The following is a 57,671-nucleotide window of genomic DNA, read 5'->3' on the forward strand; positions in this document are numbered from 1 at the left end:
AACGCCGACAGGATCGAGGTGTTCCACCACAGGTCGAGCTTGTCGAGAGTGTTGATGTCGCCCGGCGTCTTCAGCGCGCCGATGGTGAGGGTCTTGGTGTCGACCCACCAGACCTCGGCGTTGCCGCCGGCGAGGAAGCACGTGGTGAACTCGCCGGGCAGCGGGCCGGAGGTGTCGCGGTAGTAGAGCGCGTAGTGGATGGGGTCGGACTTGGGCCGGCACCCGCCGCGCTCGTCGATCCGCGGGATGCCCCGGCTCGTCACCAACGCCTGGAAGAACGCGTCCTGGGCGACCCGATCACCGAACAGCCGGAACTCGGCCTCGGCCGGCGGCGGGAAGCGGGCGTCGTAGGAGGAGTTCGCGTCGGTGCAGCGGACGGCGGCGACCGCGCCGTTGTCGGGAGTGGTGGGCACGCACGAGTTGGCGGTCCGGTAGACGGTCGGCAACGCGGCCAGCAACGCGTCGACCTGCGGCGACCGCGTCGTGGTGGTGGCGGCGCTCGTGGTGCTGGTGCTCGTGGTGCCGGTTGTGCTCGTTGTGGCGCTGGTCGGGGTGCTGCTGGACGTGCCCGAGCCGAGGGTCTTGTCGCCGTTCCCGATGATCAGCGCCGTGGCGATGATCCCTGCCACGAGTGCGAGGGTGCCGCCGACGAGGGCGGCGCGCTTGGCTGGTGACGTGGCGGCAGGACGGGCGCGAGTGGGTGGGTACTGCTGCGGGTTCAGGGGCTGCGGGTGCCCGGATTGCGGAGGGACAGACTGCGGGTGCCCGGGCTGCGCGGGGAAGGGCTGCGGATGCCCAGGCTGCGGATGCCCGGACTGCGGATGCCCGGACTGCGCGGCCACGGGCTGGGGGCCGGTGTCGGTGCGCTGGAAAGTGGGCGGGGTGGGTGTCCCGTGCTGGGGTTCGGGTGCTGGCGGCCCGAGGAACTGCGCCGGACCCTGCGGACTTGGGCCGGCGGGCCGCGGTCCGCCGGCCGAAGGGCTCACCAGTGAGGACTGGCTGCCTGCGGGTGCGACCTGCCCTCCCGGCGAGGTCGCCGGGCTGGCGAACCCGGGCTGCCCTCCCGGCGGGGTCGTGGGTGCGGAGGTGGCCAGGGCCTGGGCTGCTGCCTGGGCGAACGCGCCCGCCGTCGCGTAGCGGTCGGACGGGTTCTTCGCCATGCCCCGCGCGATGACGTCGTCCAGCGCCGCCGGGACCGCCGGGTTCAGCGGGGCCGCTTTGGGTGGCGGTTCGTTCATGTGCGCCCAGATCTGGGCGGCGGTGCTGTCCGCGGTGAAGGGGCGCCGGGCCGCCAGGCAGGCGAAGAGGACGCAGGCCAGGGCGTAGATGTCGGCGCGGCCGTCCACCAGGCCGCTCTCGAAGCGTTCCGGGGCCATGTAGTCGAGGGTGCCGACCACGGAGCCGGAGGCGGTCAGGCCCGTTGCGGACGGGGCGACGCTGCGGGCGATGCCGAAGTCCACGAGGTACACGAAGTCGCCTGAGGTCACGAGGATGTTGGACGGCTTCACGTCGCGGTGCACCAGGCCGTCGGCGTGTGCGGCGTCCAGGGCGCTTGCCACCTGTTCGACGATGCGCACGGCACGCGCCGGCTCGAGGGGGCTCTCGCGGATCATGTCGGACAGGTCGGCGCCTTCGACCAGGCGCATGTCCAGGTAGAGGCGGTTGTCGATCTCGCCGTAGGCGTGGATCGGGATCACGTGCGGTTCGCGCAGCCGGGCGACGATTCGCGCCTCGCGGCGGAAGCGGGCGCGGTAGTCCTCGTCGTCGTGGTAGCCGGGTGACAGCCTTTTCAGTGCCACGAAGCGGTCGTGCGCCGTGTCGTAGGCCCGGTGCACCTCGCCCATCCCGCCGCGACCGAGCAGTTGCTCGATCCGGTACGGCCCGAACGTCTCTTCCGTCATCGTCCTCGTGTCCCGAGCGCCTTGTTCGTCCGAGTCGACGCGCGCCGACCGCCGCGGGTTCCGTCAGTCGCCGCAGTCTGCAGATCGTTCCGGCACCGGCATCTGTTGCACGTCCGGCAGGCCCGTAGGGTCGGCTCATGCGCAAAGGACTGTTGATCGGGCTCGGTGTCCTGCTGGTCCTCGTCGGCGCGGTGTGGACCACGCAGGGGCTCGGCTACCTGAAGGGCAGCTTCATGACCGGTGACCGGACGTGGACCACGATCGGACTGCTCTGCGTCGCCGGTGGGCTGGTGCTGGCGATCCACACCATGCGCAGGAAGTGACTGTGCGGGAAGTGACTCGGATGGATGGTTTGCGCGGCGTCGGGAATGCGCGCGGCGTGCGAGATGCTGATCGTGTACATGACTGACGTTGAACTGAGCCCTACCGACTGGGTGCAGAACCAGACGAAGAAGATTCTCGAGACCGGCACCACCGAGGGCATCCTGGTCCTCGGCAAGCCGATCGTGCTGCTGACGCTGCGCGGCGCGAAGTCCGGCAAGTTGCGCTACACCCCGGTGATGCGGGTGGAGCACGACGGCAGCTACGCGGTCGTGGCGTCCAAGGGCGGCGCCCCCGAGCACCCCACCTGGTACTTCAACATCAAGGCGCACCCGGAGATCGCGCTCCAGGACGGCACCGTGAAGAGGGACTACGTCGCCCGCGAGGTCGAGGGCGACGAGCGCGCGGCGTGGTGGGAGCGGGCCGTCGCGGCTTACCCGTCCTACGCCGAGTACCAGGAGAAGACCGACCGGCAGATCCCGGTGTTCGTGCTCGACCCGAAGTAGCGGGACGGACGGCCCGCCCTGCGACACCTCAAGACCGGCGGCGCAGGGCGGGTTGTTCGAGTTGTGGTGGCACGTACGCCACGTCGATCGGCTCCCGGCGGGACGATCTCGTCGACGCGGTCCAGCAGGTCGTCGCCGAGGACGACGCCGGCTCCCGCCAGCAGGTCGTCCAGCTGTTCCGGTGTGCGCGGACCGATGATCGCCGAGGTGACGGCCGGGTGGGCGGTGACGAACCCCAGCGCGAGGTGTGGCAGCGACAGCCCGGCGTCACCGGCCAGACCGGCGAGGGATTCGACGGCGTCGAGTTTGCGTTCGTCGGTCAGGTGCCGCGGTGCCCAGTGCAGGCGCCCGGCTGACGGCACTTCCGCGCTGTCACGGCGAAGCCGCCCGGAGAGCAGCCCCATCGACAGCGGGCTCCACACCTGGACGCCGAGGCCGTAACGCCGGCAGACCGGCAGGATCTCGCGTTCGACTCCCCTGTTGAGGATCGAGTAGTGGGGTTGCTCGCTGCGAAACCGGGCGAGGCCGCCCCGTTCGGACACCCACTGCGCTTCGACGATGTCCGACGGCGGCAGGTTGGAGTGGCCGATGGCACGCACCTTGCCCGCGCGCAGCAGATCGGTCAGCGCGCTCAGCGTCTCCTCGACGTCGGTGCCGGGGTCCGGGTGGTGGACCTGGTAGAGGTCGACGTGGTCCACCCCGAGACGGCGCAGGGAGCCTTCGAGCGCCGAGACGACCCACCGGCGGGAACTGCCGCGCTGGTTCGGATCGGGGCCCATCGGGCCGTTGCACTTGGTGGCGAGGACGACGTCGTCGCGACGCCCTCGCAGGGCCCGTCCGAGGATCCGTTCGGTGTCGCCGTCGCCGCCGTAGACGTCGGCGGTGTCGATGGTGTTGATGCCGCCGTCGAGTGCACTGTGGACGATGCGCGCGCACGCGTCGGGATCCGGGTTGCCGAACCGCCCGAACATCATCGTGCCCAGCGTGAAAACGCTGACCTGGATGCCGGTGCGGCCAAGGGGTCTGGTCTGCATGGTGGTCCTCCCTGAAGCGGGGCGGGACGCGGCCGCGCCCCGCCCCGGACGGGCTCAGGCCCGCGCGGCCGCGACGTCGACGATCCAGGTGACGCCGAACCGGTCGGCCAGCATCCCGAAGGCGGGTGCCCACTGCGCGGGGCCGAACTTCTCGATCACCGTGGCGCCGTCGGCGAGCCCGTCCCAGATCGGGGCCACCTCGTCGACGCTCTCGCCGCGCACGGACAGGAAGAAGCGCTCCTCGGTGATCGTCGTGCCGTGCTCCCGGCGGGTGGTGGGCTCGCCCGTCGCGATCGGCTCGTCCGGTCCCGGCACGTCGTAGGCCATGACGCGGAAGCCGTTGTCGGCGACGACCTCGCCGAACACCACGTTCTTCGCGCCGGGCACCTCGGCGGGCATCCCGAAGTCGCCGTAGGTGACGACGTTGAGCTGCCCGCCGAAGACCGAGCGGTAGAACTCGAGCGCCTCCCTGGCCTGGCCGCGGAAGTTCAGATGGGGAACTGCGTTGAGTGACATGAGAGCGACTTTGTCAGCAGTAGCGGACAGGGAACGTCCGCTACTTGTGCCAAGCTGAAAACATGCCCATCGCGACGTCGACCACCACCTCGGCCCGCCTGCTGTCGTTGCTGTCCCTGCTGCAAGTCCGCCGCGACTGGCCGGGCATGCAGCTCGCGCAACGGCTTGGCGTCAGCGAACGCACCGTGCGCCGTGACGTCGACCGGCTGCGCGAACTCGGCTACCTCGTGCACGCCGTCAAGGGCCCCGACGGCGGGTACCGGCTCGAAGCGGGCAGCCAGGTGCCGCCCCTGTTGTTCGACGAGGAACAGGCGGTCGCGCTCGCCGTGGCGCTGAGGATCGCCGTCGGCACCGGAGCGGGCATCGAGGAAGCCGCGGCACGGGCACTGGCGACCGTGCGTCAGGTCATGCCGTCCCGGCTGCGCCAGCGCATCGACGCGCTGGAGATCGAGCCGGCCGGCCGCGGGACGCAGGTCGGCACCGATCTCTTGCTCGCGCTGAGCAACGCCGTCCGCGCCTGCGAGGAACTGCGGTTCGACTACCGCTCACCAGGCCGCCCGGACGACACCGCGCAGCCGGCCCGCCGCGTGCAGCCGCATCACCTCGTGGTCCGGTCAGGCCGCTGGTACCTCGTCGGGTGGAGTCCGGAACGCGAGGACTGGCGCACCTACCGCGCCGACCGGATGAGCCTGCGCACCCCCAACGGACCGCGCTTCACGCCCCGGCAGGTGCCCGGCGGCGACGTCGCCACGTTCCTGGCCGCCCGCTTCAAGGGGTCGGACAGCGCCAACGCCTGGCCCTGCCGCGGTGAGGTGGTCCTCGACTTGCCCCTCGCCGATGTGGCACCGTTCGCCGGCGACGACACCGCCGAGGAGGTCAGCCCTGGGCGGACCCGGCTGTCGACCGGCTCGTGGTCGTGGGCCGCGCTCGCCGCGAAACTGGCCCGCTTCGACGCCGAGATCGAGGTGATCGGGCCTCAGGAGCTGCGGGACGCGTTCGCCGAACTGTCGCGGCGCGCCGCGCGATGGTCGAAACCGTTCAGCTAGATAGCAGATCAGGCACGAAAGCTCTGGGGGGAGCCACATGAAGCTCACGCACGGCGGACGGCTGGCGATGCTGGCGGTCGGCACGCTTCTGCTGGCCTCGATCACCGCGCCGGGAGCCACCGCGCTGCCTACCGAGTCGGACAGCACGGCGAAGTGCGAGCTGGGAACGTTCGGCACCGACCCCGTCTTCGGGGTCGTGAAGTCCTGCTACTTGGTCAGCTGACCGTTCACTCCCCCACCGCCTGCTGCGGCGGGACCACCGCGAGCCACTCCAGTTCGGCGGCGAGCACGCCGAGCTGGAACCGCGACTGCACGCCGAGCAACGACTGCAGGCGCGCGATGCGCCGGTTCAGGGTGCGCAGGCTGACGTCCAGCTCACGGGCGATCGCACGGTCCGTCGCGCCGGTGCGCATGAGCCGCAGCAGGCGTTGGGTCGCGACCGTCGGTTCCTTGCCCACGGTCCCCACGAGCGCGCGCGTCCGCCCTACGGGGTGTGCGACCACCCCCGGTGTTACGCGGGTCACAGTCATGAGGCGACGGTAAGCCTGACTATTGGCGGCTGTCAATCAAAAGTCCGCGCTTTGCTGTCAAAGTACACGCATCTTAAGGATGAACGCCGCCATTACTCGCCAGCTGCACCTCACCCGTGGAGCTACCGGCGGCGACCTCACCCAGCCGCGCGTCCAGCACCTCCGGCGACAACACGTGCCGGACCACCATCGCCGCCGCGCCGAGGGCCCCGGCGGTCACACCGGCGCCGGACGCGACGATCCGCAGGTTCTCCGTGGCCAGCGGGAGTGAACGCCGGTAGATCGACTCGCGCACGCCCGCCAGCAGCATCTCGCCCGCCTCCGCCAGCAGGCCGCCGATGACCACCAGCGACGGGTTGAACATGCTCACGCACCCGGCGAGCACCTCGCCGATGTCCCTGCCCGCCTGCCGCACGACCCGGCCTGCTTCGAGGTTGCCGGAGCGGACCAGGTTCACCACCTCGGCCGTCGAGTGCGCGGGATGTCCCAGGTCCCGCAGCTTCGCCGCCAGCGCCGGGCCGGCGGCCACCGCTTCGAGGCAGTCGGTGTTGCCGCAACGGCACAACGCCTCCCCGCCCTCGGGAACCCTGATGTGCCCGAGGTCCCCGGCCGCGCCCGCCGCGCCGCGGTGCAGCACGCCGTTGCTGATGAGCCCGGCGCCGATACCGGTCGCCGCCTTCACCACGATCATGTGCGACACGTCCGGATGCGACGCGGTGTGCTCGCCCAGCGCCATCAGGTTGACCTCGTTGTCGACCAGCACCGGCACGTCGAACTCCGCCGCGATCGCCGCGGGCACGTCGAATCCGTCCCAGCCCGGCATGATCGGCGGGTTGTTCGGCCGGCCGGTGGAGTGCTCGACCGGCCCCGGCAGGCCGATGCCCACGCCGGCGATCTCCGCGGCCGGGACGCTCTGCAGCAACGAGCGCCAGGTCGTGGCCAGGAGCGGCAGGATCACCTTCGGTCCGTCCGCCACGTCGAGGTCCACCTGTTCGACAGCGAGCAGCCGGCAGCCCAGGTCGGAGACGGCGACGGTGGCGTGGGTGGCGCCCACCTCGGCCGCCAGCACGAGCCGGGCGCCGCTGTTGAACCCGAACCGGCCGGCCGGGCGGCCGCCGGTGGACTCCCCCGTGCCGCTGCCGGTCACCAGCCCCGCGGCCACGAGCAGGTCCAGCCTGGCCCGCACCGTGGACCTGGCGAGGCCGGTCGCGGCCACGATCTCCGCTCGGGTGCGCGGGCTGCCGTCCATCAGCATGCGCAGCACTGCGGCCGGCGATCCCGCCTCTACACCCAAGGTGCTCTCCATCGAACAATTGTCACATCGGCACCAGAAGACAGCCCCGCTGCCGGTCAGCCGCCCGAGCTGAACGCGGCGTCGAACGAGGCCGACGGCGGGTCGAAAGCGTTGCGGCGGATGAACTCCAGCGCCTCGGGCGCACCGACCAGGCGGTCCATCCCGGCGTCCTCCCACTCGACGCTGATCGGGCCGGCGTAGCCGATGGTGTTGAGCATCCGGAACGACCGCTCCCACGGCACGTCACCGCGTCCGGTGGAGACGAAGTCCCAGCCCCGCCGCGGATCCGCCCACGGCAGGTGCGAGCCGAGCCGGCCGTTGCGGCCGTTGCCGACCTGACGCCGCGCGTCCTTGCAGTCGACGTGGTAGATCCGGTCGCGGAAGTCCCACAGGAACCCGACCGGGTCGAGGTCCTGCCAGACGAAGTGCGACGGGTCCCAGTTGAGGCCGAACGCCGGCCGGTGCCCGATCGCCTCCAGCGCGCGGACGCACGTCCAGTAGTCGTAGGCGATCTCCGACGGGTGGACCTCGTGCGCGAACCGGACGCCGACCTCGTCGAACACGTCCAGGATCGGGTTCCAGCGGTCGGCGAAGTCCTGGTAGCCCGCGTCGATCATCGAGGCGGGCGCCGGCGGGAACATGGCGACGGTCTTCCAGATCGACGAGCCGGTGAACCCCACGACGGTGTCGACGCCGAGCCTGGCCGCCGCCCGCGCGGTCGCCTTCATCTCCTCCGCCGCCCGCTGCCGCACGCCCTCGGGATCGCCGTCACCCCAGTTGCGGGCGGACAGGATGCCCTGGTGCCGCTCGTCGATGGGGTCGTCGCAGACGGCCTGACCGGTGAGGTGGTTGGAGATCGCCCACACCTTCAGGTCGTGCTTGGCGAGGATCGCGAGCCGGTCCGCGACGTAGTCGTCGTCCTCCGCGGCCCGCCACGGGTCGAGGTGGTCGCCCCAGCAGGCGATCTCCAGGCCGTCGTAGCCCCAGCCCGAGGCCAGCCTGGCGACCTCCTCGAACGGCAGGTCGGCCCACTGGCCGGTGAACAACGTGATCGGACGTGCCATCTCGGTCTCCTCCCTCAAACCTGCTGCCACGAACCGGACACCGCGCTGTTCTCGACCGCGGCCAGGACACGTTGCACCTGGAGCCCGTCGGCGAACGACGGCGCCGGGTCGGTGCCCGCCGCCACGGCCCGCACGAAGTCGACGGCCTGGTGGGTGAACGCGTGCTCGTAGCCCAGTCCGTGCCCGGCCGGCCACCACGCGGCCACGTACGGGTGCCCCGGCTCCGTCACCATGATCCGGCGGAACCCCGCGACCGCCGGATCCTCGGTGCCGTCGAAGAACTGCAGCACGTTCATGTCCTCGAAGTCGAAGGCCAGGCTGCCCGCCGAGCCGTTGACCTCGACGCGCAGCGCGTTCTTGCGGCCGTTGGCGAACCGCGTGGCCTCGAACGAGCCGAGCGCACCGCCGGCGAAGCGCGCCAGGAACAGCGCGGCGTCGTCGACGGTGACCGGCCCGGTCTGTCCGGTTGCGGCGGTACCGGACAGACCGGAGTGGGTGGAGGCCAGCGGACGCTCCGGCACGAACGTCACCAGCGTCCCCATGACCTCGCTGATCGAGTCGCCGAGGATGAACTGGGTGGCGTCGACGATGTGCGCGCCGATGTCGCCCAACGCGCCCGAGCCGGCCTTCTCCTTGTCCAGCCGCCAGGACAGCGGCGCGGCCGGGTCGACGATCCAGTCCTGCAGGTACTGAGCCCGCACGTGGTGGATCCGTCCCAGCCTGCCCTGGGCGACCAGGTCACGGGCCAGGCCCAGGGCAGGCACTCGCCGGTAGCTGAACCCGACCATCGCGCGCACACCGCGCCGGGCGGCGCGTTCGGCCGCCTCCGCCATGGCGACCGCTTCGGCGACGGTGTTGGCCATCGGCTTCTCGCACAGCACGTGCTTGCCCGCGTCCAGGGCGGCCACCGCGATCTCGGCGTGCGTGTCACCCGGTGTGCAGATGTCCACCACGTGCACGTCGTCGCGCTCCAGCACGGACTTCCAGTCGGTCACGGCCTCCGCCCAGCCCAGTCGTTCGGCGGCGGCCCGCGCGCGGTCGGCGTCGCGGCCACACAGGACCGCCATCACCGGCCTCACCGGCAGGTCGAAGAAGCGCGGCGCGACCCGCCACGCCTGGGAGTGCGCGGCTCCCATGAAGGCGTGGCCGACCATCGCGATGCCGAGTTCAGTCACCGTTCGGTCCTCTCGTGTTCTCAGGACTCGAAGGCGGTCGGCAGGTAACGGTCGACGTTGTCCTTCGTGACGACCGGGGCGTACAGCTGGACCTCACGAGGGACCTCCACCTCGACGAGGTCGCCGAGGCTCTTGTTCTGCACCGCGAGCCGCGCGAGCCGGATGCCGTCGGCGCCCTGGGTGGACGGGTAGATCACGGTCGCCTTGTGCGGGCCGTTGTCCGCCTTGATCTCGCGCATCACGTTCGCCGATCCCGCGCCACCGACCATGAAGAACTCGCTGCGGCCGGAGTTCTTGATCGCCGCGGTGACGCCGACGCCCTGGTCGTCGTCGTGGTTCCAGATGGCGTCGATCTTGCGTGCGGCCTGCAGCAGGTTCGCGGCGGCCTTCTCGCCGCTCTCCACGGTGAACTCGGCCGCCACGCGGTTGCTCACCTTCAGCCCACAGCCCGCGAGTGCCTCCGCGAAGCCCTTGCTGCGGTCCTGGGTCAACGGCAACGAGTCGATGCCCGCGATCTCCGCGACCACGGCGTCCGTCTTGCCCTTCAGCCGCTCGCAGACGTACGTGCCCGCGGACACGCCCATGCCGTAGTTGTCGCCCAGCACCGTGGACCGCGCGGCGAACGGGCTGTCGAACCGGCGGTCCACGTTGATCACAGTGATGCCGGCCTTCATCGCCTTCAAAGCGACCGGGGTGAGCGCCGCGCCGTCGAACGGCAGCAGCACGATCGCGTCCACCTTGTCGTTGATGAACGTCTCGACCTGGCTGATCTGGAGGTTGGGGTCGTTGGTGCCCTCGACGACGCGCAGCTCGACGTCCGAGTACTTGCCTGCCTCCTTCTTGGCGGCGTCGGTGATCGCGGCCATCCAGCCGTGGTCGGCGGCCGGCGCGGAGAAGCCGATGACGACCTTCTTGCCCGGCTCGTCGTTGGCGACCTTCACACCGCCGCTTTGGTTCCCTCCACCGTTGTTCTCCGGCGTGTTGCCCGTGCAGGCGGTGAGCACGAGTGCTGAGGCGGCGGCGAGAAGAGTGATTCTCTTGAATTGCATGGGTTCTGGTCTCCTCGGGTGGCAGCGGTCGTGGTTGCGGCGTCAAGCGCCGCTGCGTCTGGCGAGCCGCTGCTGGAGGAGGACGGCGACCACGATGATCGCGCCCTTCGCGACGGCCTGGGCGGAGATGGAGAGGTTGTTGAGGGTGAAGACGTTCGACAGCGTGGTGAAGATCAGGACGCCGAAGACGGTGCCCGCGATCGTGCCGCGGCCGCCGGTCAGCAGCGTGCCGCCGATCACGACCGCGGCGATCGCGTCGAGCTCGTACAGGCCGCCGTGGGTCGCGCTGCCGGTGGTGGTGCGGGCGATCAGCATGACCGCGGCCAGCCCGCAGCACAGACCGAGCAGCGTGTAGAGCCAGACGGTGTGCCGGCGCACGTCGATGCCGGCCAGCCGGGCCGCCTCCGGGTTGCCGCCGACGGCGAACGTCCTGCGCCCGAACGTGGTGCGGTTGAGCAGCACCCATCCGGCCGCGGCGACCACCGCGAAGATCACCACGAGCACCGGTACCCCCAGCACCGATGCGTCGAAGAAGGCGGCGAAGCCCGGCACGTTCACGATCTGCGTCTTGCGGTTGGAGATGATCTCGGCGAGACCGCGGGCGGCGGCCAGGCTCGCCAGGGTCGCGATGAACGCCACGACCCGGCCGTAGGCGATGAGCATGCCGTTGACCAGTCCGCACGCCCCGCCCACCAGCAGCGCGGTGAACACGATGACGATCCAGTGCGTGTCGTTGGCGATCCCTTGGGTGGCAAGGGTGGTGGCCCACACCGAGGACAGCGCGACGATCGCGCCCACCGAAAGGTCGATGCCGCCGCCGGTGATCACGAACGTCATCCCGATGCTCACGACACCGATCACCGCCGCGAGCCGCAGGATGGTGAGCACGTTGTCGATGTCGGCGAACCGGTCGCCCGCAGTGACCACACCACCCAGGCACAACAGGATCAGCGCGATCACGAGACCGGTGTTGCGCCCCGCCGGAGAGGCGAGCAGCGCCGTGACGCTGGATGCCTTCGCGACCGGAGTCCGTGGTTGCGCGGCCACGGCGGCGGTGTCCTCGCTCATGCTGCGTGTCCTTCCATGACCAGGTCGAGGACCCGGGACTCGTCGATCTCGTCGGCAGGACCGTCGTGGACCACCCGGCCCTCGCGGACCACCAGAACCCGGTCGGCCAGGCCCAGAACCTCCTCGACGTCGCTGGACACGACGACCACGGCCACGCCTCTGTCCGCCAGTTCGCGGATGAGTTCGTAGATCTCGCTGCGAGCGCCCACGTCCACACCGCGGGTGGGTTCGTCCAGCAGCAGCACCCGGCACTCCCGCAGCAGCCACCGCGCGAGCACGACCTTCTGCTGGTTGCCGCCGGACAGGCCGCGCACCACGCGGTCGACGCCCGCCGGCCGGACGTCCAGCGCCTCGGTGAGCTTCGTGGCGCGGGCACGTTCGGAGCGGTCGTCCAGGAACCCGAACCGGGCGAACGACGACAGCGACGAGACGGTGATGTTGCGGTACACGGCCTGGTCCAGCAACAACCCCTGGCTCTTGCGCTCCTCCGGGCACAACCCCATCCCGGCGCGCACGGCCGCGCCGACACTCCCCCGCCGGAGTTGTCTTCCGTCGACCTCGACGGTCCCGCCGGCCGCTTTCCGCGCGCCGTAGACGGTCTCCAGGATCTCCGAGCGGCCCGACCCGACGAGCCCCGCGAGCCCGACCACCTCACCGGCGCGCACGGTGAGGTCCACGTCGTCGAAACGGCTCTTGTCGGCCAGCCCGCGCACCTTCAGCACCTCCGGCGCGGCCGGGTCGACCGGTTTCCGTTGCGGGAACACGTTGTCCAGGGCGCGTCCGGTCATCAACGCGATCAGCTCCGAGGTCTTCACCTCGCGTGCGGACAGACCCGTCGCGACGGTGCGACCGTCCTTGAGCACGGTCACCCGGTCGCCGATCTCCCTGATCTCCGCCAGGCGGTGCGAGATGTAGACGACGGCCACGCCCTGGGCGGTGAGCTCCCTGATGACCCCGAACAGCACCCGCACCTCGTCCGGGTCCAGCACGGCCGACGGCTCGTCCATGATCAGCAGCTGTCCGTCCAGCGACAACGCCCGCGCCATGCTGACGACCTGCTGGTGGGCCACGGACAACCGGCCGACGTCGCGGTCGGGCGCGATCTCCGGGTGCCCCAGCCGGTCGAGCAGCGCGCGCGTCCTGCGCCGCGCCTCAGACCGCCGGCTGAAGCCCGCTGTGGACAGTTCGTGACCGAGGAAAACGTTGTCCGCCACCGACAAGCCCGCCACGAGGTCCAGTTCCTGGTAGATGGCGACCACCCCGCTGCGCATCGCGGCGGTCGGGTTGCCGAACGACACCACCTCGCCCCGCCAGCGGATCTCGCCCTCGTCGGGGCGGTGCGCACCGGACAGCACCTTGATCAGCGTCGACTTGCCGGCGCCGTTCTGCCCGAGCAGGCAGTGCACCTCACCCGCGCGGACCTCGAAGTCCACGCCCTGCAGGGCGGTCACGCCGGGAAAGCGCTTCACCAGACCCTGGACCGACAGCAGTGCCGAGCTCACCATTGAGTCCTCCGGGCCCCGGCAACCGTTGTGCCAGAAAGGAATTCGGCCTTGTGAACTGTGAACGTAATGAGCCGTTCCCGACCCGGCAAGATTGTTGACATGGCACATGTCGGCCAACTTTTTCCTTGACGGCCGATGTCCCTCCACGTTTCGAGGCCGCCTGCGACGAACCGGGCCACCCGGCGTCGTCGCCCGCCGCGACCATCCGGGTGGTTCCTCAGCGCCTAACTAGGAGTTCACTTGGTGGGTCATTGACAACCCGCGAGGGAACTCGACAGGCTGCACCTCCCTGTGATCGAAAGGTGCGCTGTCATGAAACTCCGCTTGCTCTTACCGGTCCTCGCCCTGCTCGCCGGTGCCGGTGTCGCGCCCGCCGCGGCGGCGGCTGATCCCGTCGCGGCCGACGCCTGCTACACCTGGGGCCGCACCCTCTCGCAAGGAGCTTCGGGCGAGGACGTACGTCAGCTGCAGATCCGGGTGGCCGGCTATCCCGGTTACGGCGGCGTGCTCAGCCTCGACGGGCAGTTCGGGGCCGGCACGAAGGCGGCCGTGACCCGTTTCCAGCAGGCTTACGGCCTCGGCGCGGACGGGATCGCCGGGCCCGCGACGTTCTCGAAGATCTACGCACTGCAGGACAACGACTGCACGCCGATCAACTTCACCTACGACGAGTTGAACAACTGCAACTCCGACTGGTCCGGCGGCAACGTCTCGGCGGCGACCGCCCGCGCCAACGCCCTGGTGTCCATGTGGAAGCTGCAGGCCATGCGGCACGCGATGGGCGACCGGCCGATCGACGTCAACGGCGGGTTCCGCAGCGTTTCCTGCAACAACGCCGTCGGCGGCGCGGCCGGGAGTCGTCACCTGTACGGCGACGCCGTCGACCTGGGCGCTGGAGCGCAGGGCTTCTGCGCGTTGGCACAGCAGGCGCGCAACCACGGCTTCAGTGAGATCCTCGGGCCGGGCTACACGGGCCACAACGATCACGTGCACGTCGCCCACCGTTCCTCCCGTTTCTGGTCCGCCCCGAACTGCGGAGTGTCAGGCTGAGCTGAAATCCGTTGCGCTGCAGGGGGAACGATGTCTCGAGGACGTGCGGGCCGGAAGCTGACGCTGGCGGTGGGACTGGCTCTGCTGGCGAGCCTGGTGGCGCCGGGGTCGAGCGCGGTCGCGGCTGCGAACGGTGCCGAGTACGTGCGGGCGAAGGCGGTGGTGCTGCCTGCCACGACAGGTCCCGCAACGCCCTCGATCGCGGCCGACAGGTTCTGGGAGCTCCAGCTGAACCTGTGCAACAGCGGGATCGCCGGGTGCTACTCCCAGGGCCGTTCGATCCCCGAAGCCGCCGGTCTGATCTCTCAAGTGCGTCCGAACCTCGTGACGCTCAACGAGATCTGCGCCAACGACGTGCCCGACCGCCTGGCACCGGCGCTGGCCCAGGCCTGGCCGGGTGACCGGATCTACCACGTCTTCAACCCGGCGGTCAGGCGCGACACCGGTACGCCGGTGAAGTGCAACAACGGCCAGGACTACGGCAACGCCGTGCTCGGCCGCGTTTCCGCCGCCAGCTACCAGGGCGTGAACGCGTGGCGCGGCAAGTACACCAGCCAGGACAGCGGTAACGAGCAACGCACGTTCGCGTGCGCGTACGCCGTTGGAGACCACCTGGCGTGTGCGACGCATCTGTCGGCGAGCAGTGAGCCGGAAGCGCTGGCCCAGTGCCGGTCGCTGCTGTTCGACGTGGTCCCCAGCATCCGGTCCGCCGAGGGTCTCGTCGGCAAGACGATCGTCGGTGGCGACTTCAACCTGGAGTACGACACCGCCGATCCGGAGAACGCGCAGAAGTGCGTCCCGTCCGGCCACATCCGAAAGGGGGACGGCGACGTGCAGCACGTGGTGTTCTCGAACGACAACGCGTTCGTCAGCACGACCAGGTACGGCATGACGCACACCGATCACGACGGGTTCCTGGTTCGCCTGACCAAGCCGTGATCACGTGCTGGCACCGCCCGTCTGACACGTCAGGCGGGCGGTGCCAGCACGACCACGGAGTTGTGGCCGCCCATGCCGAGCGACGACTTGATCGTGAGGCCGTCGACGAGCGGTGTCGGGCCGTCCAGCAGGCGCGGATGTCCTGGTGCGACCGTCGGTGGGGCCGGGATCACCCCGCTGTCGTAGGCCATCGCGGTGACCGCGACCTCGATCGCCGACGCCGCGCCCTGGCAGTGTCCGGTCAGCGGTTTCACCGAGTAAACCCCGGTGTCCGGGGCGAACAGCTGCTCCAGCACGGCGGCCTCGGCGGTGTCGCACTGCGCGGTGCCTGGGCCGTGCGCGTTGAGGTAGCGCACGTCGGCAGCACTCACCGCGGCGTTGTCCAGCGCGTCGGCGAAGCACCTGGTGATCTGGTCGAGCCGCGGATCGATCGATGTCACGTGGTACGCGTCGTGCGACATCGCACCGCCGAGCGTGAGGGCGTAGGGATTCGCCGCACGGCGCGAGAGGACGAACGCCACGGAGGCCTCGCCCATCACGAAACCCCTGCTCCCCTGCTGGAACGGGCGGCACGCATCGAGCGGCTCGGCGTCCACGATCGCCACGCCGAGCCGGACGAAGTGGGAGACGTTCTCCGGGGTGAGCGAAAGATCCGTCGCGACGAACACGACGTCGTCGACGATTCCCGCGTCCAGCCACGCCATCGCGGTGAGCAGACCGGCGTTGCCCGACGCGCACATCGCCGAGACGTTCATGGCCGGTCCGTGGAAACCGTATTCCTGCATGAACGTCGACATCGGTGTGGACGGCATCAACGCCAGGTAGTCGTGCACCGGCAGTTTGCCACCGCGCGTGACGTAGAAGTCGCGCCACAGGTCCACCTCGCCCAGCACCACCGCGTGCAAAAGGCCGACCCGCCGGCCGGGCTGCCAGCCGCGGGTGCCGGCGTCCTCGATCGCCTCCCTGGCGGCGGCGCGCATGGCCCGCGCGAAGCGGCTCGGCCCGTCCACCGGGTCACCGCCCTCGCCGACCCGCGCCGCCCAGACGGTGTCACCGGGGAACCGGCCCAGTTCGGGAACGATCGAGGCGGCGGGCTTGCCGCTGATCAGTCCCTCCCAGAGCGACCTGCGGTTCCACCCGTACCCGCTGACCACGCCGATTCCGCAGACACCCACACCTCGCGCGACCACAACCAGGTCCCCCTTACCGAGGGCCGACACCTCTGTCAGAAGAATAACGGTGTAAACCACCTCGTAGCGAGAAACCTTGCGGGTCCACAATGGACATTCGCAGGCGAACCCTGATCATCGGGCCGTCCGGGCGACCGGATATAACGGCACACCATGTTCACGCCAGACGGATGCGGTTCTGGTCGAGTGTGTAGTAGGACTTCACGATGGCCACGCCACCGCGCTCCCGGGACGTCGGATCTGGGAGCCAAGACGTGAGCGGCCTGATCGGTGACGCCGGGTTCGACCACGAGCTGCTGGTCGAGCTCTCGCTCTCGGTCGGCGCCGCCGTCGTGTGGTGGCTGGACCTCGGCACGGACCAGCTCGGCTGGATGCCGGGCCTCGACGTGGTGATCGGCGTGGCCCGCGCGGACCAGGACACCGTGCGCGCCCGGCTGGCCGAGCTGACCGCGCCGCTGACCGTGGCCGCGAAGACGGCGCCGGCGTGGGAGGACTTCGAGCTGGAGCAGCCCCTCGAGACTCCGGCGGGCACGCGCTGGCTCCAGTTCCGCGCCCGCGTCTCGACCCACAACACCGCACGGGCCCTGGTGGGTGTCGTCGCCGACGTGACCCGGCGGCACAGCCAGCAGCAGGAGCTCGCGGACCTCGCCGACCGCTACCGGCTCCTGGTGGACCTCGCCCCCGAGGCGATCGTGGTGCACGAGGCGGGCGTGCTCGTCTACGCGAACCCGGCGGCCGTCGAGTTCGTGCGGGCGCGGTCGGAGGCCGACGTGCTCGGCCGCCCGATCACCGACTTCGTCCACCCGGACTCGCAGCCGGAGATGCTGCGCAGGATCGCGAAGCTCAGCGAGCCGGGCGCGACGAGCGACCCGGCGGACGCCGTGCTGGTCCGGTTCGACGGCGGCACCACCGACATCGAGTCGGTCTCGGTGCGCACGACGTGGCAGGGCAGGCCCGCGTTCCAGGTGATCATGCGGGACGTCACCGAGCAGAAGGCGGCCGCGGCGGCGTTGCGCTACCAGGCCGCTCTCGCCGCGCACGTGAGCGACGCGCTCATCGCGACCACCGCCGAGGGTGTCGTGACGAGCTGGAACCGCAGCGCGGAGAACGTCTACGGCCGGAGTTCAGCCGACGCGATCGGGCAGTCCATCGGTCAGGTGGTCGGTGCGCCGCTGGACCCGGTGGCGGTGCTCGAAGCCGGCGGGGTGGTCCACGCGGTGCACCGGCGTCCGGACGGCGGCGCGCTGGCGGTGCGGGTGTCGGTCGCCAGGATGGACGGTGGCGGCTACGTGCTGATCTGCGCGGACGAGACGGCGCGCAGGCGGGCGGAGCACCACTTCACCGCGGTGGTCGCCGCCATCGAGGAGGGCGTGCTGGTCGTCGGCGCCACGGGCCTCGTCGAGTCCGTCAACCCCGCGGCCGAACGGATCCTCGGCGTCCGCGCGCAGGAGGTGATCGGCCAGCCGGCGTCGCTGGCCGAGCTGCACGACGAGTCCGGCCAGCCGATCCCGCAGGCGCAGTACCCGTCGGCCACCACCAGAGCCACCGGCAGATCGCAGCACGGGCGGATCCTGCAGACCCTCCGGCCGGACGGCAGCCGCGTCTGGTTGTCGCTCAGCGCCCGTGCGCTCGCCCAGGACGGAACGCTGCCGTCGGCGACCGTCGTGTCGTTCACCGACATCACCGAACGCCGCATGATCGACAGCAGGCTGGAGCACGAGGCGACGCACGACGCGTTGACCGGCCTGTGCAACCGCACTGTGACCATCAACCGGCTCAGCCCGGCCGCACGGGCACATCGGTCCGGGCTCACCGCGGTGCTGTTCATCGACCTGGACAAGTTCAAGGTCATCAACGACTCCCTCGGCCACAGCGCCGGCGACGAGGTGCTGCGGGTCGTCGGCACGCGGCTGAGCCGCGGCTCCCGCCGCGGCGACGTCGTGGGCAGGCTCGGCGGTGACGAGTTCACCGTCATCGCCTACGGGGTGACCGGCCCGGACGAGGCGACCGCCCTCGCGGACCACGTCCGCGCCGAGCTCAACCGGCCGATCTCCGTGGACGGACGGCACCTGCACGTCGACGCGAGCGTGGGCATCGTGCTCGCCGAACCGGGCGACCCCCGCGACGGCGCCGACCTCCTCCGCGACGCCGACCTCGCGATGTACCAGGCGAAGACCAGGGGCCGCGGCCGCATCGCGTTCTTCGACGTCGAGCTGCGCGAACAGATCCAGCGCCGCCTGCAACTGGAGCAGGACCTGCGCACCGCACCCCTGAGCGATCAGCTGTGGCTCGCCTACCAGCCGATCGTGGACCTCGGCACGGACCGGCGCACCGCGGTCGAGGGCCTGCTGCGCTGGACGCACCCGCGCTACGGCCTCATCTCCCCCTGCGAGTTCATCCCGCTCGCCGAGGAAAGCGACCTGATCAACATCGTCGGCGCCCACATGCTGCACACCGCCACCCGCGAGATCGCCGTGCTGGCACCGGAACTGAAGCTGACCGTGAACCTGTCGGCCCGTCAGCTCGACGACCCGTGGCTCGTGTCCGCGATCCGGCACGCCACCCACAAGGCGGGGCTCGACCCCAGCTCGCTGTGCCTGGAGATCACCGAAAGCGCCCTGACCCGCGACCCGGCGCTGGCCGCCCGCACCCTCGCCGCGTTGCGCGACCTGGGCGTGCGGCTCGCCATCGACGACTTCGGCACCGGCTACTCCTCACTCGCCCAGTTGCTCACCCTGCCGCTGAACACGCTCAAGATCGACCGGTCCTTCACCGCGGGGCTCGGCCGTTCCGACGAGGCGGAGGCGATCGTCACGAGCATCATCGCGATGGCCCACGCGGTCGACATGACGGTGATCGCGGAGGGCGTGGAACAGGTGCAACAGCTGGAGATCCTCCGTGCGCTCGGGTGCGACCAGGCGCAGGGGTTCCTCCTCGGGAGGCCGGTTCCGCTGAGTGAGCTGTGAGGCTCCCGGCCCGCGGGTTCAGCACACGCCTGGTCTCCGGAAGGCCCTCGTTCGCAACCGAGAGCACCGATCTTGACACCGTTCGCACACGCTAGTTAGCTTCGCTGTGCTTGGGGGCCTGTCGTTGTCAGTCTGGGGGATCGCGAGCTGAGGCTCGCGTCATTTCACCGTGCACTCGAACGCCTCCGACTTCGGTCGGGGCGTCGCTGTCGTGTGCGCGGAATCTTCCGCTGCCCGGCGACAAGTCCATCATCGACAAGTCCTGGGGGATTTGATGGCAGCAACACGAAGAAGACGAGCGCTGTGGCGCGGTGTCGCACTCGGCACCGCGGCGCTCATGCTCACCGGCGCCACCACGGCGGTCGCGGAGCCGGAGGCGAACAAGGCCGCGGACAAGGCGAAGCCGGCCGATCCGCCGGTTGTGGCGGCGGAGAAGCGGCAGGAGGTCATCGGCAAGGACTGGCAGGGTTCCGCCGACCGGATGTGGACGACGATCGGTGACCAGACCGGTTTCCACGTGATGGTGGCGACCGCCAGGACCGGCTATGCCTGGAAGACCGTCGCGACGCTCAACCACCCGGCCGTCGAGGCCGACCTGTGGATCGGGAACGCGTGCGTGACCGGCTCCGGTGACCGCGCGGTCGTGGCGTACGCGCCGAGGACGTACACGAACAAGGAAGCACTGATGGCGCGCGGTGCGTTCACCGCGACCGTCGATCTCAACAGCGGTGAGGTGAAGAAGCTCCCGATCCGCGCGACCCTCGCGTACTTCAGCCCCGGCTGCGGACTCGACGAGACGGCCGTTCTCACCCAGGACGCCACCGAGGACAAGGGCAAGACCGGCCTGGTCAAGATCGACGCGGCGTCCGGTGCGCTGAGCAAGCGCATCGAGGTGCAGGGACAGGTCACGTCGGCCGTTCCCACTCGCAGCGGCATCGTGGCGGCCGCCGGTGCGATGGTCCAGCGCATCGCCGACGACGGCACCCGCACCAAGCTCACGAAGACCAAGGGCGGGGCGTTCGAGCTCAGGCCCGACGCCGAGAACGGCGTCGTCTACCTCGAGGGTGACGACAGGACCAACCGGGTGCGCCGGATCGCGGCCGACGCCACCAAGGAGGCCGAGGCGGCGACCCTCGCGTCCGGCAAGGCCGGCCGGCTGGCCATCAGCCGCGTGCACGGTGGCAAGGTCGTCATCACCGGGTCGCCCGACAAGGTCGAGAAGCTCCCGGCGGTCGTGTCCAAAATGGACCTTCCGGCCGACGCACAGCTCTCGGTGCGCGGTGACGCGGCCGTCACCGAGGTCGGGCGGGCGGACGGCAAGACGCCCGGCGTGTTCTCCCTGACGCCCGGCAAGCCCGAGAAGGTGCACATCAGGGCCAAGAGCACCAAGACGGGCAAGGACGTCGGGTTCACCGTCGACCCCGCGGCGAACACCGCGGCGCCGGCCAAGGAGCAGGCGAAGGCCGCCACCGAGCCGAGCCTGGGAGCACAGGCCCTCGGCCAGGACATGAGCGAGGCCGCGGCCACCTGCGCGATCAAGCGCAACGACCTGGGCAAGCAGGTCTACCAGCCCAAGCCGAAGCAGGTCGAGTGGGCCGCCAACTGGGCGGTGTACGGTCAGCTGAAGGACAACGCGCAGCGGGCCAACAACTGGCACAACAACGGCCAGGGCTTCGGCTACACGCCGCAGACGATGTTCCCGCCGATCCCGCTGAAGAACACCAACAACGGCACGGTTCCGGTCCAGGTGCTGCTCGGCATCCTCGGTCAGGAGTCGAACCTCTGGCAGGCGAGCAAGCTCGTGCTGCCCGGTGAGTACGCGAACCCGTTGATCGGCAACTACTACGGCAACGACATCTACAACGGCACCGAAGCCGACGACTGGGACATCGACTTCTCCAAGGCCGACTGCGGCTACGGCGTCTCCCAGACCACCGACGGCATGCGCCTGGCCGGCCGTGAGCGGCCGGGTGAGACCGCGCTGCCGTACGGCCAGCAGGTGGCCGTGGCCACCGACTACGCCGCCAACGTGGCCTCCGGCCTGCGCATCCTGCAGCAGAAGTGGAACCAGCTCCAGGACGCCGGCGTCACCATCAACAACAACGACCCGTCGAAGCTGGAGAACTGGTTCGGCGCGGTGTGGGCGTACAACTCCGGTTTCCACCAGCCCGGCGAGGCAGGCGCGGGTTTCGCCTGGGGTCTCGGCTGGGGCAACAACCCGGCGAACCGGCGATACGCGGTCGACCGGCACGAGTTCGGCAAGTACCCGCGGGACTTCGCGACCCCGCAGAAGTGGCCCTACCCGGAGAAGGTGATGGGCTTCGCCGCCAACCCGCCGTCGGGGTTCGAGGACGCGAACAAGGAAGTGCCGTTCTTCAACAACGCCTGGTGGAACACCGACGAGTACAAGGCGAGGGTCAAGCCGTGGATCGAGACCTTCTGCACCGTCGACAACAACTGCTTCCCCGGTGAGGAGAACCTTCCCAACGCTCCCGAGGTCGTCGGTGAACCCGCCGGACCGTGTGCCCACCTGAACTCCGCCGGTCAGTACGACCTGAAGTGCTGGTGGCACAAGCCGGCGACGTGGAAGTTCAAGTGCGACCTGGAGTGCGGCAACGAGTCGTTGCGCTACTACCCGGACTACCGCGACGAACCCGCCGACGGCATCAGTTCCGAGCCGACGTGCGAGGGGGCGGCTCTGCCGGGTGACGCGATGGTGGTCGACGACGTGCCGAGGGAGATCGGGCCGGCCTTCAACTCCCCGCCCACGTACCGCTCCTGCCGGCGGCTCAACTTCGCCGACGGGACGTTCACGATCGAGTTCGGCAAGGACGCCCAGGGCAGGGAACCGTCGCGCATCGACCTGCACCAGGCGACCAGCGGCTACGGCGGGCACTTCTGGTTCACCCACGCCTACGGGGACAACGACGAAGGCCGCAAGCTGCAGATGAAGGCCACCTGGACACTGGGACGCACCCTCAGCACCCCGGTGGAGGTGTGGGTCCACCAACCCAAGCGGACGTGGCAGAACTCCTCGCCACCCGTCTACACGGTCTACACGGCGGATGGCCCGCAGCAGGTGGCGTCCCGGCCTCCGGTGGCGTGGACGCCGTGGGTGAGCCTCGGCACCTTCAAGTTCGCCACCAATCCGAAGGTCTCGCTGAGCTCGATGAACAGCGCCGGCAACGGCAAGGAGATCGCGTTCGACGCGGTCGCCTTCGTACCGGGCGAGATCTGGCCGGAGGACCGCATCGCCAAGGTGGTCAACCAGTACACCGGCAAGTGCCTGACCGTGGGCGAACCCGACTCCAAGGGCAGGATCCCGGCTGTCCAGAAGAGCTGTGACGGCGAGTTCCGCGAGAACTGGGTCTTCCACCTGGTGCGCGTCTGGCAGGAAAAGATCAACGCCGGCACGGTGACCAACTACGACTACAAGCTGAAGAACCGGCTGACCGGACAGTGTCTGCAACCCGACGGGTTCGCCAGGACCGAGGAGATCGTGATCCTGAAGGAGTGCAAGGAGGACTACGTTCTCGTCCAGTCGTGGACCACGTGGTTCGGCTTCAAGTCAGACCAGAAGCCTGCGGACCCCCACATGCTCAACAGCACGTTGAGCCCGAAGTACGCACTCTCCATCTTCATGTGCTCCATGAGCGATGGCTCGCACGCGGAGACCAACTACACCTGGGAAGGCACCGGCCGGCAGCGGTACTGCCCCGGCACCGACAACTCCTGGAGCTGGAGCATCGCGCAGGTCGGTGGCTGACCTGACCGAAGTGGCACCAACGTCGCCGGTCGCTGCCCACGCAGCGGCCGGCAACGGCCGTTCCAGACCCGGAAGCGGGTCGCGGTCACCCCGGGAGCAGCCCGTGTCCAAAGGGAAAGAGCGGATCCTCGTACCCCGCGACGTCCTCAGGATGGCGGCGCACCTGCTCCATCGACCGCGGCAGGTCGAACGGAAGCCTGCCCCGCGGCGGGACGACGCCCGACAGCGCATCGGCCAAGGCCTCGTCCGTGGTGCCGTAACTGACCACCAACGTCGACGCGACCTGGAGCAACGGGGTCAGGACCGCCGCACGGTCCAGCGTCACGTCGACGACCAACGGGCAGGCCGCGGAGATCCGGGCGAGGCGCGCGGCCAGGCCCGGCGGGAAGTCGAGCGAACCCTGGTGGAACCACGACTCCAGGAACAGGTCCGACCGCGGGTCGAACGGGGCCATGAGCCGCACGAGCGCCACGTCGGCCTCCTCCGGTGTGGCGACAACGGTTCCCAAGCGCGCGGCGACCTCCGGTGAGACGTTCTCCACGTACAGCTTCAGCCCTGGCTTGAGCGGCAACCTCGCCGCGTTCTCGCCCTGCTGCAGGACCGTGACCGAACGCGCCTGCGCGAGGTGACCCTCGTCGCGGAAGTCCTGCCGTCCCACGATCTCCGCCGCCCGGTCCTCGTCGACGAAGGGGTCGTCGAAGAGCCCCAGGCGGAACTTCATCGTGAGAAGCCTGCGGGCCGACTCGTCGATCCGCGCCTCCGTGACACGGCCCTGAGCCACCAGTTCGAGCAGCACCTCGACGCATTCCTCGCCGCCGAACTGGTCGGCGCCCGCGGCGAGGATGAGTTCCATCCGCCCGTGCGCGTCGAGGTGTTCGACGCCCCACGCCCGTGCGGGGAGCACCTTGTCGCCGACGTGGTTGTCCATCACGAGTTCCCAGTCGGTGAGCACCACGCCGTCGAACCCGAGGCGGTCGCGCAGCATTCCGGTGACCACCTGGCGGTTGTAGCCGAAGCCCACCTCCTCGATCGCCTCGCCGTCCACCTCCAGGCCGACGGGCATCCCGTAGTACGGCATCACCGCCGCGGTGCCCGCTTCGACGACCGCCCGGAACGGTGCCAGGTGGTCGTCGAACCGTCCGCCGGGGTAGACCTGCTCGCGGCCGTACGGGAAGTGCGCGTCCTCGCCGTCCTTCTGCGGGCCGCCGCCGGGAAAGTGCTTGCTGGTGCAGGCGACCGATTCGGGTCCCAGGGACTCGCCCTGGAACCCGCGCACGTACGCCACGGCCAGTTCGGCCGTCAGTGCCGAGTCCTGTCCGAACGTGCCCGCCTGCCTGGCCCACCGCGGTTCGGTGGCCAGGTCGATCGCCGGGTGCAGGGCGCAGCGGATGCCGACCGCGAGGTACTCCTGGCGGGCGATGTCCGCGAACCGTTCCACCAGGGACGGATCGCCGAGCGCGGCGAGACCGAGCGACTCGGGCCATTGGGAGAAAGCCTTGGCGGTGAACGAAACCCCGGCGTTCTCCAGGAACGCGTGCCGCGGGTCGGTGGAGATGGTCACCGGGATTCCGTGCGGTGTGCTCTCGGCGATGAGCTGGAGGTTGTTGTACCAGCGCGCCGCCATCCGTGCGTCGTGGAGAGCGTGCACGTTGAAGTGCGTCAGGTGCTTCTGCCCCACCACGACGCTCGTGGGCGACTTGCTGATGGCGCCGGGAGCCTCCTTCACCGTGCCGTCCGTGCCCGCCTCGATGACGGTGTGGAACAGCAGGCCGGCCTTCTCCTCCAACGACAGGCGCCCCAGCAGGTCCGCCACGCGCTCGGCCACGGGCAGGCGTGGATCCTCGTAGGGGTCCATGACGCCGTTGCCGTTGAGGTCGCGGTACTCGACGCCGTCCTCGGAAATCAGCCTCACCGGCCGCATGCCATTACCTCCACAGCTGTTCAGACTCGGCTCGCGCCGAACTCCTCGACACCGATCACCGGACGGAGCGCCCGTTCGACGGCCGGGGTCGAGAACGATCGCCGGATCACGTCCCGGCACAGCACGTTCCCGATCGCCCCCATGACCATCGCCTGGTCCAGGGACAGGTAACGCCGCGCGATGGCGCCCGACCGCACGGCGACCGCGTCGAAGAAGCCGCCCCTGCCGTAGGCGCGCAGGTCCTCCTGGATGCCGACCAGGTTGGTGTAGGCCTCGTCGCGCTCGTGCATCATCGCCAGGAAGGCCGCGTGCGGGGTGACCACACCGTCGCCGAACACGGGCGTGGGCGCGGTGGCCGGGCGGCACGAGCCGAAGCCGACGTCGTAGTTCGTCATCTCCTGGTCGGAGAAGTAGCCGTTGGCCGGGTTCCCCGGCTCGTTGCCCGGACCCATGCCGAGCGCGTCGACGCCGTACTCGCGGTACCCGCCGGCGGGGTTGCTGGACGGGCTGAAGCCCCAGAAGCCGTACTTCGCCTCGATCAGCCCGTGTTCCCGCTGAGCTCGGACGTGCAGCGGATGGTTGCGGCCCCACGACCTCGGCGCCCACTTCGCCTCGGGCACGAACACGTCCGGCATCAGCTCCTCGAACATGGAGCCGCCCCAGCCGGGCACGATCCGCATGCCGCGATAGGTGTAGGCGCCTTCGAAGACCTCGATGCCGTAGTAGGTCCGGTTCTCCCCCACCGGCTGCGTCTCGTGCCACGACCAGTCGCACGACGCCGGGAAGGTCCGCCACATCGCGAAGTACTGCTTCGGCGGGATCTGGCCGGTGATGATGCCGAGGTAGCTGGTGATGCGCGTTTCGGACACGGTGGTGTCGTAGTGGTGGGTGGTCAGCCAGACGGGGTCGCCGCCGATGTGCGTGCCCTGGTACACCCCGCCGGGGCGGTCGTGGTCGAACGGGAAGAACCCGCCGTGGATCAGGCCGCCCGGCCGCACGGGGTGCGCGGGGTCGTCGCCGGGGTTGTAGAAGGCGTCCCACCGCATGCGGGCGAAGAGCCGCCGGGCCAGGCCTGCTGCCGCACGGTCTGCTCCCGCCACGACGAGCAGTGCCGCACCGAGCCAGCCGTTGTCGACGCTGGAGCAGAACGGGTGGACCGTGGCGCCAGTGCCGGGCCACGCACGTAATGCTTCGCCGGTCTCCTCGTCGTACCAGTTGAAGTACATGCCGCTCGGAACGTGGTGTTCCATCCTGTCCAGGGTCGTGAGCGTCCGGACCAGGCGCGCCGACGCTTCTGCCGCCGAGATGAACCCGAGTTCGCGGGCCACGACCGTCGACCACAGGTAGCCGCCGATGTTCGTCGGCGAGGTGTAGCCGGAGCGGTCGGACGCGGCCAGCGACTCCGGGATGTTGTCCGCGGGCAGGCCCGTGCCCGACGGAGTCATCGCGACCAGGCTGCGCCACGTGTCCCTGGCCCAGCCCCGGATCCGGACGGGATCGGCGTGCCTCGGGGAGGCCGCGGCCGACGCGGGAACGGCGAGTGCGGCGGTGCCGGCCGCACTCGCGACGAGCAGGGTTCGGCGGGTGATCCTGGCTGGCGTTGTCATGTGAGTCCCCCTCCTGAATGAATCCACTGTGGACTTCTCACTTGATGCCGGTGGTCGCGATGCCTTCGATGAAGCGCCGCTGGAAGACGAGGAAAACGAGCAGGACCGGGACGACGACGATGGTGGCCCCGGCCAGCAGCAGGCCGTACTGGATCGAGTTCTGACCGGTCGAGTAGAGGGCGAGCGCGACCGGGAGCGTGAACTGGCTCTCCTGCTGCGCCACGACCAGGGGCCAGAGGAAGTTGTTCCAGCTGCCGAGGAACGTGAGGATGCCGAGGGTGGCGAGCGCGGGCCCGCACAGCGGCAGGATGATCCGGGCGAAGATGCGCACCTCGCCTGCGCCGTCGACACGTCCCGCGTCGAGCAGTTCGCCCGGCAGGCCGATGATGAACTGGCGCATCAGGAAGACGCCGAACGGCGAGACGAGGAACGGCAGGATCAGCGCGGGCAGCGAGTTCGCCAGGCCCGCGTTGACGACGAGGACGTACAGCGGCACGAACGTGACCACGCCGGGGATCATCAGGGTCGCCATGACGACCGCGAACAACGCCCGTTTGCCCTTGAACTCCAGCTTGGCGAGCGCATAGCCGACCATCGAGCAGAAGAGCAGGTTCCCGGCGGTCACCAGCACGGCGACGATCGCCGAGTTGAGGAAGTACGTCCCGAACTGCAAGCGGGAGAACAGTTGCGTGTAGTTGTCCAGGGACGCGGCCTCGGGCAACCAGGTGGGCGGGTTGGCGCGGATCTCGCCTTCGCCCTTGAAGCTGCCCAGCACCATCCAGGCGAACGGCGCGACCACGGCGACGAGCGCGATCGTGAGAGGAACGTAGAGCCACCAACGGTTCTGCGTGCGCGCGTTGGTCATGTCATCCCCTCTCCCGCAGCAGGCGGAACTGCAGGGCGGTCACGATCGCGATGACGACGAAGATCAGATAGCTCATGGCGGAGGCGTAGCCGTAGTTGCCGAAACCGAACTGCCGGTACGTGTACATCGACGCGGAGATCGTCGAGTCGAGCGGACCGCCGTTCGTCATGACGTAGGGCTCCTCGAAGAACTGGAGATAGCCGATCGCCGTGGTCACCGAGACGAACAGCAGCGTCGGGCGCAACAACGGCAGCGTGATGTGCCGGAACCGCCGCACCGGCCCTGCGCCGTCGATCGACGCGGCCTCGTGCAACGACGCGGGAACCGCCTGCAGCCCGGCCAGGAAGATGATCATGGCGGTGCCGAAGTTGCGCCACGCGGCCATGAGGATCAACGCGGGCATCGACCAGTCCGGGTCGCCGAGCCAGTTCGGGCCGTCGATCCCGACCCAGCCGAGCACGGTGTTGATCAGCCCGAACTCGTCCTGGAGCAGGAACCGCCAGACCACCGCGACCGCGACGATCGACGTGATGACCGGCGTGTAGAAGCCCAGCCGGAAGAACGCCCGGAACCGCGTGATCCCCTTGTCCAGCACGACAGCGGCCGCCAGCGCGATGATCAGCGTGAGCGGCACGCCGACCAGCACGAAGTACGCGGTGTTCGCGGCCGCCGTGCGGAAGATCGGGTCGGCGAACGCCTGGACGTAGTTGTCCAGCCCGACGAACTCCACGGCGAACGGCGTGCGCAGGTCGCGGTTGCGGGTGTCGGTGAAGCTCATGAAGAGCGACTGGACCACCGGCCACGCCGTGAAGACTCCGAACAGCAGGCAGAACGGGAGGATGAGCCCCCACGCCGCCCGCTGCACCCCTCGCCTGCGGCGGGCGGGGACGGACAAGCTCACCGGCCGGTGCCGATCGAGTCGGCCGACGACTGAGCCGCCTTGAGCGCGGTGGCCGGGTCGGCACCGGAGCGGGCCACCTTCTCGACCTCCGTGTCGAGCGCGGTGATGGCCTGTTCCCACGTGGCGAAGGTGGGCGGCGACTGGGCCGTGTCGAGCTGCTTGCCGAAGGTGGCCAGCTTGCTGTCTGCGGTGAGAGCCGGGTCCTGCCAGGCGCTCTTCACCGACGGCAGGTCCGTCGACTGCTGGTACCACTTCACCTGCACCTGCGGGCTCGCCAGCCAGTTGACGAACTTCCAGGCGGAGTCGCGGTTCTTGGTCGTCTTGAAGACGACGAGGTTGCACCCGCCGACGAAACTCGACGAGGTCTTCTTGGTCGGCATCGGCATGACGTCGTACTTGTCCTTGAAGCCGGCCCCGCCGAGCTTCTCGACCGCGGACATCATCCAGGGGCCGGAGATGAACATCGGCACGCGCCCGCTGACGAAGTCCGGTTCGGTCGTGGGCTGCGCGGGCGCTTGCTTGTCCGCGATGCCCTCGGAGAAGAACGAGCCGTAGTACTCCAGCGTCTCCCGCATCTCCGGGCTGTCGAAGTTGTACGCGGCACCGTTGTCCTTGGTCAGCGACGCGCCGTTCGACCACGCGAAGGGCAGCAACGACTGCCACGAGCCGGTGCCACCGGCCTGCAGCCCGATCCCCCACTTGGCGCCGGCCTTGGCCTGCATGGCCTTGGCCATCTCCTTGAGCCCCGGCCAGTCCTTCGGCGGCGTCTCATAGCCGGCGGTCTTGGCCAGGTCCTTGCGGTAGTAGAGAAGCCGCGTCTCGACGTACCAGGGAATGCCGTAGGAGGTTCCGCCGACCTCGGTAGTGCGTTGCGCGCCCTCGAAGAACGCGCCCTTGTCGATCGACGAGGGTGTCGGGTCGAGCGCGTCAAGGCCCGCGAACTCGCCCATCCACGTCGATCCCACCATGGCCGCGTCGGGCGCCTGGCCGGCGGTGATCGCCGAGGTGAACTTGTTGTGGGCGGCGTCCCACGGGATGGCGGTCACCTGGACGTCGACGCCGGGGTTCGCGTCCTCGAACTCCTTCGCGAGCGCCGGGAGCTTCTCCCCCTCGGCACCCATGGCCCAGACCGTGATGGTGCCGGTGGCGGGACCCTGCGCGATGTCGGCGCTCGCCTGGCCGCCGGCCTGCTCGTCGCCGCGTCCACACGCGGCCAGGACCAGCACCAGGGCCGACACCCCCGCGATCGACCTGGAAGTTTTGCGCACCATTGCTTTTCGCTTCCTCTCGGCGTTCGTCTCGAGTAGACGGTGGTGATCAGGTGGCGGCGCGGCAGCCGCAGGAGGAGCGCACCACCAGCTGCGTCGGCAGCGTTTGCGCTCGTGACCGCGGCGGCTCGCCGCTCACGAGTTCGTGCAGGCGGTCCGCGGCGAGCGCGCCCAGTTCGTGGACGGGCTGGCGAACGGTGGTCAGCCCGGGCCGCACGTACCGCGCGGTCATGACGTCGTCCCAGCCGACCACCGCGACGTCACCGGGCACGTCCCTGCCCGCGTCCTGCAGCGTGGCCATGATCGACAACGCCAGCTCGTCGTTGGCGCACATCAGAGCGTCCGCCTCGTACGCACCAGCCAGCATCCGTTGCGCGAAGGCAGTGCCTTCGGCCTCACGCAGCGCGACCCGGACGGGCTCGGCGGCGTCGAGACCCCGGTCCCGGTGCGCGGCGACGTAACCCGCGTACCGGTTGTGGATGTCGGGACCGCTGTCGGGATCGCCGACGAAGAGCGCCCGCCGCTTCCCGTGGTCGAGCAAATGCCCGGCGAGCTCCCGCGCGCTCTCCAGATTCTCGGCCGACACCGCCTCGACGCCGTCCTGGGGCTCCCCCGCGATGACGACGACCGGCTTCTTGGCGCGCAGCAACCGCACCACGTCGGCCGAGATCGGCGCCGACCCGAACACCGCGATGGCGTCGACCCTGGTCGCCAGCTGCCGCACCGCCGCGGCCAGATCGGTGCGGCTGTCGGTGAGCACGAGCACGACGGACTGAGCGAGTTCGGCGGCACGCGCCTCGAACCCCATGAGCAGCTCGGCGTAATAGGGCCCGGAGAGCTCCGGCAACACGAGCCCGTGGGCCTCGTGATGGCGCACCGCGAGACTTCGCGCCGCTCCGAGCGCCACGTAGCCGAGCTCCTCGACGGCGGCGAGCACCTTCTGGCGGGTGGGCTCGGACACGACCGTCACGCCCTGCAGCACCCGTGACACGGTGGCGATGCTGACGCCGGCGTGCTCGGCGACCGAGTAGATCGTCGCCCCCTGCCGGGCCTCAGGTGAGGCCTGGTGCTGCTTCGCCATAGCTCTGCCTGCCGCCCTGTCGTCGCCGATAGTTCCATGTAAGCGCTTACATGTCACTCTTGGTAATGTAAGCGCTTACATGTGGGTGTTTCGGCAAATATAGGCACGACGGGACGCCCGGCACAAGGGTGCAGCGCGCCGGACACCCCGCAGACGCGTACCGCCGCCGAGCGCTGACGCACCGGCCCAGCGCAAGGACACCAATTCAATTTCCGCACTTGCGGACACCATCAACAGGTTTTTGCAAACGTTTGAGAATTCCCTATTTCACATCTCTGACGTTTCACATACTCGAACATCGTCACGGATTCGCGCCCAGTCATTGACGAAAGCGGGATGCGCTATTAACAATTCCAGCCGCCACAGTGTGAACCGCCCCACACCTGCGGCCGGACAATTCCCTGGAGGCTTGTGTGTCCCGAAAACAAGGCTTAGGACGAGCCGTCGTGCTCAGCATCGTGGGCACACTCGCCGCGGCGGGCATCGCCGTTCTGGTGAATGCCGCCGACGCGGCCCCCGGCGCGGGCGCGCTCACCGGGCTGGACACCTCGGCGGCCAACCGCCGGGCGCCCGTCAGCGGCCTGTACGACTGGAGCAGGGCCGGGTACCGGGGTGGCCAGAACCTCCCCGGCGCGAGCGAGGTCAACTCCAGCGCGGCCTGCCAGATCACCGCGGCCGAGCTGGCGAGCCAGTTCGGCGTCCGGCCAGACGACGGCCAGGACGACTCGGCCGGCCTGCAGTCGGCCATCGACTCGATCAGGACGACCTGTTCGCCGTCGGCGAGCTACACCAAGCTGAGCCTGATCACGCTGCCAGCCGGTGAGCTGGCCGTGTCGCGCGAGCTGCACGTGGACGCGGACCACCTGATCGTCCGCGGCGCGGGCAGGGACGCCACGAAGATCACCTACCGGCCGGACGCGAACACGCTGTACGACGCGCTCACGCCGGACGGTTCGGACTGGGACGAGGACGGCATGACGTCCGGGCAGGGCAAGGGCGGCTGGCTGTGGCCGGGCCGCGGCCTGTTCCGGGTCCAGTCACGGGGCGTCGACCCGAGCTACGCGAGCGACTACGCGGCGGCTCCCGAGAACCGCAAGGACATCTTCGAGGGCACGGTCAACGTGCACTGGAAGGTGGGCGCGAAGGTGACCGCCGCCGCCAAGGCCGGTGACCGCACCATCAACGTGCAGTCGGTCGCGAGGATCAAGGCCGGCGAGTTCGTGAACGTCCGAGCCGCCAACTCGGTCAAGTTCTACGAGCAGCAGTTCGCCGCCGGAACCGAGTATCCGATGCTGAACATGCACATGCGCCAGCAGATTTTCACCGTCGTCTCCGTCTCGGGCACCACGGTGACGCTGGACAAGCCGCTGGAGTTCGACGTCCCGGTCAACTCGACCTCCGACGGTTCGGCACCGATCGCCGGGGCGACGTACGACTCGAAGGTGGCCCCGCTGGTGGACCCGGTCGTCGGCGTCGGCTTCGAGGACTTCGGCTTCACCCAGGCGATGCCCGGCCTCAACCAGGCCGACTCGATCAACAACTACGGCAACATGGCGCCCGCCGCGGAGATGCACGGCATCGTCTTCAAGTGGGCGGCCAACTCCTGGGTGCGCGGCATCAGGGCGGAGATGACCGGGTCGCACCCGATCGTCACCGAGGAGGCCAAGAACCTCCAGATCGTGAACAACGAGCTCGACGGTTCGTGGAACAAGGGCAAGGGCGGCAACGGTTACTTCCGCGGCTCGCGGGTGTGGGACTCGCTGTACGCGGGCAACACCTCGCGCAATCTGCGCCACTTCACGTTCCAGTGGTCCGCGGCGGGCAACGTCGTGGTGGGCAACGACTTCGACTCCGACCTGAACCTGCACGGCGGCTGGGAGCGCAACAACCTGTTCGAACTGAACACGGTCCGGGTGCCCTACGCCCACCGCTCCGGCAACTGCCGCGCCAACTGCGGCGAGGAGGGCGGCGGCGGTCCCGACAACTCCAACTGGTTCCCGATCTGGTGGGGCGCGGGCAAGAAGGCCGTGAAGTGGTCCGGCGCGTCCGGTCCCCGCAACGTCTTCTTCAACAACACGATGACCAAGCAGACGGCGACCGGCGGCCCGTTCAACGACTACTACGCCGACCACGCGCGGATCTACCAGTTCGGCTGGAGCGGCACGGCCTACCAGCACCTCGACATCGGTGGCACGCCGATCACCGACTGGGCCACCAACGAGCAGCGCGACTTCACCGGCGGCCACGGCGTGGACGCCACGAAGACCGACTCGGCGGCGTCGCTGTTCCTCAACTCGATCAACGGCACCCCTCCGACCAGCACGACCACGTCGACGACCACAACCACCACTACGACAACGACTTCACCGACGACGACCACCACCACGAGCACGACGCCGCCGGGTTCGTGCCTCACCGCCAAGATCTCCCAGACCTCGGTGTGGAACGGCGGCTACGGCGCCGACGTGACGCTGACCAACAGCTGTGCCACCGCGACGACGTCGTGGACGGTCGAGTTCGACCTGCCCTCCGGCACGACGGTCAGCAGTTCGTGGAGCTCCGTCCGGACGTCCACGGGCCAGCACCACAAGTTCACCAACGCGAGCTTCAACGGCACCGTCAAACCCGGCGCCAGCACCAAGTTCGGCTTCAACGCCTCGGGCGCCGGCCTCCCCACCGGCTGCACCGTGAACGGCAAGTCCTGCGGAGGCAACTGATGGGTACACGAGCACTGGCGCTCGCCGGGGTGGCCGCGACGGTCGCCGCACTGCTGAGCAGCGCCTCGGCGGAGGCCGCGGCACCCGTGCTGAAGGCTGCGGTCACCCAGACCTCGGTGTGGAACGGCGGCTACGGCGCGGACGTGACGATCACCAACTCCGGTGACGCCGCGAGCACGTCGTGGACGGTCGAGTTCGACCTGCCCTCCGGCACCACGATCACCAGTTCCTGGAGCTCTGTCCGCACATCCAACGGCCAGCACCACAAGTTCACCAACGCGAGCTTCAACGGCACCGTCAAACCCGGCGCCAGCACCAAGTTCGGCTTCAACGCCTCGGGCGGCAGCCTGCCCACGAACTGCACGATCAACGGGGTGGCGTGCGGAGGCGGCACCACCCCGCCCACCGACACGCAGGCGCCCACCGTGCCCGCGGGTCTGCGGTCCACCGGCGTGACGTCCAGTTCGGTGTCGCTGGCGTGGACGGCCTCCACCGACAACGTCGGCGTCACCGGCTACGAGGTGTTGCTCGGCGGCGCGGTCAGCACGACCGTCACCGGCACGTCGGCCACGGTCAGCGCCCTGTCGCCGGCCACCGCGTACTCGTTCTCCGTGCGCGCCAAGGACGCGGCGGGCAACAAGTCGGCGGCGAGCGCGGCCGTCAGTGCCACGACCAGTCCAAGCAGCGGCGGCAGCACCGTCGACGTCTCCACCGCGGCGCAACTCCAGGCGGCACTGGCCGCGGCCACCCCAGGCCAGACGATCAAGATGGCGGCGGGCACCTACCGCGGCTCGTTCGTCGCCAACAGCCGCGCCGGCACCGCGTCCCAGCCCATCACCCTGAGCGGCCCGCGGGACGCCGTCATCATCAACGACGGCCCCACCGGCGAGGCCCCGTCCTGCCCCGCGCCCACCGCGGGCTGGGACTCGGGCTACGGCCTGTGGGTCTTCAACTCCCCGTACTGGAACCTCACCGGGTTCACCGTGCGGGAGTCGAAGAAGGGCATCGTCCTCGACAACTCGCACCACACCACGATCGACTCGGTCTCGGTGCACCACGTCGACGAGGAAGCCGTCCACTTCCGCCGCTCCTCCGCCGACGGTGTCATCCGCGACTCCACCATCACCGACACCGGCCTCGTCCAGCCCGGCTACGGCGAAGGCGTGTACCTCGGTTCCGCCAACTCCAACTGGGCCTGCCACGGCAACACCGGCGGCATCGACCGCAGCGACCGGATCCAGGTGCTCGGCAACAAGATCGGCCCGAACGTCGCGGCCGAGGCGATCGACGTCAAGGAAGGCACCTACGAGGGGATCATCCGCGGCAACACCTTCGACGGCCAGGGCATCACCGGCCAGAACTCGGCCGACTCCTGGATCGACGTCAAGGGCATCGGGTACGTCATCGAGGACAACACGGGCACGTTCCGCAGCCCCGGCACCTTCGCCAACGGCTACGAGACCCACAACACCAGCACCACCCCCAGCCTGCCCAACGGCTGCGGCAACACCTGGCGCGACAACCGCTCCGATCTCGGAGGCGTCGGCCAGTACGCCATCAACATCACCTCGGTGTCGAAGTGCTCGGCGATGCCCAACGTCGTCTACGCGTCGAACACCGTGACAGGGGCGGTGAAGGGCCTCACCAACGCACCGGTCACCCCGTAACACCCCGTGGGGGTGTGCACCGGCGGCATTTCGGCAGCTGCCGGTGCACCTGCCCGGTCTGGTGCGCCCTTCTCTGGTCTGTGCTCACGCCTCACAAGGGGGAGGATCGGAGACGAAGGCCTTCGACCGACTGGAGGTGGGCGGGCCGTGGGCGACGACTGGGTGTTCGGCTTCGGGTCCAACTCGTGGGAGGACCTGGTCGGCAAGCTGTTCGGCGGGCTGGGGCAGCCCCAGTCCGGGACGCGGCGCACGGACCACTTCGGGCGTGACCTCACCGCCGCCGCACGGGACGGCCTGCTCGACCCGGTGATCGGGAGGGAGGACGTGATCGACGAGGTGCTCGAGGTGTTGTCGCGGCGCACCAAGAACAACCCCGTGCTGATCGGGGATCCGGGGGTGGGCAAGACCGCCGTCGTCGAGGGCATCGCCGCACGGATCGCGAGTGGCGAGGTGCCGGCCACGTTGAGCGGCAGGCGGCTGATCTCCCTGGACCTCGCGGGCATGGTCGCCGGGGCGAAGTACCGGGGCGAGTTCGAGGAACGGCTGGACGCGGTCATCAAGGAGGTGGCCGCGACGGGCCGGATGGTGGTGCTGTTCATCGACGAGCTGCACACCGTGGTGGGCGCGGGCAGTGCCGAGGGTGCGCCGATGGATGCCGCGAACATGCTCAAACCCGTGCTCACGACCGGGAGGCTCCAGGTCATCGGGGCCACCACGGTCGAGGACTACCGGCGGTACGTCAGGAAGGACGCCGCGCTGGAGCGGCGGTTCCAGCCGATCCTGATCGCCGAACCGTCGGCCGACGAGGCGATCGCCATGCTCCACGGCCTGCGCGCTCGGTACGAGATGCATCACGGGGTGCGGATCACGGACGAGGCGATCGTGTCCGCCGTGCAGCTCTCGGCCCGTTACGTCACCGATCGGTTCCTGCCGGACAAGGCCGTCGACCTGGTGGACCGCGCGGGCGCGCGGGTCCGGTTGCGCGAGAAGTCCGCGGCACCACCGGATCCGGAGTTGCGGGTGCGGCGGCTGGAGCGGGAACGGGCCGCCGCGCAGGGCGAGGACGCGCTGGCCCTCGACGAGGAGCTCGACCGGGCCGTCGCCGACCTGGAGGCCGCTCGCGCCGCGCTGGCCGACGCGCCGGAGGTCGGGGCGAACGACGTCGCCGAGGTCGTGTCCCGCAGCACGGGCATCCCCCTCGCCCAGCTCACCGAGGCGGAACGGCATCGGTTGCTGCACCTGGAGGACCACCTGCACCAGCGGATCGTCGGGCAGGACGAGGCGGTGGAGGCGGTCGCCGACGCGGTCCGCCAGGGGCGGGCAGGCCTCAAGCACCCGCACCGGCCCGTCGGCTCCTTCCTGTTCCTCGGGCCGACCGGGGTGGGCAAGACCGAGGTCGCGCGGGCGCTGGCCGAGGCGCTCTTCGGCTCGCAGGACCGGCTGATCCGGTTCGACATGAGCGAGTTCTCGCAGCAGCACACGGTCGCGCGGCTGATCGGCGCGCCACCGGGGTACGTCGGCTACGAGGACGCCGGTCAGCTCACCGAAGCCGTGCGGCGCGGCCCGTACTCGGTCCTGCTGCTGGACGAGATCGAGAAGGCGCACACCGACGTCTTCAGCACCCTGCTGCAGGTGCTCGACGCGGGCAGGCTCACCGACGCCCAGGGACGAACCGCCGACTTCGCCAACACCGTCATCATCATGACCAGCAACATCGGCGCCGACCAGCTGCTCACGGCGGGCACCTCGGGTGTCCCGGTCGAAGAGCTGCGCGAGCCGGTGCTGGCAGGGGTTCGCCGTCGTTTCCGCCCGGAGTTCCTCAACCGCCTGGACGAGATCATCCTGTTTCGCGGCCTCGACTCCGCCCAGCTGCGGCAGATCACCGCGCTGCTGCTCGACCCCACCCGTCAACGGCTGCGCGAGCAGAACATCACGCTGGACGTGGACGACCGCGCGGTCGGCTGGCTCGCCACCCGCGACCACGTCCCCGAGTACGGCGCCCGGCCGTTGCGCCGCACCATCGCCAAGGAGCTCGACCGGCGGTTGTCCCGTGCGCTGCTCGCGGACGAGTTGCGCAGCGGGCAGCACGTCGTCGTCACCGCCACCGACGAGGGCCTGACCCTCACCGTCACGGATCCGCCGGCCTGAGGGTTGACCCTCACACGGTGAGAGGGTGGACGCTGCCGGGGTGATCATCGAGAACGTCTCGTTCCCCGCCGGTCAGCACTGCGAGACCACCGCGCTCGGCGCTCTGCTGCGGCACGAGGGCGTCGAGGTGTCCGAGCCGATGCTGTTCGGTCTCGGCGAAGGTCTGAGCTTCATCTACTGGGACGCCAGGAACATGGCTTTCCCGTTCCTCGGCGGTCGCGTCAAACCGTTCGCGCTCACCCGGACCGCGGCCGACCGGCTGGGCCTGACGCTGCACGTCCAGGAGACCGCCTCGCCCCGCAAGGCCTGGCAGCACGTCACCACCGCCATCACCGCGGGACGGCCAGCCGGCCTGCAGCTGGACTCGTACCACCTGGACCACTTCACCACGAAGGTCCACTTCGGTGGCCATTTCGTCGCGATGCGCGGCTACGACGACACGCACGCCCACCTCGTCGACACCGCCCAGCAGGGCGGCTCCGTGACGACCACGCTGGCGAGCCTGGAGAGGGCCCGCGGCGAACGCGGACCGATGACCGCGCGCAACCTCTCGTACACCATCGCCTGCCCCACCGGCCTGCCTGATCTGGGCGACGCGGTCCGGAGTGCGGTCTCCGCCAACGCACACGCCTTCCTCACCCCGCCCATCGCCAACCTCGGCCACCGCGGCATCGGCAAGGCGGCCCGGCAGGTGACGCGGTGGCTCGACCGCTCGAGCGACCCGTCCCACGACCTTCCCCTCGCCGCGACGCTGATGGAACGCGGCGGCACCGGCGGCGCGCTGTTCCGCGCGATGTACCGCGACTTCCTCGCCGAAGCCGCCGAAATCGCCGACGACGACAACCTCCGCCTCGGCCATCGGCTGTACGCCGAGATCGCTCCACTGTGGACGGAGGTGTCGCGGCACATCACGGCCGCGGGGGAAACCGGCGACCCCGGCCACCTGACCCGCGCCTCGGCGATCCTCACGGAGCTGGCGGAGCGGGAGCGCCACGCGATGCAGGTCCTGAGCGGCGTTCGCACCGGCTGACCGTTCACGAAGGTTCGACGGCGGTCGTACTATCGACGGTGTCGAAGTCGTGAGGAGTCACCGTGGCACGCCCCCGCACCACCCCGCGCACCGTGGAGCACCCCGAGCTGTCCGAGGTCTCGTTGCAGCAGGCCCTGGAGGCGCTGGCGGACCCGGTCCGGCGCATGGTCGTGTGCCAGCTGGCGCAGGCGGGCGGTGAGAAGGGCTGCGGCACGTTCGAGACCCCGGTGTCGGACTCGACCCTCACCCACCACTTCAACGTGCTGCGCGAGGCGGGCGTGATCCGGCAGCACTACCGGGGCACGACCAAGCTGAACTCGTTGCGCGAGGCCGAACTGGAGGCCCGGTTCCCCGGCCTGCTCCCGGCCGTGGTGACCGCGGCCGAGGCAGAGGCATAACTTTGATCGTCGTCAAAGTTTGACGGCTATCAGGCCGTCGCGGCGGGCGAGTTCCTCATCGGCAAGACCATCGCCGCCCGCTTCGGAGCGCTCATGCACCCGGTGGTGGAACGGTCGCCTTATCCCTTCCCGCAGCTGACCGGAAAGGAGCGGGAGGTGCTCGACCGGATCGCCGCCGGCCGGTCGAACGTCGCCATCGCGCGCGAGTTCACCCTGGCGTCGAAGACCATCAGCAACCGGGTGTCCGCGATCTTCGCTCAGCTCGGCGTCGCCGACCGCGCCCAGGCGATCGTGCTCGCCCGCGACGCGGGGCTGGGCCGCTAGATGCCTGATTCCAAGGAGATGGCGCTGTTGGCGTCTGCAAGTACCGCCAACTCTTGATCGAATCGCCCCCAACTACACCCAACTGCCCTGGAACCCGGCCGGCGGCACGAACCCGCCCGCAGCGGCGGCCGACGAGTTGGTGGCAGGAAAGTGCTGGATGATCTTGAGTTGGCGGTACTTGCAGACGCCACGGGGGCAAGGAGGTTTGGGCCTACCTCGTGGCAGTAGTTCCTGGCACGAAAGGGAAAGCGTCCCCTGTCGGCCGGGAAGCCCGCGAACCTACTGTCCGCGTCGTCGCCGAACGTCGATCGGAGTTGGGGATGCCGACAAACCACGTGGACTTCCGCAGGCGCGAGCCGGAGAACCTCGTCCGCGAGCACGGGCTCGACCTCAGGCTGCTGCACCCGTGGCCCGGCCTGGCCACACCGTTCCGCGGCGCCTGGTGCGTGCTGCGCCCCGGAGATCGCACCGACACGCACCAGCATCGCGAGCAGGAGCTGTTCATCGCGATTGCGGGACGCGCCGAGGTCGTCGTGGGCGAGCACACCCACGTGCTCGCGGCCGGTGACCTGATGCTGATGCCAGGGGACGTGAACCACCACGTCCTCAACCCGCACGACGAGGACTTCTCGTACTACGCGATCTGGTGGGACGGCGTCATGGCCGAGGAGTACCTGGCGTGATCGACTACAACGGGCGCAGGTTCCGCAAGCCCGACAGCGACCCCGACACCGTCGCCGAGTACCACCAGGAGGGCGACCTCGTCTGGGCCGACTTCGCCGGTGGTGCCGTCCGCCGCGGCTCGATCGCCGGGACGCGCGCGCCGGACGACACCCTCCACTTGGGATACACGATGGTGCTTACGAACGGTGACGTGATCTGCGGGCACACCGTCAACACGCCCGAGTTCACGCCAGAGGGACGCCTGCGGCTGCGCGAGGAGTGGCAGCGCTACGGTCCGCACGCCGCGGCCGGCACCTCCTACGTCGACGAGGTCGGCTGACGCCGGGCCCGCGGGCCCGGCCCCCTGCCGATCAGTCGTCCGTCGCGAGCAGGTCCTGCAGTTCGTGGATCGCCTCGCCGAGCCGGGCGGCGAAGGTGTGCATCTCCTCCGCGACCGGGCGGGGCGTGCTCAGGTAGAGGTTGAACCGGTCGGGCAGCAGCACGTAGGCGACACCGATGCACTTCGGGCTGGTCGAGCCGAAGCCGAAGTACTGGATGTGTTCCGACGGCGCCGAGCTGGTGCTCAGGTAGTCGTCCCGCATGATCGTCCAGCCTGGAGTGTCGTACAGCGCGAGCGGTTCGGTGCCGCCCCGGCGCTTCTGGATCAGCTGCAGTTCCCACAGGTGCTGTTCGGGGGCCGCACCGACCTGGCACTCCTTGGCGCGCTGGACGTGCTTGTCCGCTGCGGCGCGCAACGCCGCCCGGCGGGTGGCGCGAGAGGCCGCCGGATCCTCCATCGTGGACACGAACTGGACGGCCTGCGGGGTCACCACCCGCATCGCCTCGGTGCGGCCGTTCTGGAACTGCCGGGTGCCGATCGACTCGTACGTGGCGCCCTGGAGGCCCTTCGACCGCTGGTGCGCGAGCTGGTAGGCCATCTGCACGAACGCGTCCGGCGAGATCCGCAGTTCCTTCGCGCGTTGCTTGCCGAAGTCCTCGAACGACAGCGTCACGGTCGCGGTGTCCGCGCCGTACTGGGCGAAAGACGCTGCGGCCGCAAGGGAGTCCTCACGCAGCTCGTCCGTCAGCACGAACTCGATCGGCTCGGTCGCGGGCAGGCCCTGCGACGTCGCGCCGGAGACGCGCAGGTGTTCGTCGGCCGGCGTGCTGAGCAGCGCGTCGGTGAACGCGAGGATCGTGGTGCCGTCCAGTTCGCAGTGCTCGACGTTGATGCCCGCGCGGCCGTCCGCGAAGACGATGAACGTCACGGCCTTGTCGAACCACCGGTTCGCGCTGTCGCCGTGCAGCAGCTGGTCGCAGGCCGCCAGCGTGTCCGCGGGCGCGAAGTCCTCCAGCGCCACGCAGAACAACGCGGTCTCGATCGTCTCCAGCGCCTCGGCGTTGTCGACGAGGAGTGCCTCACGGCTGCGCGCCCACTCCGCCCGCGCCTTGGTGGTGAAGGGCCCGGCCGAGAACTCCGCGCGGTCCGCCTTCATGATCGCCTGCAGGCCGCCGGCGAGGTCGCCGAGGTCGTGCGGCACACCGTCCTGGCCGAACACGTCCATCCGGAACGCGTTGCCGCGGAAGAAGACCACGACGTGCCGGGCGGTGGACGGGAACGACGTGCGCGCGGTGTCCTGCTGGACGTGCGGAATCCGGGTGGCGGAGAACAGGAACTTGTTCTGCACCATGGACTGCGGCTCACCCCGCAGCACGACCGGCGGGATCTGCTCGGCGTCGAGCCGCACCTTGTACGCGACCGCGGCGGAGATCAGCGCCGCCGCCCGCTGCTCCTGGGTCTCGGCGACGTCGCGGAACAGGAAGAAGAAGTTCGCGTTCAGCGCGATCCGGTCCCGGCGACCGAGGTAGCGGGTCGGCCAGAACTTGTCGAGCCAGCTGCGCACACCGGACTGGGAGTTGAACTCCTCCAGTTCGGCGTGCAGGCCACGAGCGGGGCTGTCCGGCGCCAGGAACCCCTCGACCGCCGCCTCGGTGGCCGACAGCTCGGACTCGGTCAGCAGCGGCGCGCACCACTCCAGGAACCGGGCGCAGCTCTCCTCCAGCGTGGGCAGGGGCACCCGCGGCAGCTGGTCCTCGTAGCCGAACGTCTTGCCGTCGTTCACTGTCACCTCAGGGTCGTTTTAGGTGGGCCGCTTCGAAACGTGGAGCTGAGCGTAGAACCAGCCGTCGGACTCCAGGCCGGTCGGATCCACTCCCACACCGGACAGCGTGTCGAGCACCCGCGACTGTTCCTCCGGTGAGATGAACCGTCGCTGCTTGAACACCTGGTCGTGCCGCACCGTGGTGTAGCCGAGTTGATCGAGACTCGATTCGATCTCGTCGAACGGGAACATCCTCAGCACGAAGTGCGCCATCCAGGGCGCTCCGCTGGCGGCCACGACTCGGGTGAGGGTGTTCGCGCCGACGTAGCCCAGGCTGCCGGTCGAGATGACCAGGTCGACGTCGCCCAGCTGCCGCGCCTGTTCGGGAGTGGGGTCGGACCGTTCCAGATCCGCGCGCACGCCGTCGTCGAGGAACCCGGCCGCCGTCGCGTAGGACAGCGCGGGCTCCGAGATGTCGAGGCCGACGAACCGGGCCGGGATCGCCTTTCCCCGTTCCCGGACGAGTTCCTGGTCGTCCGCGAGCACTTCGGCGTGAGCGCGTTCGTCGATGCCGCAGTACCGGTCGTACAGGTCGTCCATCGTGAGGTCACAACGCAGCAGCGCCGCGTTGATGCCGTAGGAGGAACCGATGTCGAGCACCGTCGGGGTGTCGATCCCCCGCACCGCGCGGTAGTCGTCGATCAGCGCGGTGAAGTGCGGCTTGGCCAGCTGCGGGATCTGGTACTCGAGCCCGCGCAACGACGAGAAGTAGGCGCGCGGATCGGGCTGGGTGTAGATGTGGTCGAGCTCGACTTTGCCGGTCGCGTCGAATCGCACGTGTCTCCCTCAGGCCAGTCGCTCGTCCACCCGCACACCGGCCTGTTCGGCCGCGAGGTGGTCCGGCAGCACCCTGCCGAACAGCTGCCGCGTCCTGGCCACGCTTCCCACGACCCCGGGCCGCAGACTGTAGGCGAAGATCGCCGTGTGCCGCTGCCGTTCGCCGCGCACGGTGCTGACCTGGTGCAGTGCGTAGCGTCCCTTGAACAGCTGGAGATCGCCGACGCGGAGCGTGAGCCGGCGGACGAGGTGCTCGCCCTCACCGGCCAGGACGGCCCGCACGTCGCCGAAGTTCTCCTCTTCCGCCGAGCGGATGTTCGGGCAGTACTGGAACTCGCCGCCCTCGTCGGGCAGCTGGGTCAGCATGCTGACGGTGAACTCGTTGGTGTCGAAGTGCCACGGGTGCGCGCGGCCGGGTGGGATCACGTTGAGCACCAGGCCGGACAACGGGTCGGCCAGCTCGTGCAGCCGCGGCAGCTCGAAACAGCCCGCGACGAACCGCTGGAACACCTCGCTGGTGTAGAGCTGGTGGATGATCGCGTCGCGCGGAATGTGATCCCGCGCCACGAAGGCGTTGCCGCGTTCCATCGTGGTGCGGCCGGGGTGGTCCGGCGGAAGCGGTGTGTCGACGGCGATGTTGTACGCGTTCACGGTCTCGACGTCGTAGTACGCATGTGGCGCGATCTGCGCGCATTCCCGCCGCAGATCGTCGTGCAGGGCGGGCCGGATGAAGTCGGGCAGGACGCTGCAGCCGACGGTGTGCAGGTCGTGGTGGGTGCGCTCGACGACTTCCCGCCACGCCGCGCTGCCCGGTTCGGTCAGCGGATAGTCGGTGGTGTTCACGACCTGGTCGAGCAACCCCGATTCCATCGGGCCAGTGTCACGGCGCCGATGACGGCCGCGAAGTCCCTTGTGAGATTGTCCACGACAGGCATTCGGCGGTACCGGATGACCACCGGCGTGCGGCCGAACGGATTCCTGTCGTCCAAGTCTCGTCACTAGTAGCGTCCGAGGACATGAGACGACTGCTCAGCGTCGCGTTGTCGTTCGTTCTGGTGTCCACCGCCGCCGCGCACCCCGCGGTCGCCGGCGGCGGTGGTGGCGACAAGCCGTTGCCCGGCTACACGATCGTCAATCCGCCTCTCGCCCCGGTGCTGGTCGGCGGCAAACCCACGAAGGTCGTGCAGGGCGTGCACAGCCACGCCGGCTACATCATCGAGGTGCCGCCGCGCTGGAACGGCCGGCTCGCGATGTGGGCGCACGGCTACCGCGGCGAGGGCAAGGTCCTCACCGTCGACGCGCCGCCGTACGGACTCCGGCAGCGCTGGCTCGACGAGGGCTACGCCTGGGCCGCGTCGTCCTACTACGGCAACAGCTACGACGTCCGCGCGGGCGTGACGACGACTCGCGAGCTCGCGACCCTGTTCGCGCAGAAGGTGCAGCGGCCGAAGAAGGTCTTCCTGGCAGGCGTGTCGATGGGCGGGCACGTCATCGCGCGTTCGCTGGAGCAGTATCCGGGGTTCTACGCGGGCGCGTTGCCGATGTGCGGCGTGGTGGGCGACCACGAGCTGTTCGACTACTTCCTGAGCTACCACCTCGTCGCGCAGACCCTGACCGGCATCCGCGCCTATCCCCTGCCGCCGGACTACGCCACCACCGTGGTGCCCCGCATCCGGCAGGCGCTGGCAGGCCGCGACGACCAGTTCCGCGCCCTCGTCGCCACCCTGTCCGGCGGCGCCCGGCCCGGCACCGAGGCGGCCTACGCCTACTGGCAGGAGTTCCTGTTCAACCTCGTCTCCACCCCGACCGGCGACACCCTCGCCACCAACCCGCTGCAACTCGCCACGAACGCCACCACCCGCTACCGCCCGAACTCGCCGGTGGACGTGAACGCGTCCGTGCAACGGGTCCGTCCCGCGAACCCCGTCGCACGCAACACGTGGGCGCTCACCCAGATCCCCGCCGTGCAGGGCCTGCCGAGCGCCCCCGTCGTGTCGCTGCACGGGATCGGCGACCTGTTCGTGCCGTTCTCGATGGAGCAGGACTACCGCGACGACGCGGCCCGCTTCGGCCGCACCCACCTGCTGGTGCAGCGCGCCATCCGCACGATCGACCACTGCGAGTTCTCCCCCGCCGAGGTCGGGGACGCGTGGCGCGACCTGACCGCGTGGGTGGACCGGGGCAAACGGCCTTCCGGTGACGACGTGCGGCGGACGGGTGATCCGCGGTTCGGGTGCCGATTCAGCGACCGGCAGGCGATCGGCGGCACGAGGGCGCTGTTCCCGGCCTGCTGAACCGGCGTCGGTCCGCGAGATCCGGCTCCTCGTTCCGCAGCACGAGCGGTCCGGCCGGATGCGCACCACCGGCAGACACGACGACTCCGACGGCGAACCGCGCGATCAGGCGATGCGGTAGCCGACCCCCGGCGTCGTCGCGATCACCGGTGGGCCACCGAGCTTGCGCCGCAACCGGCCCACCGTCACCGTGACGGTGTTGGTGAAGGGATCGGCGTTCTCGTCCCACACCTGTTCGAGCAGGTCCTCTGCGCTCAGGAACCCGGGACTGGCCCGCAGCAACGCCTCCAGCACGGCGAACTCCTTCACCGAGAGCGCGAGTTGCCGGCCGTCCCGAACGGCGGTGCGGCGCACCGGGTCCAGCTCGATCCCGGCCGCGTGCAGCGTCCGGGGCCGGGCGTGCGGTTTGCGGCGGGCCAGGGCCTGGATGCGCAGCACCAGTTCCGGGAAGTGGAAGGGCTTGGCGAGGTAGTCGTCCGCGCCCAGGGTGAGACCGCTGACCCGGTCGCCGGGGGCGCTCGCCGCGGTCAGCATCAGCACCATCGGCCGTTCCGACCGATCGGTGATCATCTGGCACAGGGCGTCGCCGTGGATGCCGGGCAGATCGCGATCCAGCACCACCACGTCGTGGGCGGCGAGGTCGAGTTTGGCCACGGCGGCCAGGCCGTCGTGGGCGAGGTCCACGGCCATGCCCTGGTCGCGCAACCCTTCGGTGACGACCTCGGCGAGGGCGTGATCGTCTTCGACGACGAGGATCCTCATGCCGACACCGCTGCGACCGCCGCGGGAAGGGTGACCGCCACGTGCAGGCCGCCCTCCGGCCGGGCGAGCAACTCGAGGCGGCCGTCGTGGGCGGTGGCGACGGAGGCCACAATGGACAGACCGAGTCCCGCGGAGCCGGTGCGGTCGGCGCCGAGGCGTTCGAAGGGCAGCATCAGGCGCTCGACGTCCGCCTGGTCGAGGACTCGCCCGCCGGTTTCGACGACCAGCACCGCCTCCCCCTCGCGAGCCACGCCGGAGATCTTGATCCAGCCACCGTTCTCGTTGTGCGTGACCGCGTTGTCGACGACGTTGCCGACCAGCCGCGCCAACAGCGCCGGGCTGCCGCAGGTCGTCATGGACGGCAGGTCCACGGTCACGGTCAGGGCCTTGCTCTGCGCGTCGGCGCTCCGTTCGTCCAACGCCGCGGCGACGAGATCAGCGAGGTCGACGGGGGCGGCGTCGGCCAGCGCGCCGTGTTGCGCCCGTGCCAGCACGAGGAACCCGTCGAGCAGGTGATCGACGCGGTCCAGCTGGGTGCGCAGGCGGTCCGCCAGCCGAAGCGTCGAGCCGGCCGGGTCGGGCTTGGCGACGGCGACGTCCAGTGACGCCCGCATCGTCGCCAGTGGCGTTCGCAGTTCGTGGGAGGCGTTGGCGACGAAGCGGCGCTGTGCGGTGAACGAGGCTTCGAGCCGTTCGAGCAGGCCGTCGATGGTGTCGGCGAGGTCCTTCACCTCGTCTGCCGGGCCGGTGACGGCCAGCCGCTGGTCCAGGCTGTCGGCGGAGATGCGGCGGGTGGCGCGGGTGATGAGCCGCAACGGTCGCAGCACGCGCTGCGCCAGTCCCCTGCCGAGCAGCAACGAGACCGCCGCCATCACGATCAGGGCCGCCACCGAGCCGGCCAGCAGCTGACGGGTCTGCTGCTGGTGCACGGTGTCCAGCTGTTCCTGCAGCAGCCGGATCCGCGACTCCGCGGCGGCGAGACCGGTCTGCGCGGGCTGACCTCCGACCGGGGCGACGGTCGTCGAGCTGCCACCGGAGAGCAGGAAGGTCAGCACGAGCAGTCCGATGCCGGACAGCAGGAACACGACGGCGTACAAGATCGTGAACCGCCACCGCACGGTTCCGCTGCGCTGCCCCATCATGGCCTCAGCATGCCCTGACCGACCTGACAACGGCATGACAGGCGCGGTTCGGGCCGTGTTACGCGCCGCTGCCTAGAACTGACGCATGCCGACCACCGAACTGCTCCGGCGGGAGTGGACCGCGTTCCGCCGTCCCGCCCGGCTCGTCGCTCTGACCGCCGCGGTCCTCATCGTCATCGCACTGGGCCTGCTGTACGCCGTGGGCAACCGCTCGTCGTGCGACGGTCCGTGCCCGGGAGTTCCCACCGCCGACGACGGTTCCGCCGTGAGCGACGCGTTCTGGTTCCGGCATCGCGACCTCGGCGAGACGGGCAGCATCACGGTCCGGCTGACCTCGATGACCGGGACGATCACCTATCCGCCGCCTGACCACGACGAGATCGTGGCGGGGCTGGTGCCGTGGGCGAAGGCCGGGATCATCGTCAAGGACGGTGTGCGGCAGGGCTCGCGGTACGCGGCGCTGATGGCGACCGGCAGCCACGGCGTGCGCTTCCAGCACAACTACCGGCACGACGTCGCAGGGAGTACGGGAGGCGTCACCGAGCAGTCACCGCGCTGGCTGCGCCTCACCCGTGCGGGCGACACCATCACCGGCTCCGAGTCGGCCGACGGTGAGCGCTGGAACACCGTCGCGACCGCCACGCTCGACGGGCTCCCGGCCACCGTGCGGGTCGGCCTCTTCGCGACCTCACCCGGCGACCTCACCCTCCGCGAGATCGGTCTCGGCGGCGCGATCGAGGAGGTCAGGTTCACCCAGGCCGTCGGCGTCTTCGACAACGTCACCGTCGAGGGCGGCGCCGGCGGCACGTGGCAGAGCGAGTCGGTCGGCGACATGAACCACACCGACTGGGAGAAGTTCCACAACGCGTCCGGGGCGGTGGAGAAGGACGGCGTCGTCACGGTCAGCGGCACCGGCGACATCGGCCCGGTCAGCGACCAGGGTGCACGGGGTGTCGAGAACACCTTGAGCGGACTGGTGATCGCGCTGATCATCGTGATCGTCGTCGCGGCCCGCTACGGTGCCCGCACGGCTCGCGACGGCTCGTCCCGGCCGGTGATCGCCGCACGTGCCGCTGTCGTCGGGGCGGCCACGTTCGTCACCGGTCTGGTCGCCGCCGGTGTCGTCCTCCCGCTGAGCACCGCGATCCTCAAGAGCAACGGCGTCCCTGTGCAGCCGGTCTCCGTGCTGACCACCGTGCGGGTGGTCGTCGGCCTCGCGGCGGTGCTGGGGCTCTGCGCCGTTCTGGCCTACGCGCTCGGCGTGTGGGTGCGCCGCGGCTGGGCGGCTGTCCTCATCGGACTGTCGCTGATCGCGCTCCCCCGCGCCGTGACGGCGTTGCCGCTGCTGCCCGACCCGGTCTCCGAGTGGCTGATGCGGATCACCCCGGCCGCCGCCTTCGCCGTGCAGCAGACGATGGTGGAGTACCCGCAGGTGATCGCGCACTACGCGCCCTCGGCCGGGTACTTCCCGCTCCCCTGGTGGGCAGGTCTCCTCGTGCTCTGCGCGTACACCGCCGTCTTCGCACGGGTAGCCGTCAGCCGCGCACCGGCCGCGGAGACCGACTGGCGCTAGCGACAACATCACCACAACGTCGCCACAACGCCACCCAGGTACTCCTTCGATCAGCAGATCACAACCGAGGGAGGACATGGTGAAAGCCAAACTGGCAACGGTGCTGGCGGGGTTGCTCGCGGTCGCGACGCTCATCGCTCCGGCCGTGAGCGCCACGCCGTTCCAGCGCGACGTCTACATGCGCGACAACGTGAGTGACATCGGCAACGAGCCCAGCACCGGCAGCATCTACTTCAGCCCGGACATCAAGGTGTGCTCGACGCCGGTGCCGTGTGCGGTGTCGCAGAACCCCGTGGTGGGCGTCAACAACTACGTGTTCGTCACGTTGAGACGCAAGCCAGGCGCCATCGGCAACGTGGACGGCAGCCTCCAGCTGTACCGCAGCAACCTCGGTGGCGGAACGGCCTGGCCGGCGGGCTGGACGTACATCGGCACCGCGGGTGCCACGGTGCCGGTGAGCGGCACGACGGTGATGATCACCTGGCCTGGCTGGAACGTGCCCGGCCCCGCGCACTTCTGCCTGCTCGCCCGATGGGTGTCGAACGCGGACCCGATGACGTTCGCCGAGGGCAGCAACACCCAGCTCAACGCCCAGCGGAACAACAACATCGCGTGGCGCAACGTCGACTCCGTGCAGGTCCGCCCGTTCGAACCCGTCCGCGTGCCGTACACGATCGGCAACCCCGAACGGACCGACGCCAGGCAGAACCTGATCCTCGAGCAGCCCAGGCCGTTCGCCGGCGCGATCACGATCGATCTCGGCCAGGAGCTCACCGCACGGTGGAAGGCCGCCGGAGGAAGGGCCACCGGCGTGAAGCGGGTCGGCGAGACGCAGTTCCAGATCATCGACACCAAGGCACGCATCGACGGGCTGACGCTCAAGGCCGATGAGCGCGTCCAGATCGCGCTGACGTTCTCGACCGACGAGGAAGCGGAACCGGCAGAGCTGCACGTGCGCCAGGTCGACGTCCAGGGCACGGATCTCGGCGGAGCGCAATACCTCATCAACGAAAAGGACTGAGTATCAACCTCGGTGGGTCCGTCTCCGTTGTTCGGAGACGGACCCACCGAAGGGGTTGTCAATGAGAACGATCATGGTTTTACTGCTGCTTCTGCTCGGGATCGTGCCCGCGCACGGAGCAGCCGACTGCGACCCGCCGGACTGCCCGGTCGTCGTGGACGCGATCGACGGTCCGGTGCACGAGACGGCGGACACCTACACCGCGGTGCTGAAACTGCGCAACGGCGCGGCGAAGCAGAACGTCGAGGTGGCCTACAAGTTCGTCGACGGCACCGCGAAGCAGGGTGAGGACTACCAGGCCATGCCACGCGGAACGGTGACGATCAAGGCGGGCGCGAGCCAGGCCGGCGTGCCGTACACGGTGCTGCGCGTGACAGGGCAACAGAAGAAGTTCACCCTGGAGATCACCTCGGTGAAGCAGGGCCAGATCGGCAAGCGCGTCGCGGTGTTCACGATCGCCGGCACGAGGTGAACAGCGTGACGGCCTGAGCCCAGTGCCTGGCAGCCTCGGTCCACCGCCCGCACCGGCCCTCCAGGTCGGCGAACGTGCGGTGGACCTGGGCCTGCTCGAACTCCTCCTGCGCCTGGGCGCGGGCCGCCAGCGCCGCCGAGAGGTGGTCGCGGGCAGCGGTGAGGTCGCCCAGTGCGAGGGCGGCCTCGCCGAGGTGGCGCAGGGTCGACGCCTCGCGGTGCCGATCACCGAGCGCGCGGCACACGCCGAGTGCGTTCGTCAGGCACTCCCTTGCCACGGCTGGATCTCCGAGCGCGAGCTGGGTGACGCCGAGGCCGGTCAGCGCGTCGGCCTCGAAGCGGTGGTCGGTGATCTCCCTGCTGATCCGCAACGCGTCGCCGAAGTAGCGCAGCGCGGGCTCGAGGTCGGCGAGCTGGTGGAAGGCGTTGCCCAGCGACATCAGCGTCGCCGCCTCCAGCCGGGAGTTCTCCTTGGTGCGGAAGGTTTCCAGCGCCAAGAACAGCGGTGAGGCCGCCAGGTCGGGCCGGCCCATCCGGACGTAGGTGTAGCCCAGGTTGCGCCGGGCCAGCGCCACGCCGACCTCGTCGCCCGCGGCCTGGTGGACGCGGGTCGCCGCCTGGTACGACTCGAGCGCCAGGCCGAACTCGCGCAGCTCCGAGTGCGCGTTGCCGATGTTGTTGTGCAGCCGGGCTTCCCCGCGCAGGTCGCCGGACTCGCGCACCAGGGCGAGCGCTTGTCGTTGCACCACCATGGCTTCGTCGACGCGTGAGGTCATCTGCAACGCGATGCCAAGGCCGCGCAGCATCTCCGCCTCTGCGCGCTGATCGCCGAGCGCGCGGGCGGCCCGGACGGCGTGCTCGCACTGTTCGACGCGTGCCGCCCAGTTGCCGCGTGCCTCGAAGTAACTCGTCAGCAGGTACGCCAGCTGCCACGTCTCGCGGTGCAGGCCCAGGCGCGCCGCCAGCCGGATCACGTGCAACAGGTTGTCGCGTTCCGCGTCGAGGCACGCCAGCACCTCGACGCGATCCGCGGCGAACGGGAGGTCGTCACAGTGTGGTCGTGTCACGAGATCGTGGCGCGGGTTCAGCACCTGGCCGGCCGCGTGGGCGATCGTCAGGTACCGGTCGAGCAGGCGCTCCACGCCGTCGCCGATGTCCCCGCTCTGCCGGGCGAACAGCCGGATCAGGTCGTGCAGCGCGTACCGGCCGTTCCCCATCTCGCTGACGAGGTGCGACGCGACGAGCTCGTCGAGACCCGGCCCCAGCGCGTCGGCGAGGTCGGCGGGGAAGTTCGCGCCGGGATGTTCGCCGAGCACGCGGAACAGCCGTGCCGCCTGCGGGCTCAGCGTGCGGTGGGCGCTGGCGAACACGGTGCGGACCGTGCGGTCGTCCCCGTCGACCGTCAGCACGTCCAGCGGGTCGTTGCGGGTCAGCTCGCGCACGAGGTCGGCGATCCGCCGGCCCGGCCGCACCGCGAGACGCGCGGCCGCGATGCGCAACGCGAGCGGCAAAAGTCCACAGTGGACCGCCAGTTCCCTGGTCGCCCCGGATTCCGCACGCACCCTCGGTTCGCCGAGGATGCCGGTCAGCAGGGCGTGCGCCTCCGGTTCGCTCAGCAGGCCGAGGCGCACGGTGTGCACGGCATGGCGGGTGCCGAGCGCCGAGAGCGTGTCGCGACTCGTGATCAGCAGCAGGTTCCCCTGGTCGCCGGGCACGAGGGGCAGCACGTCCCGCGCACGGCGGACGTCGTCCAGCACGATGAGAACCCGCTTGCCGTGCAACAAGGTCCGATAGAGCGGAGCCGGGTCGGCGGGCACCCGGTCCGCCGGGACGCCGAGGCTGTGCAGCATCTCGGTCATCGCCTGCGCGGGCGTGAGCCGTTGCAGGTCCAGGAAGACCTGTCCGTCCGGGAAGCGGTCGGCCACGCGATGCGCCCACTCGACGGCGAACGTGGTCTTGCCGACCCCCGCGACACCGGAGACCACGACGATCGGCGGCAGCCCCGCGAGCGCGGCGAACTCGGCGGCGCGGCCGGTGAAGTGACCGGCGCGGGCGGGCAGCTGGGCTGGCTTCTGGGCGGGCTTGGCACTGTGCAGCACGGGATCGCGGCGGAGGATGGCGGTGTGCAGGGCGGTGAGATCCGGGCCGGGGTCGGCGCCGAACTCGTCGGCGAGCCGGCGTCTCAGTCGCTGGAAGACCTCGAGCGCGTCAGCGTGCCTCCCGTCGAGGTGCAACGCCCGCATCAGCAGGCCGACGAGCCGCTCCCTGGTCCGGTGGCCGGCTACCAGCCGTTCCAGTTCCTCGATCGCGTTCGGATGATCGAGCCGATCGGCCCAGTGCACCTCCAGCGCGACGATCCGCTGTTCCCGCAACCGATCGATCTCCGCACGGCCCCACCCGAACAGCTCCGTGCCCGCCAGCGGTTCACCCCGCCACAGGCTCAGATCCCTGGTGCGTTCGAACGCCTTCGCGTCGACCGACGCGTCGAGCTGGTAGCCGGTCGGTTTGGTCATGAGCGCGCCGGGCATGCCGCAGTCGGCCAGCGCCTGCCGCACCCGCGCGACGTGACTGTGCAACGACCGCACGGCCGTCCGTGGCGGATCGTCGCCCCACAGCACGTCCACGAGACGGTCGATCGGAACCGGTGTGCCCACGCGCAGTGCGAGCACCGCGACGATGCTGCGCTGCCGGGCACCGCTCAGGATCGCGCGGCCGTGCGGGCCGCACACCTCGACCGGACCGAGGATCCGGACCTCACCACCTGGTGCGCCCACATCGCGTTACGTTAGCTCGCGCAATGCCCTGGTGGCAGCGCTGATCGTGGGACCTGACAGGCAGTTTCCGGCCACGCCACCGGTCTCTCAGCCGACGGGCTCGCCGAACCAGCGCGCGAGGTGGTCGTTCAGGTCCTGCTGGTCGTCGCCGATCCAGGCGACGTGTCCGTCGGGCCGCAGCAGGAGGGCCGGAACATCAAGTGCCGCGGTGGGATCCGCGATGACGTCGACCCGGTCCGACCAGCCCTCCGCGGACAGGCGTTCGGTGCGGTCGAGGACCAGGCCCCGGCCCTGACGCAGTTGGTCGAAGAGGCGGCCCTGTTTCAGGTCGACGTCGGGCAGGCGGCGGCCGAGCAGGTCGGGGCCCGCCCCGAAGTCGTAGCGGATGCCGAGCGCGGTGATCTTCTCGATCAGGTGCCGGTTCACCTCGTCGATGCCCATCAGTTCGGTGAGCAGCCTGCGCACCGACTGCGGGCCTGCTTCGGCGGACGACAGGAGCACCTGGGCACGAGTGTTGTTCAGGACGTCCTCGGCGACCGCATGACGTTCCGTCTCGTAGGTGTCCAGCAAGCTTTCCGGCGCCCAGCCGCGGATCTGCCCTGCCAGTTTCCAGCCGAGGTTGACCGCGTCCTGAACGCCCAGGTTCAGGCCCTGGCCACCGGCCGGCGGGTGGATGTGCGCGGCGTCGCCCGCCAGCAGCACCCGCCCGGCCCGATAGTGCTCGGCCTGCCGGGTCGCATCGCCGAAGCGGGACAACCAGCGCGGCGAGTGCACGCCGAAGTCGGTTCCGGCGACGGCACGCAGCTGAGTTTTGAAATCTTCGATCGTGGGCGGTTCCGTGCGATCCTCGTTGACCCCCTTGGCGGGGATCACGACGCGGTAGATGCCGTCACCGAACGGTCCGAAACTGAACACCTTGTCGGTTTCCCGGATTTCGGCCACCTTCGCGGCGATCTCCTCCGGCGGCGCACTCGCTTCCAGCTCGCCCATCAGCGTTTCGTTCCGCGAGGGCTCACCGGGGAAGCCGACACCGAGCAGTTTGCGCACCGTGCTTCGCGCGCCGTCACAACCCACGAGATAACGCGTCCGCAGCCGTTCGCCGTCGGCCAGGTCGACGGTCACGCCCTCGTCGTCCTGCTCGAAACCGGCCACCGCACAACCGTGCCGGACCTCCGCGCCCAGTTCGGCCGCGTGTTGTTCGAGCAGCTGCTCGACGATCGGCTGCGGGATGCCCAGCAAGTAGGCGTAGGCGGAATCCAGCCCTTCGGGCGCGGGCGTGGGGATGGCGGCGAAGATGCCACCGACCGGGCGCTGCCTTCCGCGTTCGAGAAAGCGGTCCAGCAACCCGCGCATCGCCATGATTTCAAGACTGCGAATGTGCAGGCTTACTATTCGAACAAACGACGACGCGGACCCTGGTTCCTTCTCCAGAACGAGTACCCGCACGTCGTGCAGCCGTAGTTCGGCGGCCAGCATCGCGCCGGTCGGACCGCACCCGGCAATGATCACATCGAACATGAACCACCCGTTCGGTCAATTCGCTGATTCGAGAATTCCGCGGTCCCGCACATCGGCGGCCGAGTGTGGTGGACCCCGGGTTCTGCCGCAAGCGATTTCAACGGCGTTCAGCGAATCGACGTGGCCCCGCCTCACCGAAGAAGGCGGGGCCACGCGTCGTCAGCGCCCGGCCGCCTGGCGGTCGAGCTGCTCGCGGACGCTGCGAGGGCGCATGTCGGTCCAGTGCTGGTTCACGTAGTCGAGGCACGCCTGGCGGGTCTCCTCGCCGTGCACGACGGTCCAGCCGTCGGGGACCGAGGCCAGCGTCGCGGGCCACAGGGCGTGCTGGTCCTCGTTGTTGACCACGACGAAGAAGCGGCCGTCCTCGTCGTCGAACGGGCTTGTGCGCATCTGAGGACTCCTCTTAGTAGATGGTGCGGTCGTTGGCGGTGCGGCGGTGCGCACGCGACTTGCGGAGGTCGCGGGCGATGTTCAGTCGGGTGAGCCAGCGGTCGGTGCCGTCGAAACGAGCGGTGAACGGCTCACGGCCGTGTGTTCCCCGGTAGTTGTCCAGGAACAGGACCTCGCCGGGCTTCAGGGCGTAGCCGGCGATGTTGGCGTCGATCGCCTTGACGATCGTGTCCAGCGCGGCGGCGGCCTCGGGGTCGGAGGCGGGTACCTCCATGAAGTAGGGGTCGAGGCGCAGGTACGGGTCCTCCTGCGGGCCGAACAACACCGCGATCGGCTCGGGGTTCGCGTCCAGGCCGGTGATCCACTCGTAGCTGCGGTCGCGCAGGCGGCGCAGCTGCTCGTCGCCGTCGTCGTGCTGGCGGTTCTCGGCGAGGTGGGAGCGGTCCGGGCGGATCGGGAAGCGTTCCTGGCGCAGCACCTCGACGACGTCGGCGGGGAGGTCGACGCCTTCCAGCGAGCCGTAGGTGGTGTTGACGCCGTCGGGGTTGCGCAGGCACATCAGGCCCACGTAGTCCGTGCGCATCGGGTGGAAGGCGTCCTCGATGTGCCAGGTGAGGAGTTCCTCGCTGCCCGAGCCGAGCTGCTCGTACTGGTGTTCCTTGATGGGGAACACGTCGTGCAGCAGCCTGCCGTCCTGCTGCGTGGACCACGCGATGGGGTCGCCGAGCAGCGACGCGCACAGGTAGAAGAACAGGTCCTCGGCCAGCGTGGGCCTGCCCTCGCCGCCGCAGTCCTTCCAGTGCGCCGGGGTGGGTCCGATGCGGTCGTCGTCGATCGGGTAGCCGCCGACGACGCACAACGGGTGGGGCTCGGTGAGGCGGAACTCGATCAGGCCGGCGCGCAGTGCGCGGGGCAGTTCGTGGGCGATGACGGTGGCCTCGCGCACGAACGCCGGGTTCTCGACCGTGCGGTAGCGCTCGGCCAGCGTGGCGACGAGGGCGTCGGCCTCGGCGACGTCGGATGCGGACAGGTCAATTCTGAACACGGGCTTTCTCCCCTGCGAGTGCGAGCGTTTCGAGGCCTCGGGTGAACGAGGCGGTGGGGCCGCCGTAGCCCAGCCGGACGCGGGCCGGGTCCCCGAAGCACGACCCCGGCACGAGCAGCGTGCGGTGTTCGCGGGCCAGGTCGTGGCAGAAGTCGGTGGTGTCGTGGTGGCCCAGCAGCCGCGGGAACGTGGACGCGCCGCCCATCGGCTCCGGCAGGTCGATCAGGTCAGGGTGGTCCGCTGCCCACTGGCGCAGCAGCCCCAGGTTGTGGCGGGCCTGCTCCATGCGCGGGCCGACCAGGAGGTCCGCGTTGCGGGCGACGCGGGTGGCGAGCAGCTCGACCAGGGGCGACAGGTGCAGCGTCATGCGGTCGCGCAGGTCGAGGGTGCCGCGCAGGACGTCGTGCGGCCCGATCGCCCAGCCGACCCGCAGGCCCGGCAGGCCGTAGCCCTTGGACAGGGTGCCGATGGAGATGGCCCTGTCGTAGTCGTGCACCGGGTCGACCAGCGGCTCGCCCGCGACGACCATCTCGCGGAAAGCCTGGTCCCACACCAGGTACGCGCCGGCTTCCGCGCACACGGCGACCAGTTCGTCGCGCTGGGCCGGGGTGAGCGACGCGCCGGTCGGGTTGTGCGGGAAGTTCACGACCACGGCCTTGGCGCCGTCGACGACCGCACGCAGGTCGGCGAGGTCGGGGCGGAAGCCGTTCTCCGGCCGCAGCGGCCACACCCGCAGGTCGCAGCCCATGGTCCGGGCGATCGACGTGTGCGTGTGATAGGTCGGCTCGGTGACGACGATGGCGTCGCTCGGCTCCAGCAAGGTGCTGAGCACGAGGTAGATCGCCTCGCTACCGCCGTGCGTGACCATGACCCGATCCGGGTCGCCGGTCCCCCACTGCCCGGCGATGGCGGTGCGCACTTCCTCGCTGCCGAACGACGTGCTGTCGCGGAACACCACGGCGTCGAGCTCGGCGGCGTCGATGCCGAGCATGGCTCGCAGTTCGGCGAGCGAGTAGTCCTCGACCCCGCTGCTGCCGATGTCGTCGTCCACCGCGAAGTAGTACAGACGCATCCAGTCCTCGAGGGGCGCTGGTTCGAACTTCATCAGGACGGCTCCTTTCAGCGGTAGGCCGAGGACTGCAGCTCGTACAGCTCGGCGTAGAGGTCGGGGTGGGCCATGAGTTCCTCGTGGCTGCCCATTTCACGGACGCGGCCGCCGTCGAGGACGACGATCAGGTCGGCCATCCGCACGGTCGAGAAGCGGTGCGACACAAGAAGAGTCACCGTTCCCCGGGACTTTCCGGCACGCGCCGCCTGGGCGAAGCGCTCGAACAGCGCGTGCTCGGTCTGCGGGTCGAGCGCGGCGGTGGGCTCGTCGAACACCGCGAGCAACGGGTCGGTGCGCAGCAGGCCACGGGCGAGCGCCAGCTTCTGCCACTGGCCACCGGACAGCTCGACACCGCCGTCCCACGCCCGGCCCAGCTGGGTGTCGAGGCCGTGCGGCAGACCGTCCACAACGGACTCCGCACCCGCCCGTTCGAGAGCTCCGTGCAACGCGGTGTCGTCGTCGATCAGGGCGGTGTCGGCCACGCCCACGGCCTCGCGGGCGGCCAGTTGCAGCTCCACGAAGTCCTGGAACGCGCCGCTGAGCCGGGTCCGCCAGTCACGGGTGGGGATGCGGCGCAGGTCGACGCCGTCGACCAGGATCTCGCCGCCGTCCGGTTCGTAGAAGTCGCACAACAACTTCACGAGGGTGGACTTTCCCGCGCCGTTCTCCCCCACCAGCGCCACCACGGACCCGGCCGGCAGGTGCAACGACACGCCGTCCAGGACAGTGCGCTCACTGCCCGGATAGCGGTAGGTGACGTCGGCGAGGTCGATGCCGCGGCTCAGCGACGCCGGCGGGGCGGAGGGCTCGGCCGGGCGCTTGCCGGCGCTCGCGGCGAAGCGCTCCAGCCACACGTAACGCCGGGCTTGCTTGAGACACCAGAGGAAGTCGCCGCTGTAGCCCACGGACGAGGCGACCACCGCGGCCATCTCGATGGTGAGCGCGACGACCATCACGACGTCACCGGGAGTGGCCCGGCCCTCGACCGCGAGCCAGACCACCAGCGCGATGGCTCCGACGAACCCTGCCGCGTTGATCACCGCGTCGATGCTCTTGAGCGCGGCCCCGCGCCAGGCCGCCCGGTTGCGGGTGTCGAGCACCTCGTCGGACACCTGGTGGTGGCG

General features: G+C 69.8%; 47 protein-coding genes and 1 pseudogene (1 of these 48 running past the window's edge). 20 read left to right on the forward strand and 28 right to left on the reverse strand.

Annotated elements, in window-relative coordinates; genetic code table 11:
- A partial coding sequence (locus SK803_RS34460) for a serine/threonine-protein kinase (RefSeq protein ID WP_319970369.1) occupies positions 1-1,901 on the reverse strand: 1,901 nt, incomplete at its 3' end.
- A 137-nt stretch (positions 1,902-2,038) separates the two neighbouring features.
- Between SK803_RS34460 and SK803_RS34465 the strand changes: the two genes are divergently transcribed.
- Both SK803_RS34465 and SK803_RS34470 read left to right on the forward strand, forming a co-directional pair.
- Positions 2,039-2,224 carry a hypothetical protein gene (locus SK803_RS34465; RefSeq protein ID WP_319970370.1) on the forward strand — a complete coding sequence of 62 codons (186 nt, stop codon included), beginning with the start codon at positions 2,039-2,041 and terminating at the stop codon, positions 2,222-2,224.
- 78 nt (positions 2,225-2,302) lie between these two features.
- Positions 2,303-2,728 carry a nitroreductase family deazaflavin-dependent oxidoreductase gene (locus SK803_RS34470; RefSeq protein WP_319970371.1) on the forward strand — a complete coding sequence of 142 codons (426 nt, stop codon included), beginning with the start codon at positions 2,303-2,305 and terminating at the stop codon, positions 2,726-2,728.
- 28 nt (positions 2,729-2,756) lie between these two features.
- Here SK803_RS34470 and SK803_RS34475 read toward each other — a convergent pair.
- A pseudogene (locus SK803_RS34475) lies at positions 2,757-3,762 on the reverse strand (aldo/keto reductase).
- A gap of 54 nt (positions 3,763-3,816) precedes the next feature.
- Positions 3,817-4,278: a VOC family protein gene (locus SK803_RS34480; RefSeq protein ID WP_319970372.1), complete on the reverse strand. Its 462-nt coding sequence runs from the start codon at positions 4,276-4,278 to the stop codon at positions 3,817-3,819.
- 62 nt (positions 4,279-4,340) lie between these two features.
- Here SK803_RS34480 and SK803_RS34485 point away from each other — a divergent pair, with 62 nt between their 5' ends.
- Positions 4,341-5,324: a helix-turn-helix transcriptional regulator gene (locus SK803_RS34485; protein ID WP_319970373.1), complete on the forward strand. Its 984-nt coding sequence runs from the start codon at positions 4,341-4,343 to the stop codon at positions 5,322-5,324.
- Positions 5,325-5,361: 37 nt separating this feature from the next.
- A complete protein-coding gene (locus tag SK803_RS34490; RefSeq protein WP_319970374.1) occupies positions 5,362-5,547 on the forward strand; it encodes a hypothetical protein in 186 nt (61 codons plus the stop codon).
- A gap of 4 nt (positions 5,548-5,551) precedes the next feature.
- On the opposite strand, the gene SK803_RS34495 is transcribed toward SK803_RS34490, so the two are convergent.
- The 7 genes from SK803_RS34495 to SK803_RS34525 form a co-directional block, all read right to left on the reverse strand.
- A complete protein-coding gene (locus SK803_RS34495; protein WP_319970375.1) occupies positions 5,552-5,854 on the reverse strand; it encodes a LuxR C-terminal-related transcriptional regulator in 303 nt (100 codons plus the stop codon).
- 73 nt (positions 5,855-5,927) lie between these two features.
- Entirely contained in the window at positions 5,928-7,160 is a 1,233-nt protein-coding gene (locus tag SK803_RS34500) for an ROK family transcriptional regulator (RefSeq protein WP_319970376.1), read from the reverse strand.
- Between the two features lie 44 nt (positions 7,161-7,204).
- Positions 7,205-8,212, reverse strand: coding sequence for a sugar phosphate isomerase/epimerase family protein (locus SK803_RS34505; protein WP_319970377.1), 1,008 nt, complete (start codon positions 8,210-8,212; stop codon positions 7,205-7,207).
- A 14-nt stretch (positions 8,213-8,226) separates the two neighbouring features.
- On the reverse strand, positions 8,227-9,366 hold the full coding sequence (locus SK803_RS34510) for a Gfo/Idh/MocA family protein (RefSeq protein WP_319970438.1): 1,140 nt from the start codon (positions 9,364-9,366) through the stop codon (positions 8,227-8,229).
- A gap of 41 nt (positions 9,367-9,407) precedes the next feature.
- Entirely contained in the window at positions 9,408-10,436 is a 1,029-nt protein-coding gene (locus SK803_RS34515) for a substrate-binding domain-containing protein (RefSeq protein ID WP_319970378.1), read from the reverse strand.
- A 42-nt stretch (positions 10,437-10,478) separates the two neighbouring features.
- Entirely contained in the window at positions 10,479-11,504 is a 1,026-nt protein-coding gene (locus tag SK803_RS34520) for an ABC transporter permease (RefSeq protein ID WP_319970379.1), read from the reverse strand.
- The gene (locus SK803_RS34525; protein ID WP_319970380.1) at positions 11,501-13,009 is read right to left on the reverse strand and encodes a sugar ABC transporter ATP-binding protein; all 1,509 of its coding nucleotides are present in this window, start codon (positions 13,007-13,009) and stop codon (positions 11,501-11,503) included. Before SK803_RS34525 ends, SK803_RS34520 begins: the two co-directional genes overlap by 4 nt.
- 312 nt (positions 13,010-13,321) lie before the next feature.
- On the opposite strand from SK803_RS34525, the gene SK803_RS34530 reads away from it, so the two are divergent.
- Positions 13,322-14,059: a D-Ala-D-Ala carboxypeptidase family metallohydrolase gene (locus SK803_RS34530; RefSeq protein ID WP_319970381.1), complete on the forward strand. Its 738-nt coding sequence runs from the start codon at positions 13,322-13,324 to the stop codon at positions 14,057-14,059.
- Positions 14,060-14,089: 30 nt separating this feature from the next.
- The gene (locus SK803_RS34535; protein WP_319970382.1) at positions 14,090-14,998 is read left to right on the forward strand and encodes a hypothetical protein; all 909 of its coding nucleotides are present in this window, start codon (positions 14,090-14,092) and stop codon (positions 14,996-14,998) included.
- Positions 14,999-15,027: 29 nt separating this feature from the next.
- Here SK803_RS34535 and SK803_RS34540 read toward each other — a convergent pair whose 3' ends face one another.
- The gene (locus tag SK803_RS34540) at positions 15,028-16,218 is read right to left on the reverse strand and encodes a beta-ketoacyl synthase N-terminal-like domain-containing protein (protein WP_319970383.1); all 1,191 of its coding nucleotides are present in this window, start codon (positions 16,216-16,218) and stop codon (positions 15,028-15,030) included.
- A 176-nt stretch (positions 16,219-16,394) separates the two neighbouring features.
- Here SK803_RS34540 and SK803_RS34545 point away from each other — a divergent pair, with 176 nt between their 5' ends.
- Positions 16,395-19,154: a sensor domain-containing protein gene (locus SK803_RS34545; RefSeq protein ID WP_319970384.1), complete on the forward strand. Its 2,760-nt coding sequence runs from the start codon at positions 16,395-16,397 to the stop codon at positions 19,152-19,154.
- 274 nt (positions 19,155-19,428) lie between these two features.
- Positions 19,429-22,920 carry an RICIN domain-containing protein gene (locus SK803_RS34550; RefSeq protein ID WP_319970385.1) on the forward strand — a complete coding sequence of 1,164 codons (3,492 nt, stop codon included), beginning with the start codon at positions 19,429-19,431 and terminating at the stop codon, positions 22,918-22,920.
- A gap of 85 nt (positions 22,921-23,005) precedes the next feature.
- On the opposite strand, the gene SK803_RS34555 is transcribed toward SK803_RS34550, so the two are convergent.
- From SK803_RS34555 to SK803_RS34580, 6 genes are read right to left on the reverse strand one after another with little or no spacing between them, the layout of a single operon-like run.
- The gene (locus SK803_RS34555; RefSeq protein ID WP_319970386.1) at positions 23,006-24,832 is read right to left on the reverse strand and encodes a glycoside hydrolase family 3 protein; all 1,827 of its coding nucleotides are present in this window, start codon (positions 24,830-24,832) and stop codon (positions 23,006-23,008) included.
- Between the two features lie 29 nt (positions 24,833-24,861).
- Positions 24,862-26,448 (reverse strand): glucoamylase family protein, encoded by a 1,587-nt coding sequence (locus SK803_RS34560; RefSeq protein WP_319970387.1) that lies wholly within the window; start codon positions 26,446-26,448, stop codon positions 24,862-24,864.
- A 37-nt stretch (positions 26,449-26,485) separates the two neighbouring features.
- Positions 26,486-27,313: a carbohydrate ABC transporter permease gene (locus SK803_RS34565; RefSeq protein ID WP_319970388.1), complete on the reverse strand. Its 828-nt coding sequence runs from the start codon at positions 27,311-27,313 to the stop codon at positions 26,486-26,488.
- Between the two features lies 1 nt (position 27,314).
- On the reverse strand, positions 27,315-28,214 hold the full coding sequence (locus tag SK803_RS34570; RefSeq protein ID WP_319970389.1) for a carbohydrate ABC transporter permease: 900 nt from the start codon (positions 28,212-28,214) through the stop codon (positions 27,315-27,317).
- Positions 28,211-29,485: a sugar ABC transporter substrate-binding protein gene (locus SK803_RS34575; RefSeq protein WP_319970390.1), complete on the reverse strand. Its 1,275-nt coding sequence runs from the start codon at positions 29,483-29,485 to the stop codon at positions 28,211-28,213. The genes SK803_RS34570 and SK803_RS34575 overlap by 4 nt, the downstream gene beginning before the upstream one ends.
- Before the next feature lie 46 nt (positions 29,486-29,531).
- Positions 29,532-30,563: a LacI family DNA-binding transcriptional regulator gene (locus SK803_RS34580; protein WP_319970391.1), complete on the reverse strand. Its 1,032-nt coding sequence runs from the start codon at positions 30,561-30,563 to the stop codon at positions 29,532-29,534.
- Positions 30,564-31,009: 446 nt separating this feature from the next.
- Here SK803_RS34580 and SK803_RS34585 point away from each other — a divergent pair, with 446 nt between their 5' ends.
- The 8 genes from SK803_RS34585 to SK803_RS34620 all read left to right on the forward strand — a co-directional run bounded on the left by SK803_RS34585 (position 31,010) and on the right by SK803_RS34620 (position 39,850).
- Positions 31,010-33,280, forward strand: coding sequence for a cellulose binding domain-containing protein (locus tag SK803_RS34585; RefSeq protein WP_319970392.1), 2,271 nt, complete (start codon positions 31,010-31,012; stop codon positions 33,278-33,280).
- Complete coding sequence (locus tag SK803_RS34590) at positions 33,280-34,947, forward strand: cellulose binding domain-containing protein (RefSeq protein ID WP_319970393.1); 1,668 nt, start codon at positions 33,280-33,282, stop codon at positions 34,945-34,947. The genes SK803_RS34585 and SK803_RS34590 overlap by 1 nt, the downstream gene beginning before the upstream one ends.
- A 147-nt stretch (positions 34,948-35,094) precedes the next feature.
- Positions 35,095-37,095, forward strand: coding sequence for an ATP-dependent Clp protease ATP-binding subunit (locus tag SK803_RS34595; RefSeq protein WP_319970394.1), 2,001 nt, complete (start codon positions 35,095-35,097; stop codon positions 37,093-37,095).
- Between the two features lie 25 nt (positions 37,096-37,120).
- Positions 37,121-38,125, forward strand: coding sequence for a BtrH N-terminal domain-containing protein (locus SK803_RS34600; RefSeq protein WP_319970395.1), 1,005 nt, complete (start codon positions 37,121-37,123; stop codon positions 38,123-38,125).
- A 62-nt stretch (positions 38,126-38,187) separates the two neighbouring features.
- Positions 38,188-38,523 carry an ArsR/SmtB family transcription factor gene (locus SK803_RS34605; RefSeq protein WP_319970396.1) on the forward strand — a complete coding sequence of 112 codons (336 nt, stop codon included), beginning with the start codon at positions 38,188-38,190 and terminating at the stop codon, positions 38,521-38,523.
- A gap of 93 nt (positions 38,524-38,616) precedes the next feature.
- Positions 38,617-38,847, forward strand: a complete 231-nt coding sequence (locus SK803_RS34610) for a response regulator transcription factor (RefSeq protein ID WP_406601625.1) — start codon at positions 38,617-38,619, stop codon at positions 38,845-38,847.
- 320 nt (positions 38,848-39,167) lie between these two features.
- Positions 39,168-39,530, forward strand: coding sequence for a cupin domain-containing protein (locus tag SK803_RS34615; RefSeq protein WP_319970397.1), 363 nt, complete (start codon positions 39,168-39,170; stop codon positions 39,528-39,530).
- Complete coding sequence (locus SK803_RS34620) at positions 39,527-39,850, forward strand: hypothetical protein (RefSeq protein ID WP_319970398.1); 324 nt, start codon at positions 39,527-39,529, stop codon at positions 39,848-39,850. The genes SK803_RS34615 and SK803_RS34620 overlap by 4 nt, the downstream gene beginning before the upstream one ends.
- 31 nt (positions 39,851-39,881) lie before the next feature.
- On the opposite strand, the gene SK803_RS34625 is transcribed toward SK803_RS34620, so the two are convergent.
- Genes SK803_RS34625 through SK803_RS34635 form a run of 3 tightly spaced genes read right to left on the reverse strand, consistent with a single transcriptional unit; the run spans position 39,882 to position 43,319 of the window.
- On the reverse strand, positions 39,882-41,633 hold the full coding sequence (locus SK803_RS34625) for a choline/carnitine O-acyltransferase (protein WP_319970439.1): 1,752 nt from the start codon (positions 41,631-41,633) through the stop codon (positions 39,882-39,884).
- An 18-nt stretch (positions 41,634-41,651) separates the two neighbouring features.
- Positions 41,652-42,449 carry a class I SAM-dependent methyltransferase gene (locus SK803_RS34630; protein ID WP_319970399.1) on the reverse strand — a complete coding sequence of 266 codons (798 nt, stop codon included), beginning with the start codon at positions 42,447-42,449 and terminating at the stop codon, positions 41,652-41,654.
- A 9-nt stretch (positions 42,450-42,458) separates the two neighbouring features.
- Positions 42,459-43,319, reverse strand: coding sequence for a HalD/BesD family halogenase (locus SK803_RS34635; protein WP_319970400.1), 861 nt, complete (start codon positions 43,317-43,319; stop codon positions 42,459-42,461).
- Between the two features lie 146 nt (positions 43,320-43,465).
- On the opposite strand from SK803_RS34635, the gene SK803_RS34640 reads away from it, so the two are divergent.
- Positions 43,466-44,743, forward strand: coding sequence for a hypothetical protein (locus SK803_RS34640; protein ID WP_319970401.1), 1,278 nt, complete (start codon positions 43,466-43,468; stop codon positions 44,741-44,743).
- A gap of 105 nt (positions 44,744-44,848) precedes the next feature.
- On the opposite strand, the gene SK803_RS34645 is transcribed toward SK803_RS34640, so the two are convergent.
- On the reverse strand, positions 44,849-45,505 hold the full coding sequence (locus SK803_RS34645) for a response regulator transcription factor (RefSeq protein WP_319970402.1): 657 nt from the start codon (positions 45,503-45,505) through the stop codon (positions 44,849-44,851).
- Entirely contained in the window at positions 45,502-46,647 is a 1,146-nt protein-coding gene (locus tag SK803_RS34650) for a sensor histidine kinase (RefSeq protein WP_319970403.1), read from the reverse strand. Before SK803_RS34650 ends, SK803_RS34645 begins: the two co-directional genes overlap by 4 nt.
- An 85-nt stretch (positions 46,648-46,732) precedes the next feature.
- On the opposite strand from SK803_RS34650, the gene SK803_RS34655 reads away from it, so the two are divergent.
- From SK803_RS34655 to SK803_RS34665, 3 genes are all read left to right on the forward strand, one after another.
- A complete protein-coding gene (locus tag SK803_RS34655) occupies positions 46,733-48,220 on the forward strand; it encodes a DUF1349 domain-containing protein (protein ID WP_319970404.1) in 1,488 nt (495 codons plus the stop codon).
- A 79-nt stretch (positions 48,221-48,299) separates the two neighbouring features.
- Entirely contained in the window at positions 48,300-49,241 is a 942-nt protein-coding gene (locus tag SK803_RS34660) for a hypothetical protein (protein ID WP_319970405.1), read from the forward strand.
- Between the two features lie 61 nt (positions 49,242-49,302).
- Positions 49,303-49,713, forward strand: coding sequence for a Calx-beta domain-containing protein (locus tag SK803_RS34665; protein ID WP_319970406.1), 411 nt, complete (start codon positions 49,303-49,305; stop codon positions 49,711-49,713).
- Here SK803_RS34665 and SK803_RS34670 read toward each other — a convergent pair.
- From SK803_RS34670 to SK803_RS34695, 6 genes are all read right to left on the reverse strand, one after another.
- Entirely contained in the window at positions 49,691-52,486 is a 2,796-nt protein-coding gene (locus SK803_RS34670) for an AfsR/SARP family transcriptional regulator (RefSeq protein WP_319970407.1), read from the reverse strand. The two genes, SK803_RS34665 and SK803_RS34670, sit on opposite strands and share 23 nt — an antisense overlap.
- 87 nt (positions 52,487-52,573) lie before the next feature.
- Positions 52,574-54,004 (reverse strand): rifampin monooxygenase, encoded by a 1,431-nt coding sequence (gene rox, locus SK803_RS34675; RefSeq protein ID WP_319970408.1) that lies wholly within the window; start codon positions 54,002-54,004, stop codon positions 52,574-52,576.
- A 159-nt stretch (positions 54,005-54,163) separates the two neighbouring features.
- Entirely contained in the window at positions 54,164-54,394 is a 231-nt protein-coding gene (locus SK803_RS34680; protein ID WP_319970409.1) for an MbtH family protein, read from the reverse strand.
- Positions 54,395-54,407: 13 nt separating this feature from the next.
- The gene (gntD, locus tag SK803_RS34685) at positions 54,408-55,439 is read right to left on the reverse strand and encodes a guanitoxin biosynthesis L-enduracididine beta-hydroxylase GntD (protein ID WP_319970410.1); all 1,032 of its coding nucleotides are present in this window, start codon (positions 55,437-55,439) and stop codon (positions 54,408-54,410) included.
- Positions 55,426-56,544, reverse strand: a complete 1,119-nt coding sequence (gene vioD / locus SK803_RS34690; protein ID WP_319970411.1) for a capreomycidine synthase — start codon at positions 56,542-56,544, stop codon at positions 55,426-55,428. The genes gntD and vioD overlap by 14 nt, the downstream gene beginning before the upstream one ends.
- Positions 56,545-56,558: 14 nt before the next feature.
- Positions 56,559-57,671: the 3' portion of an ABC transporter ATP-binding protein gene (locus tag SK803_RS34695; protein ID WP_319970412.1), read on the reverse strand. It continues 672 nt past the right edge of the window; the window shows 1,113 of its 1,785 coding nt (coding positions 673-1,785); the start codon falls outside the window, past its right edge; its stop codon occupies positions 56,559-56,561.

The sequence above is a fragment of the Lentzea miocenica genome (genome assembly GCF_033949945.1).
In the GTDB taxonomy this organism is placed as follows: Bacteria; Actinomycetota; Actinomycetes; order Mycobacteriales; family Pseudonocardiaceae; genus Lentzea; species Lentzea miocenica.

Bases quoted from the DNA above. Each gene is read 5' to 3' on its own strand.
- SK803_RS34510 (WP_319970438.1), bottom strand. From the start codon at position 9,366: ATGGTCGGCCACGCCTTCATGGGAGCCGCGCACTCCCAGGCGTGGCGG.
- SK803_RS34575 (WP_319970390.1), bottom strand. From the start codon at position 29,485: ATGGTGCGCAAAACTTCCAGGTCGATCGCGGGGGTGTCGGCCCTGGTG.
- SK803_RS34545 (WP_319970384.1), top strand. From the start codon at position 16,395: ATGGCCACGCCACCGCGCTCCCGGGACGTCGGATCTGGGAGCCAAGAC.
- SK803_RS34470 (WP_319970371.1), top strand. From the start codon at position 2,303: ATGACTGACGTTGAACTGAGCCCTACCGACTGGGTGCAGAACCAGACG.
- SK803_RS34515 (WP_319970378.1), bottom strand. From the start codon at position 10,436: ATGCAATTCAAGAGAATCACTCTTCTCGCCGCCGCCTCAGCACTCGTG.
- SK803_RS34645 (WP_319970402.1), bottom strand. From the start codon at position 45,505: ATGAGGATCCTCGTCGTCGAAGACGATCACGCCCTCGCCGAGGTCGTC.
- SK803_RS34635 (WP_319970400.1), bottom strand. From the start codon at position 43,319: ATGGAATCGGGGTTGCTCGACCAGGTCGTGAACACCACCGACTATCCG.
- SK803_RS34480 (WP_319970372.1), bottom strand. From the start codon at position 4,278: ATGTCACTCAACGCAGTTCCCCATCTGAACTTCCGCGGCCAGGCCAGG.
- SK803_RS34565 (WP_319970388.1), bottom strand. From the start codon at position 27,313: ATGACCAACGCGCGCACGCAGAACCGTTGGTGGCTCTACGTTCCTCTC.
- SK803_RS34520 (WP_319970379.1), bottom strand. From the start codon at position 11,504: ATGAGCGAGGACACCGCCGCCGTGGCCGCGCAACCACGGACTCCGGTC.
- SK803_RS34680 (WP_319970409.1), bottom strand. From the start codon at position 54,394: ATGCGCACAAGCCCGTTCGACGACGAGGACGGCCGCTTCTTCGTCGTG.
- SK803_RS34655 (WP_319970404.1), top strand. From the start codon at position 46,733: ATGCCGACCACCGAACTGCTCCGGCGGGAGTGGACCGCGTTCCGCCGT.
- SK803_RS34535 (WP_319970382.1), top strand. From the start codon at position 14,090: ATGTCTCGAGGACGTGCGGGCCGGAAGCTGACGCTGGCGGTGGGACTG.
- SK803_RS34580 (WP_319970391.1), bottom strand. From the start codon at position 30,563: ATGGCGAAGCAGCACCAGGCCTCACCTGAGGCCCGGCAGGGGGCGACG.
- SK803_RS34500 (WP_319970376.1), bottom strand. From the start codon at position 7,160: ATGGAGAGCACCTTGGGTGTAGAGGCGGGATCGCCGGCCGCAGTGCTG.
- SK803_RS34650 (WP_319970403.1), bottom strand. From the start codon at position 46,647: ATGATGGGGCAGCGCAGCGGAACCGTGCGGTGGCGGTTCACGATCTTG.
- SK803_RS34490 (WP_319970374.1), top strand. From the start codon at position 5,362: ATGAAGCTCACGCACGGCGGACGGCTGGCGATGCTGGCGGTCGGCACG.
- SK803_RS34485 (WP_319970373.1), top strand. From the start codon at position 4,341: ATGCCCATCGCGACGTCGACCACCACCTCGGCCCGCCTGCTGTCGTTG.
- SK803_RS34495 (WP_319970375.1), bottom strand. From the start codon at position 5,854: ATGACTGTGACCCGCGTAACACCGGGGGTGGTCGCACACCCCGTAGGG.
- SK803_RS34610 (WP_406601625.1), top strand. From the start codon at position 38,617: ATGCACCCGGTGGTGGAACGGTCGCCTTATCCCTTCCCGCAGCTGACC.
- SK803_RS34590 (WP_319970393.1), top strand. From the start codon at position 33,280: ATGGGTACACGAGCACTGGCGCTCGCCGGGGTGGCCGCGACGGTCGCC.
- rox (WP_319970408.1), bottom strand. From the start codon at position 54,004: ATGTTCGATGTGATCATTGCCGGGTGCGGTCCGACCGGCGCGATGCTG.
- SK803_RS34640 (WP_319970401.1), top strand. From the start codon at position 43,466: ATGAGACGACTGCTCAGCGTCGCGTTGTCGTTCGTTCTGGTGTCCACC.
- SK803_RS34560 (WP_319970387.1), bottom strand. From the start codon at position 26,448: ATGACAACGCCAGCCAGGATCACCCGCCGAACCCTGCTCGTCGCGAGT.
- SK803_RS34550 (WP_319970385.1), top strand. From the start codon at position 19,429: ATGGCAGCAACACGAAGAAGACGAGCGCTGTGGCGCGGTGTCGCACTC.
- SK803_RS34465 (WP_319970370.1), top strand. From the start codon at position 2,039: ATGCGCAAAGGACTGTTGATCGGGCTCGGTGTCCTGCTGGTCCTCGTC.
- SK803_RS34525 (WP_319970380.1), bottom strand. From the start codon at position 13,009: ATGGTGAGCTCGGCACTGCTGTCGGTCCAGGGTCTGGTGAAGCGCTTT.
- SK803_RS34615 (WP_319970397.1), top strand. From the start codon at position 39,168: ATGCCGACAAACCACGTGGACTTCCGCAGGCGCGAGCCGGAGAACCTC.
- SK803_RS34505 (WP_319970377.1), bottom strand. From the start codon at position 8,212: ATGGCACGTCCGATCACGTTGTTCACCGGCCAGTGGGCCGACCTGCCG.
- SK803_RS34665 (WP_319970406.1), top strand. From the start codon at position 49,303: ATGAGAACGATCATGGTTTTACTGCTGCTTCTGCTCGGGATCGTGCCC.
- vioD (WP_319970411.1), bottom strand. From the start codon at position 56,544: ATGAAGTTCGAACCAGCGCCCCTCGAGGACTGGATGCGTCTGTACTAC.
- SK803_RS34530 (WP_319970381.1), top strand. From the start codon at position 13,322: ATGAAACTCCGCTTGCTCTTACCGGTCCTCGCCCTGCTCGCCGGTGCC.